The organism is Flavobacterium sp. 38-13, from assembly GCF_001899155.1.
In the GTDB taxonomy this organism is placed as follows: domain Bacteria; phylum Bacteroidota; class Bacteroidia; order Flavobacteriales; family Flavobacteriaceae; genus Flavobacterium; species Flavobacterium lindanitolerans.
On sequence record NZ_MKVG01000020.1, the window covers coordinates 230,687 to 288,357 of the forward strand.

General features: G+C 38.6%; 51 protein-coding genes (2 of these 51 running past the window's edge). 34 read left to right on the forward strand and 17 right to left on the reverse strand.

The window, feature by feature from the left end; all coding sequences use genetic code 11:
- From BGO88_RS15635 to BGO88_RS15655, 5 genes are all read right to left on the reverse strand, one after another.
- Positions 1–1,410: the 5' portion of an LTA synthase family protein gene (locus BGO88_RS15635; RefSeq protein WP_286707485.1), read on the reverse strand. It extends 636 nt beyond the left edge of the window; only the first 1,410 of its 2,046 coding nucleotides appear in the window; it begins with the start codon at positions 1,408–1,410; the stop codon falls past the left edge of the window.
- Between the two features lie 527 nt (positions 1,411–1,937).
- Positions 1,938–2,951: a GTPase ObgE gene (obgE, locus tag BGO88_RS15640; RefSeq protein ID WP_056068891.1), complete on the reverse strand. Its 1,014-nt coding sequence runs from the start codon at positions 2,949–2,951 to the stop codon at positions 1,938–1,940.
- Between the two features lie 86 nt (positions 2,952–3,037).
- Positions 3,038–4,312, reverse strand: a complete 1,275-nt coding sequence (locus BGO88_RS15645; RefSeq protein WP_082482183.1) for a hemolysin family protein — start codon at positions 4,310–4,312, stop codon at positions 3,038–3,040.
- Positions 4,313–4,327: 15 nt separating this feature from the next.
- Positions 4,328–4,900 carry an adenylate kinase gene (locus BGO88_RS15650; RefSeq protein WP_056068895.1) on the reverse strand — a complete coding sequence of 191 codons (573 nt, stop codon included), beginning with the start codon at positions 4,898–4,900 and terminating at the stop codon, positions 4,328–4,330.
- A gap of 67 nt (positions 4,901–4,967) precedes the next feature.
- Positions 4,968–5,498: a phosphoribosyltransferase gene (locus tag BGO88_RS15655; RefSeq protein WP_056068897.1), complete on the reverse strand. Its 531-nt coding sequence runs from the start codon at positions 5,496–5,498 to the stop codon at positions 4,968–4,970.
- A gap of 189 nt (positions 5,499–5,687) precedes the next feature.
- Between BGO88_RS15655 and BGO88_RS15660 the strand changes: the two genes are divergently transcribed.
- The 4 genes from BGO88_RS15660 (at position 5,688) to BGO88_RS15675 (ending at position 9,726) form a co-directional block, all read left to right on the forward strand.
- Entirely contained in the window at positions 5,688–6,950 is a 1,263-nt protein-coding gene (locus tag BGO88_RS15660) for a PQQ-dependent sugar dehydrogenase (RefSeq protein ID WP_286707486.1), read from the forward strand.
- Positions 6,951–7,119: 169 nt separating this feature from the next.
- The gene (locus BGO88_RS15665) at positions 7,120–7,866 is read left to right on the forward strand and encodes a DUF3667 domain-containing protein (protein WP_101472871.1); all 747 of its coding nucleotides are present in this window, start codon (positions 7,120–7,122) and stop codon (positions 7,864–7,866) included.
- Between the two features lie 2 nt (positions 7,867–7,868).
- Positions 7,869–8,423, forward strand: coding sequence for a HEAT-like fold family protein (locus tag BGO88_RS15670; RefSeq protein WP_286707487.1), 555 nt, complete (start codon positions 7,869–7,871; stop codon positions 8,421–8,423).
- A gap of 70 nt (positions 8,424–8,493) precedes the next feature.
- Positions 8,494–9,726, forward strand: coding sequence for a cation:dicarboxylate symporter family transporter (locus BGO88_RS15675; RefSeq protein WP_286707488.1), 1,233 nt, complete (start codon positions 8,494–8,496; stop codon positions 9,724–9,726).
- Here the strand turns inward: BGO88_RS15675 and ppk1 are convergent.
- Positions 9,723–11,789, reverse strand: coding sequence for a polyphosphate kinase 1 (gene ppk1 / locus BGO88_RS15680; protein ID WP_286707489.1), 2,067 nt, complete (start codon positions 11,787–11,789; stop codon positions 9,723–9,725). The genes BGO88_RS15675 and ppk1 overlap by 4 nt on opposite strands.
- A 417-nt stretch (positions 11,790–12,206) precedes the next feature.
- On the opposite strand from ppk1, the gene BGO88_RS15685 reads away from it, so the two are divergent.
- The 8 genes from BGO88_RS15685 (at position 12,207) to BGO88_RS15720 (ending at position 22,826) form a co-directional block, all read left to right on the forward strand.
- Positions 12,207–12,608 (forward strand): helix-turn-helix domain-containing protein, encoded by a 402-nt coding sequence (locus tag BGO88_RS15685; RefSeq protein ID WP_101472874.1) that lies wholly within the window; start codon positions 12,207–12,209, stop codon positions 12,606–12,608.
- A 12-nt stretch (positions 12,609–12,620) separates the two neighbouring features.
- Positions 12,621–13,106, forward strand: a complete 486-nt coding sequence (locus BGO88_RS15690; protein WP_286707490.1) for a hypothetical protein — start codon at positions 12,621–12,623, stop codon at positions 13,104–13,106.
- A 549-nt stretch (positions 13,107–13,655) separates the two neighbouring features.
- Entirely contained in the window at positions 13,656–14,237 is a 582-nt protein-coding gene (locus BGO88_RS15695) for a phage tail protein (protein ID WP_286707491.1), read from the forward strand.
- A 41-nt stretch (positions 14,238–14,278) separates the two neighbouring features.
- Positions 14,279–15,394, forward strand: coding sequence for an ABC transporter substrate-binding protein (locus BGO88_RS15700; protein WP_286707492.1), 1,116 nt, complete (start codon positions 14,279–14,281; stop codon positions 15,392–15,394).
- A gap of 16 nt (positions 15,395–15,410) precedes the next feature.
- Entirely contained in the window at positions 15,411–20,432 is a 5,022-nt protein-coding gene (locus BGO88_RS15705) for a T9SS type A sorting domain-containing protein (RefSeq protein WP_286707493.1), read from the forward strand.
- A 156-nt stretch (positions 20,433–20,588) separates the two neighbouring features.
- The gene (locus BGO88_RS15710; RefSeq protein WP_286707494.1) at positions 20,589–21,632 is read left to right on the forward strand and encodes an NAD(P)-dependent alcohol dehydrogenase; all 1,044 of its coding nucleotides are present in this window, start codon (positions 20,589–20,591) and stop codon (positions 21,630–21,632) included.
- Positions 21,633–21,751: 119 nt separating this feature from the next.
- The gene (locus tag BGO88_RS15715) at positions 21,752–22,318 is read left to right on the forward strand and encodes a Crp/Fnr family transcriptional regulator (RefSeq protein WP_286707495.1); all 567 of its coding nucleotides are present in this window, start codon (positions 21,752–21,754) and stop codon (positions 22,316–22,318) included.
- A gap of 55 nt (positions 22,319–22,373) precedes the next feature.
- The gene (locus BGO88_RS15720; protein WP_286707496.1) at positions 22,374–22,826 is read left to right on the forward strand and encodes a DoxX family protein; all 453 of its coding nucleotides are present in this window, start codon (positions 22,374–22,376) and stop codon (positions 22,824–22,826) included.
- A gap of 6 nt (positions 22,827–22,832) precedes the next feature.
- On the opposite strand, the gene BGO88_RS15725 is transcribed toward BGO88_RS15720, so the two are convergent.
- From BGO88_RS15725 to BGO88_RS15735, 3 genes are all read right to left on the reverse strand, one after another.
- Positions 22,833–23,540 carry a DUF2461 domain-containing protein gene (locus BGO88_RS15725; protein ID WP_286707497.1) on the reverse strand — a complete coding sequence of 236 codons (708 nt, stop codon included), beginning with the start codon at positions 23,538–23,540 and terminating at the stop codon, positions 22,833–22,835.
- 66 nt (positions 23,541–23,606) lie between these two features.
- Positions 23,607–24,284: a response regulator transcription factor gene (locus BGO88_RS15730; protein WP_286707498.1), complete on the reverse strand. Its 678-nt coding sequence runs from the start codon at positions 24,282–24,284 to the stop codon at positions 23,607–23,609.
- Positions 24,281–25,726, reverse strand: a complete 1,446-nt coding sequence (locus BGO88_RS15735; RefSeq protein ID WP_286707499.1) for a sensor histidine kinase — start codon at positions 25,724–25,726, stop codon at positions 24,281–24,283. The genes BGO88_RS15730 and BGO88_RS15735 overlap by 4 nt, the downstream gene beginning before the upstream one ends.
- Positions 25,727–25,860: 134 nt before the next feature.
- On the opposite strand from BGO88_RS15735, the gene BGO88_RS15740 reads away from it, so the two are divergent.
- A complete protein-coding gene (locus tag BGO88_RS15740) occupies positions 25,861–26,490 on the forward strand; it encodes a hypothetical protein (protein WP_286707500.1) in 630 nt (209 codons plus the stop codon).
- Between the two features lie 71 nt (positions 26,491–26,561).
- On the opposite strand, the gene BGO88_RS15745 is transcribed toward BGO88_RS15740, so the two are convergent.
- Positions 26,562–28,283, reverse strand: coding sequence for a hypothetical protein (locus tag BGO88_RS15745; protein ID WP_286707501.1), 1,722 nt, complete (start codon positions 28,281–28,283; stop codon positions 26,562–26,564).
- 313 nt (positions 28,284–28,596) lie between these two features.
- Between BGO88_RS15745 and BGO88_RS15750 the strand changes: the two genes are divergently transcribed.
- The 12 genes from BGO88_RS15750 to BGO88_RS15805 all read left to right on the forward strand — a co-directional run bounded on the left by BGO88_RS15750 (position 28,597) and on the right by BGO88_RS15805 (position 43,269).
- Complete coding sequence (locus BGO88_RS15750; protein WP_286707502.1) at positions 28,597–29,256, forward strand: hypothetical protein; 660 nt, start codon at positions 28,597–28,599, stop codon at positions 29,254–29,256.
- A gap of 672 nt (positions 29,257–29,928) precedes the next feature.
- On the forward strand, positions 29,929–30,705 hold the full coding sequence (locus BGO88_RS15755) for a sensor histidine kinase (RefSeq protein ID WP_286707503.1): 777 nt from the start codon (positions 29,929–29,931) through the stop codon (positions 30,703–30,705).
- A gap of 2 nt (positions 30,706–30,707) precedes the next feature.
- Positions 30,708–31,367: a response regulator transcription factor gene (locus BGO88_RS15760; protein ID WP_286707504.1), complete on the forward strand. Its 660-nt coding sequence runs from the start codon at positions 30,708–30,710 to the stop codon at positions 31,365–31,367.
- Between the two features lie 159 nt (positions 31,368–31,526).
- The gene (locus BGO88_RS15765) at positions 31,527–32,603 is read left to right on the forward strand and encodes a serine hydrolase domain-containing protein (RefSeq protein WP_286707505.1); all 1,077 of its coding nucleotides are present in this window, start codon (positions 31,527–31,529) and stop codon (positions 32,601–32,603) included.
- A 52-nt stretch (positions 32,604–32,655) separates the two neighbouring features.
- Positions 32,656–33,813 carry a 5-(carboxyamino)imidazole ribonucleotide synthase gene (locus BGO88_RS15770; RefSeq protein ID WP_286707506.1) on the forward strand — a complete coding sequence of 386 codons (1,158 nt, stop codon included), beginning with the start codon at positions 32,656–32,658 and terminating at the stop codon, positions 33,811–33,813.
- Between the two features lie 31 nt (positions 33,814–33,844).
- Positions 33,845–34,327, forward strand: a complete 483-nt coding sequence (gene purE, locus BGO88_RS15775) for a 5-(carboxyamino)imidazole ribonucleotide mutase (protein ID WP_286707507.1) — start codon at positions 33,845–33,847, stop codon at positions 34,325–34,327.
- A gap of 183 nt (positions 34,328–34,510) precedes the next feature.
- The gene (locus BGO88_RS15780) at positions 34,511–36,538 is read left to right on the forward strand and encodes a M3 family metallopeptidase (protein ID WP_286707508.1); all 2,028 of its coding nucleotides are present in this window, start codon (positions 34,511–34,513) and stop codon (positions 36,536–36,538) included.
- A gap of 152 nt (positions 36,539–36,690) precedes the next feature.
- A complete protein-coding gene (locus tag BGO88_RS15785; RefSeq protein ID WP_286707509.1) occupies positions 36,691–40,458 on the forward strand; it encodes a T9SS type B sorting domain-containing protein in 3,768 nt (1,255 codons plus the stop codon).
- Between the two features lie 108 nt (positions 40,459–40,566).
- Positions 40,567–41,070, forward strand: a complete 504-nt coding sequence (locus BGO88_RS15790) for a GbsR/MarR family transcriptional regulator (RefSeq protein ID WP_286707510.1) — start codon at positions 40,567–40,569, stop codon at positions 41,068–41,070.
- 53 nt (positions 41,071–41,123) lie between these two features.
- A complete protein-coding gene (locus BGO88_RS15795) occupies positions 41,124–41,441 on the forward strand; it encodes a hypothetical protein (RefSeq protein ID WP_286707511.1) in 318 nt (105 codons plus the stop codon).
- Positions 41,442–41,476: 35 nt separating this feature from the next.
- A complete protein-coding gene (locus BGO88_RS15800; RefSeq protein WP_286707512.1) occupies positions 41,477–42,298 on the forward strand; it encodes a DCC1-like thiol-disulfide oxidoreductase family protein in 822 nt (273 codons plus the stop codon).
- Positions 42,299–42,366: 68 nt separating this feature from the next.
- Positions 42,367–43,269, forward strand: coding sequence for a TIGR01777 family oxidoreductase (locus BGO88_RS15805; RefSeq protein WP_286707513.1), 903 nt, complete (start codon positions 42,367–42,369; stop codon positions 43,267–43,269).
- Positions 43,270–43,314: 45 nt separating this feature from the next.
- Here BGO88_RS15805 and BGO88_RS15810 read toward each other — a convergent pair whose 3' ends face one another.
- Complete coding sequence (locus BGO88_RS15810) at positions 43,315–44,124, reverse strand: hypothetical protein (protein ID WP_286707514.1); 810 nt, start codon at positions 44,122–44,124, stop codon at positions 43,315–43,317.
- A 137-nt stretch (positions 44,125–44,261) separates the two neighbouring features.
- Between BGO88_RS15810 and gcvP the strand changes: the two genes are divergently transcribed.
- Entirely contained in the window at positions 44,262–47,111 is a 2,850-nt protein-coding gene (gcvP, locus tag BGO88_RS15815) for an aminomethyl-transferring glycine dehydrogenase (protein WP_286707515.1), read from the forward strand.
- Positions 47,112–47,176: 65 nt separating this feature from the next.
- On the opposite strand, the gene BGO88_RS15820 is transcribed toward gcvP, so the two are convergent.
- A complete protein-coding gene (locus BGO88_RS15820; RefSeq protein WP_273236343.1) occupies positions 47,177–47,701 on the reverse strand; it encodes a hypothetical protein in 525 nt (174 codons plus the stop codon).
- A 118-nt stretch (positions 47,702–47,819) separates the two neighbouring features.
- Here BGO88_RS15820 and BGO88_RS15825 point away from each other — a divergent pair, with 118 nt between their 5' ends.
- From BGO88_RS15825 to BGO88_RS15850, 6 genes are all read left to right on the forward strand, one after another.
- On the forward strand, positions 47,820–48,194 hold the full coding sequence (locus tag BGO88_RS15825; protein WP_286707516.1) for a group III truncated hemoglobin: 375 nt from the start codon (positions 47,820–47,822) through the stop codon (positions 48,192–48,194).
- A 128-nt stretch (positions 48,195–48,322) separates the two neighbouring features.
- On the forward strand, positions 48,323–49,381 hold the full coding sequence (locus BGO88_RS15830; RefSeq protein ID WP_286707517.1) for a 3-oxoacyl-ACP synthase III family protein: 1,059 nt from the start codon (positions 48,323–48,325) through the stop codon (positions 49,379–49,381).
- 52 nt (positions 49,382–49,433) lie between these two features.
- Positions 49,434–49,964 carry a class I SAM-dependent methyltransferase gene (locus BGO88_RS15835; RefSeq protein ID WP_286707518.1) on the forward strand — a complete coding sequence of 177 codons (531 nt, stop codon included), beginning with the start codon at positions 49,434–49,436 and terminating at the stop codon, positions 49,962–49,964.
- A gap of 4 nt (positions 49,965–49,968) precedes the next feature.
- Complete coding sequence (locus BGO88_RS15840) at positions 49,969–50,817, forward strand: glycosyltransferase family 2 protein (protein ID WP_286707519.1); 849 nt, start codon at positions 49,969–49,971, stop codon at positions 50,815–50,817.
- A gap of 91 nt (positions 50,818–50,908) precedes the next feature.
- Positions 50,909–51,658 carry an MlaE family ABC transporter permease gene (locus BGO88_RS15845; protein ID WP_286707574.1) on the forward strand — a complete coding sequence of 250 codons (750 nt, stop codon included), beginning with the start codon at positions 50,909–50,911 and terminating at the stop codon, positions 51,656–51,658.
- Positions 51,655–52,446, forward strand: coding sequence for an ABC transporter ATP-binding protein (locus BGO88_RS15850; protein WP_286707520.1), 792 nt, complete (start codon positions 51,655–51,657; stop codon positions 52,444–52,446). Before BGO88_RS15845 ends, BGO88_RS15850 begins: the two co-directional genes overlap by 4 nt.
- Positions 52,447–52,545: 99 nt before the next feature.
- On the opposite strand, the gene BGO88_RS15855 is transcribed toward BGO88_RS15850, so the two are convergent.
- The 5 genes from BGO88_RS15855 to BGO88_RS15875 all read right to left on the reverse strand — a co-directional run bounded on the left by BGO88_RS15855 (position 52,546) and on the right by BGO88_RS15875 (position 56,438).
- Complete coding sequence (locus BGO88_RS15855; RefSeq protein WP_286707521.1) at positions 52,546–53,385, reverse strand: alpha/beta hydrolase; 840 nt, start codon at positions 53,383–53,385, stop codon at positions 52,546–52,548.
- Positions 53,386–53,443: 58 nt separating this feature from the next.
- Positions 53,444–53,929: an SRPBCC domain-containing protein gene (locus tag BGO88_RS15860; protein WP_286707522.1), complete on the reverse strand. Its 486-nt coding sequence runs from the start codon at positions 53,927–53,929 to the stop codon at positions 53,444–53,446.
- A 74-nt stretch (positions 53,930–54,003) separates the two neighbouring features.
- The gene (locus tag BGO88_RS15865) at positions 54,004–54,576 is read right to left on the reverse strand and encodes a Crp/Fnr family transcriptional regulator (protein WP_286707523.1); all 573 of its coding nucleotides are present in this window, start codon (positions 54,574–54,576) and stop codon (positions 54,004–54,006) included.
- Positions 54,577–54,696: 120 nt separating this feature from the next.
- Positions 54,697–55,755, reverse strand: coding sequence for a mannose-1-phosphate guanylyltransferase (locus BGO88_RS15870; RefSeq protein ID WP_286707524.1), 1,059 nt, complete (start codon positions 55,753–55,755; stop codon positions 54,697–54,699).
- A gap of 77 nt (positions 55,756–55,832) precedes the next feature.
- A complete protein-coding gene (locus BGO88_RS15875; RefSeq protein ID WP_353743422.1) occupies positions 55,833–56,438 on the reverse strand; it encodes a SprT-like domain-containing protein in 606 nt (201 codons plus the stop codon).
- A 47-nt stretch (positions 56,439–56,485) separates the two neighbouring features.
- Between BGO88_RS15875 and BGO88_RS15880 the strand changes: the two genes are divergently transcribed.
- Positions 56,486–57,214 (forward strand): class I SAM-dependent methyltransferase, encoded by a 729-nt coding sequence (locus tag BGO88_RS15880; protein WP_286707526.1) that lies wholly within the window; start codon positions 56,486–56,488, stop codon positions 57,212–57,214.
- On the forward strand, positions 57,165–57,671 hold the 5' portion of the coding sequence (locus BGO88_RS15885) for a VanW family protein (RefSeq protein ID WP_286707527.1). The gene runs 201 nt beyond the window's last position; 507 of the gene's 708 nt are visible here — the first part of the coding sequence; the start codon lies at positions 57,165–57,167; its stop codon lies off the right edge, out of view. Before BGO88_RS15880 ends, BGO88_RS15885 begins: the two co-directional genes overlap by 50 nt.

Below are 57,671 nucleotides of genomic sequence, written 5' to 3' on the forward strand. Positions count from 1 at the left end.
TTTAATCACACGGTGTATCGGGAGCGTTCCTTCTGCAAATTTGCCTTTAAGTTCTGCCGGAATACTAAACGGATGATGGGATGAAAGCGTAAAAACAGTCGTAAAAAAAGGTTTTGGCATCACGTTGATTTTTTCGTGAACAAAAGGCCAGAATTTATGATCCCATATCCCCCATTTCCCATCAAAGTCATCATCTCCTTTTGCTTCTTCATATTCTTCTCTGGACTGGAATTCTTTAATATCGAGGTTTTTTCCAAAAGACACAAATCCCATCGATTCTTTTACAGCACCGTGCATAAAAGCCGTATGGTAGCCCATTTCATTCATGCAGGCCGGCAACGCATGATAATCGGCAACAGAATTTGGCAATGAAAGAAACGGTTCTTTGAAAGTAGGAATTGAAGCCCAAATGGCCGGCAAGGCATCCATAGACCGGTAGCCGTTTTGATGCGCATTCGTAAAGAGATAGCCTTCATTAAACAGCGAATCTAAAAACGGCGTATGCGTTTCCTGTTGAGGCTTGAACTGGTCGGAAAGGCTTTTGATATGGGCTTTTCCGAAGCTTTCTAAAATTATGATAAAAACATTGGTATTCCGGTCAATCTTAAATTTGCCTGAAGACGACGGCATGTGTGTTGTAGGCATATAAGCTTCGGCAGTACTTTTATCAAAATATTCAAGCTTAGGCACTTTTTTAGATTTGCCTATTGTTCTGAAAAGGCAGAAAGGATTACTCAATATCAAGGAAGTATGGGAAGCATTGCTTGTATAAAGAAAAGCATCGCTCATCGAAATGGGGAAAGAAGCTTTTGAAAGACTGGCTCCCCTCACCAAAAAAACGGTTAGAAAAACCATTACACCCAGATATGCCGAATTAACCACGTAGTAATCTCTATTGTTTGATAATATGGATTTTCCATATCCTATACGCCTATAGCCCACACAAAGCATAGCCAGTACAAGAAAATAGAAGATAAAGCCATACCAGTAGTCAACCATAAAGTCGAGTATCAAAAGTGAGAAACTGTCTTCCTTAACCAAAAACAAATCTCCTAAAACCAATCGGGACTGTTTGTATGGATAATAAAACACATCCGCAAAATTGACCAGTAGCCCGAGGCTGTTTGAAATCATGTAAACCCAGAAAAGCCTTTTCTGATAGTTTTCTTTTTCCCGAAACCGAAAAGGCAACAGCGACAAAAATATAAAAGGCAAATTCAGATAAAGTATGGAAACCGTATCAAACATCAGGCTTCCGCGAAGCAAAGAAAAAATATCCTTGTGGTGGATAGGGTCAATCAGGTGGTCGTTAAAAAAATAAAATATAAATCTTCCGAGCATGAATGCGACATAAACGACCAAAAGCCGCAACAGCATAACGGTAAAATCATTTTTCCAGTTGATTTTCATAAAATCTAACTCTATTATGTTCTTCTGCAAAACAAGTCCTAAAACTAATTCTGTGGTTACAGAAGAAGCGGTGGGGAATCGAAGTAAAACGTTTGTTCACACAAAAATAACGAATAATTCACATTGCATTTACCTGCCTGAAAAATTTATATCAACCATTTTAAACTCATAAAAAAAGCATCCTTGCAGATGCTTCAATTTTTCTTTTTGTATCACTTCTATTGCTTTTCGCAATGCGTTCTGGCTGTCGTCAATTACAATATCCTGAAAGACACTTTCCGTATTGATAACGCCGCTTGGCCTTACATGAGGGCTGGTTGATATCTGAAATGTAAATTTGGAATACGGCAATGCGTACTACACTAAAGTGTAGGTAAAACAAATCGAACCAACTTATAATTACTCTGTTTTCATCAACAATAAGGAGTTGCCTATTGGCGCCTATAAAGATGATTTTTCAAGCGGATAGACGAAAATAAAATATAAAAGGCGACCTGATGGTCGCCTTTTTATTTGTTTGTCTTTTATTACTGATTTTCTTCAGCATTTAACATCTGCCAAAGTTTGTCTTTTAATTCGACTAATCCCTGATTTGCTATTGACGATATGAAATGGTATTTCAAGCCTTTAAACTCTTTATCCAACTGTGCTTTCATTTCTGCTTTCAGTTCCTCATCAAGCATGTCTGATTTAGAAATTACGATAAAGCGTTCCTTATCTAAAATTTCCGGATTATAGCGTCGCAGCTCATCCAAAAGAATTTCATATTCTTTTTTAATATCGTCTGCATCAGCAGGAATCAAAAACAGCAATACTGAGTTTCTTTCGATATGTCTTAAGAAATAATGCCCGAGTCCTTTTCCTTCGGCAGCGCCTTCAATAATTCCGGGAATATCTGCCATTACAAACGATTGGAAATCTCTGTAGGCTACAATTCCAAGATTTGGTTTCAGGGTTGTAAACGGATAATCGGCTATTTTTGGTTTTGCAGATGTCAATACAGACAGCAAAGTCGATTTTCCCGCATTTGGAAATCCTACCAAACCTACATCGGCCAAAACTTTAAGTTCCAGAATAATATCCAGTTCATTAGCCGGCATTCCGGGCTGCGAATATCTTGGGGTTTGGTTTGTGGAACTTCTAAAATGCCAGTTCCCTAATCCGCCTTTTCCGCCTTTTACCACAATCTTTTTCTCGCCGTGTTCGGTGATTTCGAATAAGATTTCGTTGGTTTCTTTATCGCGCACTACGGTTCCCAGCGGCACTTCAATATACTTATCTTCTCCGTCAGCACCTGTACTTCTGGCACTTCCTCCGTCGCCACCATGTCCGGCTTTGACGTGTTTTGCAAATTTTAAATGGAACAATGTCCAAAGTCCTTTGTTTCCTACCAGATATACGTGTCCGCCCCGTCCTCCGTCACCTCCGTCAGGACCTCCTTTTTCAATAAATTTCTCTCTATGCAAATGCGTCGACCCTTTTCCTCCTTTTCCGGAAGAAACATAAATCTTAACGTAATCTACAAAATTTCCCTCTGTCATTTTCTTTATTTAAAGTGTAAAGTTTAAGGCTTAAAGCTACAGTATACTGACAACTCTAAACCTTAAACTTTATACTGTTTTTTTGTTTATTCTTTTAGCGAACGGACTAAAACCTTGTCAATTTTAACACCGTCCATATCTATAACTTCTAATTCAAATAAGTTCCAGATTAATTTTTCGCCCTGTTTTGGAATATAGGAAAGCTCTGTCATGATTAGGCCGCTTACTGTCGTAACTTCATAATCGTTAATCAGTTCATCCAAATCAAAATAGGTCAAAAAGTCGTGTAACGAATAATGCCCGTCAACCAACCAGGTACCGTCTTCTCTTGCCACAAGCTGGAATTCTTCATGATAGAAATCTGACGCATCACCTACCAGAGCTTCCAGAATGTCGTTCAGGGTAATCATACCTTGTGTGATTCCATATTCGTCTGTTACTATGGCATAGTGTACTTTGGTTTTCTTGAAAATATCCAATGCCTTGTAGGCAGAAGTATGTTCTATCAGATAGACCGGCTCCTTCATTATATCTCTAAGGTTAAAGTCGCCGCTTTCAAATTTGGCAAACAAATCTTTTAACAGCACAACCCCAACAACTTCGTCCAGGCTTTCTTCACAAACCGGATAAACGGAGTGAATTTCATCCAGAACTTTTTGTTTAAGTGTAGGAAGGTCATCTTCCAATGAAAGATAGTCAACCGATTTCCTGTGGGTCATCAAGGAGTTTACCTTTCTGTCACCAATATGGAATACACGTTCCACAATGTCCTGTTCGATTTCCTGTACTTCTCCTACTTCAGTTCCTTCTTTGATGATGGCCTTAATTTCTTCTTCGGTAACTTTACCATCTGCCGTTGGTCTGATTCTGAACAATTTCAGCAAAGATTCTGTTGAAATGGTCAAAAGCCAGATAAAAGGCGCGGTAATTATCGAAATTACTTTCATAGGCAAGGCTACCGTCTTTGCAATTGTTTCAGGATAATTGAGCCCGATTCTTTTAGGAAGCAATTCGCCAAGCACCAAGGAGAAGAATGTCAGGATAACAACCACGATTCCAACCGAAAGGTTTGCTGAATACGGCTGCAGGAATTCATACTGGTCCAGGAAAATCTTTACATCGCCAGTGATATTATCACCTGAATAAATACCTGTTAAGATTCCGATTAATGTGATTCCGATTTGAACAGTCGACAAAAATTTGTTTGGCGAATTGGCCAAATCCAAAGCAGTTTTGGCGCTGGGATTCCCTTTTTTTGCAGAAGTTTCCAACCTGTTTTTTCGCGCTGATATCAATGCGATTTCCGACATCGAAAAAACACCATTCAAAAGGATTAAAAAGAAAATTATAGCTATTTCCAAGTTTTATAAATTAAGTTAAAGGCTATCGATTACTGTACTTAACCGATGTGTAATTTCTTCTATGGAACCAATTCCGTCCACAGCATGAAATTTATTCTGTGCTTTATAATAGTCCATTAAAGGAGCTGTTTTTTCGTTGTATTCCTGATAACGGTTTCTGATTTTTTCTTCATCCTGGTCATCTGGTCTTCCTGAAGTTTTTCCTCTTTCCAAAAGTCTTTTTACCAAAATTTCATCATTAGCCTCCAAAGCAACCGTTGCCGTTATTTCTTCGTTTTTAGATTCCAAAAAGTTATCCAGAGCTTTTGCCTGTGACAGGGTTCTTGGGAATCCGTCAAAAAGAAATCCTTTAGATTCCGGGTTTTTATCTACTTCGCTTTGAAGCATCTGGATGGTTACTTCATCCGGAACCAAATCTCCCTTATCCATATAGGTCTTGGCTAATTTGCCAAGTTCCGTTTCATTTTTAATATTGAACCTAAAAATATCTCCTGTTGAGAGATGGGTCAGATTGTATTTCTTTTTTAAGAATTCAGCCTGGGTTCCTTTTCCTGCTCCAGGCTTCCCAAATAATACGATATTAATCATTTTGTTAGTTGTGAGTTATTATATGCCAGGATTTTTCAATCCAAAATATTTCATTTTCTAATCCGACTTAATCTTTCAATTGGTATATTTCCGGAATGTTTCTTCCGAGCCCATCATAATCCAAGCCATAGCCTACAATGAATTTGTTTGGAATTTCAATACCAATATAATCAATTTTTATGTCTTTTTTGTATGCTTCGGGCTTTAAAAATAAGGTAGCAAATTTAAGCTGCTTTACATTTTGGGACTCAAACATTGCTTTTAGCTCGACCAAAGTATTTCCTGTGTCGACAATATCTTCTATTACGACAACGGTTCTTCCCGATAAATCTTGATTAAGTCCGATGAGTTTTTTTACCTCATGGGTTGTAGTAGTGCCCTCATAGGAGGCTAATTTTACGAAGCTTACTTCGCAGGCTTTCGGATAGTGTTTCATAAAATCTGAAACCACCATAAAGGCGCCGTTTAAGACGCCCACAAATAAGGGTATCTCTTCGTCCAGGTCTTCAGCTACTTCCTGCGCCATTTTGGCTATAGCTGAATCGATTTCCTTTCCGCTGATGAAAGGAACAAAATGTTTGTCGTGAAGTTGTATCACAATGATTTTATTAAATAATAAGTTGCAAATATACTAAAATAGAATCCAGCTATTTTACAATTTATTTCAGTTTTATTACAATTTTATTTTTGTTAAATGTTTTTTAATATTCTTTAAACTCCGAAGATAAAAAATTTAAAATCAGTAAATTCAATATCCTGAAAATACAACCACTAATTTTTTCAAGCTATGAAAACACGTATTTTACCCCTACTTTCCTGCATTGCTTTTTCATTCTTATCCTGTAACGGACAAGAAAAGAAACCGCCTGTAAAAAATAGTACTACTATTGTAAAAACTGCTGTAGGCGATTTGGAACTTCCTGCTCCGTATGCTACAGAATCTGCCCGCAAAATAAGCCGCATGAAAGAGTGGCCTGAAGGAGTTACGCCTAAAGCTCCGGAAGGATTTGTGGTAACGAAATTTGCAGACGGATTGAAAAATCCGCGCTGGACCTATATTGCTCCCAACAATGATATTTTTGTAGTGGAAAGCAACACTTTTAAAAGCGCCAACCAAATTACTATTTTCAGAGACAAGGATGGTGATGGTGTTTTTGAGACCCGTGAAATTTTTAAAGACGGGCTCAACATGCCTTTCGGGATGCTGATTCTTGATAATTATTTTTACATAGCCAATACTGATGGTCTTTTTCGTTTTCCATACAGCGCAGGTGACTTAAAGCTAAGAGGAAACGGAACAAAAATACTGGAACTTCCTGCCGGAGGTTATAACAATCACTGGACAAGAAATCTGCTTGCCAATGCTGACGGTTCAAAAATATATGTCTCCGTAGGCTCTGCCAGCAACAATGCTGAGCACGGAATGGAAGTAGAAAAAAGGCGTGCCAATATTTTAGAAATCAATCCTGACGGAACAGGAGAACAGATTTATGCCAGCGGCTTGCGAAATCCTGTTGGAATGGATTGGAATCCTGCCAACAACGAACTCTGGACTGCCGTAAACGAGCGCGATGATTTGGGTGACGAGCTTGTTCCTGATTATATTACAAGCGTAAAAAGAGGAGGTTTTTACGGATGGCCTTATTCCTATTACGGACAAATTGCAGACCCAAGAATGAAAGGAGAGGGAAAAGAACTGGTTGCCAAAGCTATCATTCCTGATGTTTCTGTTGGTGCCCATACCGCTTCACTCGGATTTGCTTTTTATAACCAGGATGTTTTTCCGGCTAAATACAAAAACGGGGCTTTTGTAGGACAGCATGGCTCCTGGAACCGTTCAAAACTAAGCGGATACAAAGTGCTTTTTGTACCTTTTAAAAACGGAAAGCCTTCCGGAAAACCCGAAGATTTCCTGACCGGATTTATTGCCAACGAAGAAAAAGCGGAAGTTTACGGACGTCCTGTTGCTGTGACGGTTATGAAAGACGGCTCGTTATTGGTGAATGACGACAGCGGCAATACGATATGGAGAGTGGCTGTTAAAAAATAAGTTTTCAGACAAACCATTCTTTGCGCCTTTGCGTCTTTGCGTGAAATAATTGCTCGCAAAGGCACAGGGGCGCAAAGGTTATTAACAGAGTATTTTTTTATCTCGCCTTTCATTACAAACTTTTGGCTGTAATTTTATTTTAATACTTTTACTCCAAACAGCCTAATCTATGAATCCGATTTGCAAGAATTGCGAACACGAAGTTAATGGAAATTTCTGTAGCGAATGCGGACAGTCTACTCACACGCATCCTATAAATTTTCACTACCTCTGGCACGACATACAACATGGCATTTTTCATTTTGACAAAGGTTTGCTTTTTACTGCCAAAGAACTTTTTACGAGACCCGGTCATTCCATCAGGGAATTTATCGAAGGCAAAAGAGTCAGCCATTTCAAACCTACTTCTTTGGTTTTCCTGCTTGGTTCCTTCTATGGATTGCTGTATCATTTTTTCCATATTGAAATTCCCGCTAATGTAACCGGCGAAGATACGGGTCAGACATTCAATGTTATGGGAGATTGGATTACTGCACATTATGCATTGGCTACCCTATTTACTATTCCTCTCCTATCAATCGCCTCTTTTCTTGCTTTTCGAAAAACAGGCTATAATTTGGTAGAACATTTGGTGCTAAACGGTTTCATTGCCGGACAAAAACTAATGCTTCAATTTATTTTTTTCCCGCTTCTTTATATTTACAGCGGCACCCAAACTATTTTGCTGCTTTCTGTAATATCTGTGTTTATTGATATACTGCTTGCTTTTTGGACCTATAATCAGTTTTTTGACACTCAATCTACCATAAAGAACATTTTGAAAACAATACTGACCTATATTTATTTTTTCATCATGTTTACGGTCCTGACCATTGCAATAGGTCTAGTTTTGGAACTAGTTATTAAAAAAGCATAAAAATGAGTTCTGATTTTATCCGAAAATTAGAAAATAGCACGGCACACAGACAAAGCCGCGAATTAATATCTGACAGCATTTGTGCTAATCCGGAACTGTTGCCGGTTTTAATGGGCGTGCTGCTAGACACCAAAAACAAAAATCATTATAAAGCCTGCTGGACTTCGGAATTGGTTTTTGAAAAGCATATCGAATGGCTTATTCCCTATCTTGATGTTTTTAGCAAGACACTGTCGTCCTATTCGCATGACGGGGCATTGCGTTCTGTTTCTAAAATCTGTCTTTTTTCTGCAACCTACCATTTGAAAAAGAAAAAGTCGGGAGCAATTTTTCTGACAGACGAGCAGTTGGAACTAATGGTAGAATCTTGTTTTGACTGGCTTATCAGCAACCAGAAAGTAGCCACCAAGGCTTATGCCATGAGGGCTCTTTATGCTTTTGGAAAAATAAACGACTGGATATATCCGGAACTCAAGACCATTTTGACACAGGATTATCCAAATCATTCGGCGGCATACAAATTAGCTTCAAAAGAAATCCTGAAAAAGCTGAAATAGCTAAAAAATATCTTCTTTTTGCGAGCCAATTCATTTTAAGACTTTAAATTGCACGCTTTAATTTCCTTTTATGGGCGAAAGCATTGCAAAAAATAATGGTCTTTTATTCAAAATAGTCACCAATCTTACTTTTTGGGTGCTGATAGCAATTATTTCCGGAGTTTTGGTTGGACATTATTTGCCCGAAACCGGCACAAAAATGAAGGTCATAGGTGATACTTTCATCCAGATTGTCAAGCTTTTTATCGCCCCGATTATCTTTCTTACTATTGTTTTAGGAATCAGCGGTATGGGCGACCTGAGAAAAGTAGGCCGTATCGGGATAAAAGCGCTGGTTTATTTTGAAATCGTTACCACATTCGCCCTGGCTATTGGCATTATAGCGGCTTATATTATCCAACCCGGAAAAATCGACAAGTCTGGCCTTGACATTCAGGATGCTTCAAAATACACCTCTAACCCAAGAACCGAATTTGACTGGTGGCAGTTTTTCATGGACAACTTCACCTTACAGGTTTTAGCCCTGACTATTGTTTGCGGCATTCTGCTCAATTATTACAACAAACGCGAATCTGTAGTAGCTACCTTATACAAAGCTTCAAAAATTGTTTTCAAGGCTTTAAAGTTTGTGATGTTCCTGGCACCATTAGGCGCTTTTGGGGGCATGGCCTATACAGTAGGAAAGTTCGGATTGCATACTTTGATTCCTTTAGGAAAACTGATGTTTACGGTTTACCTGACTATGGCCGTTTTTATCTTTTTAATTTTGGGCGGTATCATGCGCTACTATAAAATGAGAATCTGGGACCTGATAAAGTACCTGAAAGCGGAGCTTTTGATTGTGTTAGGAACTTCATCTTCAGAACCTGCATTGCCCAATCTGATGGATAAGCTGGAACGACTGGGATGCAGCAAATCAGTCGTGGGACTTGTAGTGCCAACCGGATATTCGTTTAATCTGGACGGCACTTCTATCTATCTTTCAATGTGTGTCATTTTTCTAGCACAATTATATAATGTACATCTTTCTTTTGGGGAAATACTGACTATTATCGGACTGCTGATGATTACTTCAAAAGGAGCAGCCGGAGTTACCGGAAGCGGCTTTATTGTGTTGGCCTCAACACTCACGGCCATTCATAAAATTCCGCTTGAAGGATTGGCCTTTCTTTTAGGGGTTGACAAATTCATGAGCGAAGCAAGAGCCATTACCAATTTTATTGGCAACGGTGTAGCAACTATTGTGATTTCTAAAAACGAAAACGAGTTTGTCGATATTGAAAATCCAATGGAACTCGATTAGGATTTCCGTTTCAGGTATTCGTGAATTTTTTCCTGTGACCGTGTTGGTTCTTTTTCATTTCTTACCGGAATATTTTCGAGCGATGCTCCTAATAAGGAAGCCTTGACATTATCGTCTAACTGAATTTTAAGAATATCGAGCATTTCTTCTTTGAGAATGGGGTCATATACCGGAAAGCAGACTTCTATCCTGTGGTATATATTCCTGTTCATCCAATCGGCAGAACCCATAAACAGTAACGGGTTTCCATTATTTTCGAATACAAAAATACGTCCGTGTTCAAGATACCTGTCTACGATTCTGCGAACCGTAATGTTTTCGCTCCTGCCCGGAATTTCCGGCACAAGGCAGCAAATTCCACGAACAATCAGTTGGATTTTCACTCCTGCATTTGAAGCTTCGTATAATTTTTCAATCAGGCTTTTTTCTTCCAGGTTGTTCAGCTTGATGGTTATTCCGGCAGCAAGTCCTTTTCTTTTGTTCTGGATTTCGTTATCAATGAGTTTGATAAATTTTTCCCGCAGGTTGAATTTAGCTACGAGCAAATGCTTAAAATCCATTTTGTATCTCTTCGGATTTTTTTTGATGGTAGCCAAAAGAAGGAAAGTCTTTTCCAAATCTTTCAGCATTTCCTTGTGAGCCGTCATCAATATATGGTCTGTATAAAAACGGGCCGTATTTTCATTCAGGTTTCCGGTAGCCAATAATCCTATAGACGGGAGTTTACTTTGTTTTTTAAACTTTACCAGCGCTATTTTGGCATGTACTTTTAGTGACGGGATGCTGTGTACAATTTTAACTCCGGCTTTTTTCAATTGTTTTGACCATTTTATATTGTTCGCTTCGTCAAAACGGGCTTTCAGTTCCACTACAACAGTCACCTTCTTCCCGTTTCTGGCGGCACTAATGAGTGCATTGGCAATTCTTGAATCACTTGCCACGCGATAAAGCGTTACATATATTTCTTCTGCATTAGGATGTATGGAAGCTTCGTTAAAAAAACGGAGTACGCTGTCGTAGGACTGATATGGCACATGCAGCATCAGGTCTTTTTCTGCAACGGTATCAAAAATACTCTTTGCTACAGGGGCGTCTAAAGAAACCGGAACCATTTCGGCATAAGAAAGGCTTTGTTTTTTTAGCGGTAATGAAGCCAGGTCTTTTAGATTATGGTAGCTTCCGCCCAGAACAATCGTGGCATCTTTTAGCTTGAAAGTATCTATCAGCGACTGTAAAAAAGGCGGCGGCATTCGGTAATCAAATAAAAAACGGGTGGCAAAGCTGTAATCTCTTTTGGCAATCTTCTTCTCCATTTTTTCGGCAATAGCCTCATCATATTCGTCGTCAAGTTCCAGAGCCGCATCGCGCGTTATTTTGAAGTTATAATCTGCCGGCAGTTTCTGGTCTTTGAAAATAAATTTCAAGCCAAATTTGATAATATCGTCCAGAAAAAGGATGTAGGTTTTGGCTCCTTTCTTAACGGCAAAAAATCGTGGCAAATCGTCTGATGGTATGTTTAGAAGAAACAGCTGGTGTGTGTCTGTATTTTCTTCGACAACAACAAGTTTGTATAATTTGTTATTCTCCGGAAAGAAATCCGTTTCCTTTGTTATTTCTACAATCTGCAGGAATGCCAATACTTCTTTAAAAAAGTAATGGGTTATTTCGTCGTGGATGTTTTCTGGAATTGGCTCATTGTACAGCAGATGGTATTTTTCTTTTTCAAGTGCGGGAAGAATCTTTTGGGTCATTATTGTTCCAAAAACCCGTTGCTGGTCGTCAACAATATGCTGTATTTTATCCAGAATGTGCTGATAGGCAAAGCTATTTTCCTTTTTGTTTTTGGAAATTTTTTTGAGTGCCATTAATGACGGTATCCTAACCCTGTAAAATTCATCAAGATTGGAAGAATAGATGGAAAGAAACTTTATTTTTTCAAAAAGCGGCACGTCATTGTCTTCTGCTTCAAGAAGCACTCTTTGGTTAAATGAAAGCCAGCTGATATCTCTGTCAAAAAAATCAGGTTTCTGGCTTACTTCTTTGGTCTTGGTTTCCAGAATCATATCGTTTTTAAAGTAGTTATAAAAGTATTAATTTATGATGATTATATCATTAAGATACTATTATCGTTTGCTTTTATACTTCTTTTTTGTTTACAATTATGACATAAAACGGTTTTCGCCTATTTCGGAATAACCAATAATTACCCGAATGGCAAACGTAATAAAGTAGTAACGTTTCCATCTGTTTTGGCCTGCAGTGCAAATTTTGTGGGAGTATTTTTTATTTTTTGCTTATGGAATAGGCAAAAATCAATAACTTTACGATTGTCTTTTACGTAAAGAAATGGCATACAGGGTGCCATGACGATATATTTTTTTCTATATTCGTTGTTTGTTTTGTTACGATTTGTTGTATTTACACATTTTTACAAAACAAAGTAAATAATTTAATTTATAATAAACAAATTTATTTTTCATATGGATGGAAAAATTTTAAAAAAGAAATTACAATCACTTGACATCCAAATGACTGAAGTCGCAAAGAGATTAAACATTTCTCCTCAAAATCTTCAAAACCGATTCAAATCGAAAGAGATTACTTTGGATTTTTTAATCGAGGTTTCAAAAGCGGTAAATGCATCTGTTTATTATTTCATTAAAGGCACGGCTTACGAAAATGAGTTTCTCCAACCGGATAACGTGATTTTAAAAGAACCGGACGGTGAATTTATTCCGAATGTGGTTGATGCCAAAAACCAAACTATTGAAATTTTACAACGTGAAGTTCAAGACCTCAGAAGCGATAAGGATTTTCTAAAAAAGATTATCGATTCAAATCTGGTGAAGAGGAATCCTGACTCTGATTTTGAACAGGCATAAACTTTTCTTGTTGTGCCTAATATCCGTTATATTAAGAAACCCTTTTTAGCGAGAATAATTTCTGTAGTTTTCATTTTTGCCAGCATTATATTGCTTTCTGAAGAGCAAAAAGCGTTTGGAATTGCCACACTGATAATTGGCCTTGGTCTGCTTATCAGCAACTCTGTCTGTATGGGAATCGAAATCAACACAGAACAAAAATACTATCGTAAGCTATATTCCTTTATGGGTATTGTATTTGGCGAATGGGAATCTTTCCCAAAAACGGAATACATTTCTGTCTATAAATCACGAGAAACACTAAATAGTCCCGCTGCCAACTGGCCTACACTCACAAGTAATTCCTATATTGTCAATTCTTTTTGGGAAGACAGAAGGCCTATTACATTATATAAGTCCAATTCCAAAAAAGAAGCTCTTGCTGTTGCCAAAGATATGGCAGACGTCCTTGGCATTAAAATTCTCGATTCTACAGACGGGGAACAAAAGTGGCTTTAAAGCTGAGTTGATAAGTTATTAAGGGATTGAGGGACTAAGGTTCCTGGCTAATGCTTTGGAATTTATAGGGCGTAAACATTTTTGTTTCTATTTCACTTTAATATTCTTCCGAACAGTTATTTTCACTAATCAGTCTGCGTGTTTTACTTCTTCGCACACTGTCATAAAAAAACACTCTTTTTAATCTCTACAGGCAGAAAAAAGCCACTGCCCGCATCACCAAATTTAGTGATAAAAAAATATACCAAAATTGTGGTATTGTATGCGTTTTTGAAATATTGCAACTTTGAAAAGTCAAAAAAACAGAGCGTTTTAAAGACATGCCCAAAAACTAACCTGCTAAATCTTTTGTTATGCATACAACTACTATTCAAAAAGTTGACTGCTTATTTCAAGCAAAAAATTCCAGCGTTACCCTTACTTTCAGGAAAGAAAAACTTTCGCACAATGCGAGAACATTTTTCTATGGCATACTTCTTCTGATATTACACCTTCCTATACGAATAAATAAATTCGATAATTCAACTATTAACTTAAACCTTTAAAACTATGTACGAACCATTTCTTGGACAAATTCAGACATTTGGATTCAACTTTCCTCCTAGAGGATGGACTTTCTGTGATGGACAAATCATGTCAATTGCGCAAAACACCGCTTTATTTTCGCTTTTAGGGACTACCTATGGTGGAAACGGACAAACAACATTCGGTCTTCCCGACCTGAGAGGAAGATCTGTAGTTCATCCAGGAAACGGGCCAGGACTAACTCCTGTTGTTTGGGGAGAAGTTGGAGGAATTCAAAACGTAACTTTAACAACAAGCAATATGCCTATGCACGCTCATCCTTTAGTTGACGGTCAGGCTCATGTTGCTACCACTATCCTTGCTACTAACAACAATAATGGAAGCAATACTACTGATGGTGGTTCCAATGGATTTGGAGATTCAGGTAATATGCCGGAAATCTACAGAGAAAGTCCAACGGGAACGAATGTAGTAGGCGGTGTGAAATCTGTAATCAGCGGTACTACCGGCATTGCAGGAGGAAGTATACCTTTTGGAATACGTAATCCATACCTTGGAATATACACGAGCATTGCTCTTGAAGGAATTTTTCCTTCCAGAAACTAATTAATATGGGGGAGTCACTTCCCCCTTTTATTTTATTATTTATGAAAATCGGAATATTGTTGCCCCAATCAAAACAATACCCATCATTAGACAGGGATTTTATGCGAGGCATGAAATTAAATGACTTGGACGTCAAATTTTTTATTGAAAGCATTGGCATTGGCGCAGATGAAAAAATAATTATCGAAAAGATGCAGAAGCTTTCTTTACAGGAAGATATCAGCATTTTTATTGGTTTTTTGGGACATCGCAACATCCAAAGCGTGTATGACTACGCTTCAAATCACAATCTTTTTTTATTGGCTACGGATATGGGCTCAACACTTCCTTATGCCCTGCCAAAGAAACAAGGCGTATATATCAATTCATTTGGTATTGCCGAAAGTTCCTATCATTTAGGCGCTTATTTTGCATCACAGAATTACAAAAACATAGCCACTTCATCCTCATATTATGATTCAGGCTATGGCATCAACCAGGCCATTGAAATGGCACTTTATCAAAACGACAGTCAATTTTCAGGACATTATATCACGCCTTTGAATCCGAGAGAAAACGAGGCAGACTGTATGCAGGAGACACTGGCTCCATTAAAACCAGACGCCATATTTGCTTTCCACAGCGGCATCTATGCAGAAGAACATGCTTCCTATCTTACTAAAAACAAACTGACCCAAGACTATCCTTTTTATTTCACTTCTTTTTCTATATCAGATAAGATAAAGGAAGAAAACAGGGAGGCTCTTCAGAACACTATGATTGTATCCTCATGGTCGGATAGTTTAAGAAGCAAAAAGAACCTATCCTTTGTAGAAAAACATAAGGCTATATTTCATCAGGCTCCAAACATTTTCGGTTTACTGGGTTATGAAACCGGAATGATTCTGGAAAACTTATTAAAAGACAACGATAGTATTCCGAGTCTGGAACAGCTTATTGACAAAATGGAAGAAGCCCTGGAAGGCCCGAGAGGAAAAATACAGTTCCATCCGGAAACCAACAGAACCAGCTTTGACAACTATATTTTCAAAATTACAGACGATGGAATCCAAATTGAAACTGTCTTGAAAAATGACGGACAGTTCATCCAAAATATCATGTCTGACCAGCGCCCGCAATCTATGGGAGGCTGGCACAATGCTTACCTGTGTCATTAAACCTTAAATCAATCATATGAAAACAACAATTACTTTTTTTAAAGCCTGCCTGTTTTTCATGATTTGCCTCCTGAGCGGAGTCAAATCGGAAGCACAGACAATGAATAAAGGCGATATCGCCTTTATAGGCTACAATACCGGTGGTCAGGACGGTTTTGCGTTTATCGCATTAAATGACCTTCCTGCCGGACAGACGCTCTATTTTACGGAACAGGGATGGTCCGGAACCCAATGGATGAATACCCTAAATGAACCACATCTTGCTTATGTTATTCCACCCGGAATTACGTGCGGCAAGATTATCTCGTTTGTAGAAACGGCTCCGGATGTAATTACAGTAACAGGAGGCGGAAGCGTTACTTTTGCACTGGGTACAAGTTTTAATCTTTCCGGTGGTGACCAAATTATTGCTTACCAATCTGCTTCTGGTGTAGCTCCGGCTGCTCCTATTTTTATTTCAGCAATCCATGGAGATTATAATTCATCAAAGTATGACCCTGTAACAACATGGAATCCGGCGACAGGAAGTAACAGCACTCTATGGGCAACGTCTGATTCAGCCATACCAACCGACTTAGAAAACGGAGTAAATTGCATTTCATTATATCCGGCTCCAGGGCCAGAATTTGCAAATGCAAAATACAACGGAATTTTAACAGGAACTTCTATTGCACTTCGCGCTGCCATTAACAATCCTGCTAACTGGATGCATGACAATTCTACCAGCACGGCCATTCCTATACAGCCTTCCAATTTCCCAACACCTTCTGTGACATGCATCAACTGTACGAACCCAACCGTTCCTACATTGACAGCATCTACGGCTGTACTTTGTAATGGAAGCAGCAGAACCATCACTATTACAGGAAGCCTGAACAGCGCTACAGCATGGCATGTTTATTCCGGCTCCTGTGGCGGAACATTGGTAACAAGTACAGCAACTGGTTCATTTTCTGTAAGCCCAACCACAACAACAACTTATTATGTTCGTGGCGAAGGTGGTTGTGTAACGCCTGGAGCCTGCGCAACGATAACAGTAAGCGTAAATCCGGCTATAGTATTGACCACCGGAGGAGGCTCAACAAACGTAAGCTGCAATGGAGGTAATAACGGAACAGCTACTGTAGCTCCAACAGGAGGAACACCTCCATATACCTATTCATGGGCTCCATCCGGAGGAACGAACGCTACGGCAACAGGACTGGGTGTAGGAGTTTATACCGTGACAGTAACCGATGCTAATTTATGCCAGGCTACACGTAATTTTACAATTACACAGCCTCCTGCCCTTAACGGAAGTACGGTAGTAACTAACGTTGCTTGTTTTGGAGGCAGTACTGGTGCCATCAACCTGACTCCATCAGGCGGTACACCACCTTATACATTTAACTGGGGTGGCGGTATTACAACCGAAGACCGTACCGGATTGGCAGCTGGTAATTATTCAGTAACAATTACTGACGCTAATTCCTGTACACGTACAATCAGCAACATTAATGTAACACAACCTGCTGCAGTTGTGTCCGGAACAACAGTAGTAACAAATGTTGCCTGCTTTGGAGGCAGTACCGGAGCAATCAACTTAACTCCTACCGGAGGAGTACCTCCCTATACTTATAATTGGGTTGGCGGTATTACAACCGAAGACCGTTCTGGATTAGCAGCAGGTACTTATTCAGTAACAATTACGGATGCCAATGGCTGTACAGGTACTGTTTCAGGCATAGCACTAACACAACCGACTGCTGCATTAGATGGCACAGCCATAAAAACAGATGTAAGTTGTAATGGTGGCTCTAACGGTACTGCAACCGTATCTGTTAACGGAGGAACACCTCCATATACTTATTCATGGGCTCCATCAGGAGGAACCAACGCTATGGCTACCGGACTGGCGGCTAACACATATACAGTTACTGTAACCGACAACAATGGTTGCCAGATTACAAGAACTGCTACAGTTAACCAACCGGCTACGGCTTTATCTGCAGCTACAGGCGGTGGCAAGACAAACGTGAGCTGTAATGGCGGTTCTAACGGAACGGCTACCGTAGCGCCAACGGGCGGTACTCCGCCATATAGCTATTCATGGGCTCCATCCGGAGGAACGAATGCTACGGCTACAGGATTGGCTGTGGGAAGCTATACGGTTACTGTCACTGATTTCAATGGATGCCAGGCTACAAGAACATATACTATTACCCAGCCAACAGCCTTATCTGCTGCAACAGGTGGTGGTAAAACAGACGTGAGCTGTAATGGAGGTGCTAACGGTACGGCTACTGTAGCGCCAACAGGCGGTACGCCACCATACACCTACTCATGGTCACCATCAGGAGGCACAAATGCTACGGCTTCAGGACTGGACGCAGGAACCTACACGGTGACTGTAACTGACGCCAACTCTTGTCAAACTACAAGATCATTTACAATTAACCAACCGGCTATGGCTTTATCTGCTGCAACAGGCGGCGGCAAAACAGATGTGAGCTGTAATGGAGGTGCTAACGGAACGGCAACGGTAGCGCCAACAGGCGGTACGCCACCTTATACCTATTCATGGGCTCCTTCAGGAGGGACGGCGGCTACGGCTACAGGACTGGCTGTGGGAACTTACACGGTAACAGTAACTGACAGTAACAATTGCCAGGTTACAAGAACATTTACTATCAACCAGCCAACAGCCTTATCTGCTGCAACAGGCGGCGGCAAAACAGACGTGAGCTGTAATGAAGGTTCCAACGGAACGGCAACGGTAGCGCCAACAGGCGGTACGCCGCCCTATACCTATTCATGGTCTCCTTCAGGAGGAACGGCAGCTACAGCTACAGGACTGGCTGTGGGAACTTACACAGTAACCGTGACTGACAATAACAATTGCCAGGTTACAAGGACATTTACTATCAACCAGCCAACAGCCTTATCTGCAGCTACAGGAAGCAAGACTGACGCAAGTTGTAATGGAGGTGCTAACGGAATGGCAACCGTAACGCCAACAGGCGGTACGCCACCCTATACCTATTCATGGGCTCCTTCAGGAGGGACGGCAGCTACAGCAACAGGACTGGCTGCAGGAACCTATACGGTAACTGTAACCGATGCCAATAACTGTCAGGCAACCCGAAGTTTTACAATAAATGAACCAACTGCATTGACAGCCACCACATCACAGAATAATACTAGCTGCAATGGAGGTGCAAACGGAACTGCTTCTGTTACGGTTTCAGGAGGAACACCTGGATATACCTATTCATGGTCCCCATCAGGAGGAACAGCTGCCACGGCTTCTGGATTGGCTGCAGGAACCTATACGGTAACCATAACTGATGCCAATAACTGTCAGATTACAAGAAACTTCACAATTACCGAGCCTGCTATATTATCAGCTACAACATCACAAATTAATGTAAGTTGTAATGGCGGTACTAACGGAAGTGCTACTGTTACAGTAACAGGAGGAACAGGCGCTTATTCCTATGCATGGGCTCCATCTGGAGGAACAGCGGCCACGGCTTCTGGATTGGCTGCAGGAATCTACACGGTAACTGCAATTGATGCCAATAACTGCCAGATTACGACTACTGTTACAATAACTGAACCTGCTGTACTATCAGCTACTACAGCGCAAACTAATGTTCTTTGCAACGGTGGTGCTACCGGAAGCGCTACAGTTACGATAGCAGGAGGAACAGGCCCTTATACCTATTCATGGGCTCCATCCGGTGGAACAGCGGCTACGGCTTCAGGATTAGCCACAGGAATTTATACTGTGACCGTAACTGACGCCAATAACTGCCAGCTTACAAGAACTTTCACAATAACTGAGCCTGCTGTATTATCCGCTACAACATCGCAGACAAATCTAAGTTGTAACGGAGGTACTAATGGAATCGCTGGTGTTACAGTGACGGGCGGAACAGCTCCTTACACCTATTCATGGGCTCCTTCAGGAGGAACGGGCGCTACAGCAACAGGACTGGCTGCAGGAACCTATACGGTGACAATCACTGATGCCAATGCGTGTCAAATCACAAGAAGTTTTACAATAACTGAACCTACTGCATTATCAGCAACTACATCCAGCACTAACGTAAGTTGTAATGGTGGTTCTAATGGTTCTGCAACAGTAACAGTTACTGGCGGAACAGGTGGTTATACTTACTCTTGGGCTCCATCCGGTGGAACAGCTGCCACGGCTTCTGGACTTGCGGCCGGAAACTATACCGTAACAATCACTGATGCTAATATGTGCCAGATTACAAGAACGGTTTCCGTAACGCAACCTTCTCCAATCGTAATCGTTCCATCACAGTCCAACGTGAGTTGTACAGGTGGCTCTAACGGTTCGGCTACAGTAGGAGTATCAGGAGGAACAGGCAATTATACCTTCTCATGGGCACCTTCAGGAGGCACCGGAGCTACTGCTACCGGATTGGCTGCAGGAACCTATACTGTAACTGTAACTGATGCAAATTCTTGTACAGCTACACAAAGCTTTACTATTACTACCACCGCAGATACAACACCGCCAACTGTTGTTACTACTAATATTACCGTACCACTTACGGCAGGAGTTGCTACAATTACCGCAGCACAGGTGAACAATGGAAGTACAGACAATTGCGGCATCGCCAGCATCTCTGTTTCGCCTAGCACTTTTAACTGTAGTAATGTAGGTCCAAATACCGTAACATTAACAGTAACAGATAACAGCGGCAATACCGCAACAGGTACGGCTACAGTAACTATCACAGACCCTACCAATTTCTGTGGTCTTTCTGTACCGGAGTTTGGAGATATCAAAATGAGATTGTATCCAAACCCTACCAACGGAATTGTAACTGTTGAATTCTCAAGAGATATAACGGCAGAAAAGATAGAAGTTTATTCAATCACCGGACAGCTTATTCTTTCTGACACCAATACAACAACTCAATCAAGCCGTCAGTTTAACATGGAAAGATTTCCTTCAGGAGTTTATCTGGTTAAGATTACAACTGCTCACGGAACACAAGTAAAACGTTTGATGAGAGAATAATTTAGTTAGGTTAAAGTGAATATAGTTACCCGAAACCGCCCATGCAATATGCATGGGCGGTTTTTTTCTGATTAAAAGCTAAAAATGGCTCAACAAATCGGATTGCTTTTTTCGCTAATTTAGTAGTACCGATTTAATCCCTTAAAAACAAAAAAGATGATAGCAACAAAAGGATACGCTGCCCAGGACAATAAAAGTCCGTTAGCGCCTTGGAACTTTGAAAGGCGTGAAGTTGGGCCTCATGATGTGCAGTTCGACATACAATATTGTGGAGTATGCCATTCAGACCTTCATCAAATTAAAGATGACTGGTTTCCGGGAATTTTCCCAATGGTGCCGGGCCACGAAATTGTAGGACGGGTTGTCAAGGTTGGCGACCATGTTAAAAAATTTAAAGTAGGCGATATTGCCGGAACCGGATGTATGGTTGATTCCTGCCGCGAATGCGAAAACTGTAAAAAAGACCTGGAGCAATATTGCCTTAAAGGAAATTCGCAAACCTATAACGGCTTGGAACAGGACGGAAAGACGCCTACTTATGGAGGCTACTCCAATACTATTGTAGTCCATGAAGATTTCGTTCTGCATGTTTCAGACAAACTGAATCTTGCAGCTGTTGCTCCGTTATTATGTGCCGGAATCACAACCTATTCACCTTTACGCCACTGGAAAGTAGGAAAGGGACACAAACTGGCTGTACTTGGTTTGGGAGGTTTGGGTCATATGGCAGTAAAATTTGGAGTATCATTTGGAGCGGAAGTTACGGTTTTAAGTACTTCTCCTTCCAAAGAACAGGATGCCCGAAAACTTGGCGCCCATAATTTTGTGGTAACCACAGATGAAGCACAGTTGGCAGCGGCCCGAAATTCTTTTGATTTCATCTTAGATACGGTTTCTGCAGAACATGACCTGAATTTGTATCTTTCTCTGTTGAAAACAGACGGTACACACATTTGTGTTGGTGTTCCATCCCAACCTGCTCCTGTTGCGGCATTCAGTTTGTTAGGGGGCCGAAAAAGTTTGGCCGGTTCCGGAATTGGAGGTATTGCCGAAACTCAGGAAATGCTTGACTATTGTGCAGAACACGGCATTGTTTCTGAAATCGAAATGATAGACATCAAAAACATCCAAAATGCCTATGATAGGATGCTGAAAGGCGATGTGCGTTACCGTTTCGTTATTGATATGGCGACTCTTTAAAACAAAAATTATTATTGGCTTTATGAGGAAGAATACTTTCTGCATAAAGCCAATTTTAGTACTGCTTTCTCTTTACCTCTTCCCTGCTCTTTTTGTATTTTTAAGTAAAACAAGCATCAATGGAATTCATCCGCAAACATCTTGAGCTGAGTGCCAAATTAACCAACGAAGATTGGGATTTCTTTTCTTCCAGACTTATAAGAGAAGAATTTCCTAAAAAAACGCTGCTTGTTAAAACCGGACAAGTAGAAAACCACCTCTCATTCGTAGAAAAAGGCATTATTCGATTTTATATTCCAAAAGAAGAGAAAAATGACACCACCTTTTCGTTTACTTTTGATGGTAATTTTACAAGTGCTTACGAATCATTCATTACAAAAATGCCTTCATCTTATCAGGTAGAAACACTTACTCCCGCCATCTTATGGAGGCTTACCCATGCTGATCTTCAAGAAATTTATGTTCAAACAGGTATTGGAAACACTATAGGACGTTTGGCTGCAGAACGAATTTACCTGGAAACATCAAAACGCGAGCTTTCTCTGTTAGACCAGACGGCTGAGCAACGCTACCTCAGTTTGTTTACCGAACAGCCACAGCTCATCCAAAAAATTCCTCTGAAATATCTGGCTTCCTACATTGGCATTACACCTCAGGCCCTCAGCCGAATCCGAAAGCGAATTTAGTAACCCAGGTTCATTGTTTGGTAGGATTGGACAGCAGAACTTTGCAGAAAAAAGTATGGAAACTTTAATAACGCTGCTGGGAACATTTTCAATCTCCCTGATTATTCAAAAAAGCTACCTAAAAGAATACAGATTTGCCTTAGCCGGCAGAATTGCCATGTCGACCATGTTGGTCCTTACTGCAACAGGCCATTTCCTCTTTACAAAAGGCATGGCTATGATGATTCCTTTTCTTCCTTTTGCTACAGAAATTGTATACGTTACGGGTTTGATTGAACTAATTGCCGCTATTGGGCTTTTGTTGCCTAAATACAAAAAAGTGATTGGCTGGTTTCTGATTTTATTTTTCATCCTGCTGCTTCCGGCAAATATTTATGCCGCCAGCAGTCACATCGACATACAAAATGCTACTTACAATGGAGAAGGACTTGATTATTTATGGTTTCGGATTCCTTTGCAGCTAGTCATTATTGTTTGGGTTTACTGGAGCGCGGTTCGGAAATCCTGATTTTTTTTAAGACAAGCCCGGAAGTTGTTCTCCATTGGCATCTGTAGTCAAAACTTCACTCATATAATCAAAAAAAGGACGCATGTTTTTGAACGTCTGGTCCGCTTCTTTCAAAAAAGAAGGACTTAACACCTCAACATCTGCAAACTTTCTGATTAGCAGGAATTGTTTATAGCGTAATAAATCAATAGCCTCATCTGTAGTATCAAAGCCTTTTGGCGCTTTCTTTAGTTGTTCTCCCTGCAAGGAGCCGAAAGTTTTTACGAAGGATTTACTATTTATGATTTTTCGTAAAGGTTCCGGGTCAAAACTGATGTCTTCACGAATGCGTTTGATATCTTCTGTATTAGGAGCCCAAAAACCACCGGCTATAAAACTGTTGCCGGGTTCAATATGAAAATAATAACCTCCCCTACGCAAGGCAGTTGCTCTTTTAAAGCCACCACTCCAGTTGGTCTTATATGGTGTTTTGTCTTTTGAAAAGCGGGTATCTCTGTAAATCCGATGCAGGCTCTTTTTACCTGAAACCGTTTCGAGAACATCGTGGTTTCGGAGTTCCTGTAATAACGACTCCGCAAATTTTTCTATGGCATCGTATTCTTTCAAATACAGGTCCTTATTATCATTAAACCATTCCCTGTTATTATTTTCTTTGAGCTGTTTTAAAAAGTCCAGGCTTGAAGCAGGTATATTTGTCGGCATCTTTGAATCCATGTTTTTGGTTTTGTTCTGTCAAAGTTAATTCCTTTTCGGATAGTTTTCAATGCAAAAAACCATTTCTCAACAAATCAGCTTATATCCAAATCCCCTGATATTGATTACCTCAATATTTTTGTCTTCTTCCAGTTTTTTTCGAAGTTTTGTGATGTAGACATCCATCGTTCGGGTGTTGAAAAAATTATCATCTCCCCAAAGCAGCAATAGTGTCGATTTTCTGTCCAATACCTGATTTTTATGTTTTAATAATAGTTCCAGCAGTTGAGTTTCTTTATGTGAAAGCTTTATGGTTTTGTCATTAATTTTCAGTTCCTGCCTTTGGGAAAGAAAAAGATAATTGCCAATTCGTTCCTCATCATTTTTTTCTTTTTCTGATGATGTCCTCCTAAGCAGTTCTTTCACCCTCAAAAAAAGTTCATCCAGGCTGAATGGCTTTTTGAGATAATCATTTCCTCCACTGGCATAGCCTGCCGTAATATCTTTAATATCTGATTTTGCCGTCAGAAACATCAAAGGTATTTCAGGATTGTCATTCCTGATTTGCGATGCCAAAGTAAAACCGTCTTTATAAGGCATCATTACATCAAGTATGCACAATGAAAACGTATGCGCTTTATAAAGTTCCCATGCTTTTTTCCCATCCGGAGCCAACATAACAATATAACCCTGCTTTTCAAGACTCTCTTTGACGACCTTGCCTAGAAATTGTTCGTCTTCTGCCAAAAGTATAATAGTACTCATGATAAAGGAAGTTTAATGAGGAAGAGACTCCCGTTAGGAATATTGTCTTTCAGGAGGATGCTCCCTTTGTGGGCTGTAATTACTTTTTTGACATAGCTCAATCCCAAACCATATCCTTTGGCATTATGGATATTGCCCGAAGGAATGCGGTAAAAAGGACTGAAAACCGCTTCCTTATGTTCGTCAGGAATTCCAGGCCCGTTATCTGCAATGGCGATTAGCAGTTTCCCGTTTTCTATAGAGCTCCTTATTTCGACAACGGGATTTATTGATGTAGTATATTTAACCGCATTATCAATCAGATTTGCAATAGCCCTGTCCAGATGTTTTTTGTTACCCTGCAATGTAGCATTGCTATTTGCGGTAACAGAGATTTGAACCGGGCTCTCTGTTTGGGCAGCAATTTGCTGTAACATCGTATCGACAGCAATCATATCTTGCAATTCCATTTCAGAACTTTCCAATCGCGCAGAAGTCAGTATTTCGTCCGTAAGCGACATAAGTTTACTACTTTGGTGGAGTATGATATCTATATAATTTTCCTGTGCCTCCTTGTCGTGGCTAAACTTTTTTAATGACTCGGCGGTTATGGCAATAGAAGTGAGCGGCGTATTAATTTCATGTGTCATATTATTGATAAAATCATCTTTTATTGCATTAAGTTTTTGCTGTGAAAGCAGTAATCTTAGCGTATACCAGAAACAGAATAATGTAATGAGCAATAACAGTATTGATCCTGCCAATACCCATTTTAGCTGTCCAAGCAAAAACAAATCTACATTAACAACAGATGCCTGCAACATTTCTTTCTTATGAGGCCGTCTCAAGGAAATGTTTACTTTTTTGGTCTGGTAACTTTTTCCATCTCCTTTGCCATTGAAAACAAACGGAAGCATAATACCTCTTTTTTCCAAAGCGACCCTATATTCTTTTTTGAGCAGTGCTTTTTCTATAGGGGTGTCATATGCTATTTTTGTAAGGCTGTCTCCCAATTTCTGCGTATAAAACCACACATATCCCTTTTTCAGTTCTGCATCAACCTGACTTACCATATGATTGACAAGCAATTCTTTACTCCCGGGAGTGATACTGTCAAACCTTTCCTTTAAATCGCCAATACTCATACTGATTTGGCTCTGACCAACAGGCGAAGGTTGTCTTTCTTTTATCGTAAATACAGTTTCTTTTACGTCCGGATTCCATCGCGCCGTGATTTCAATAAAAGAAGGATCGTTTAACCATGACCTAAATGTGCCGGTCACAATCCTGCGGTATCTGGTAAAAGAACTGTCAACGGCCTCGTCAAGAGCTTCATTACAATCTCTTTCAAACTGCCTGCGTTCTGAAACATAGGTCGTATAGCTGTAAAAAAGTTGCAGTGCTGCAATTCCGGCAACACTAACAGACATCAGGGCAAAAGCTAACAGTATCTTTCTTTTCATACAAGCCAAAGATAAAATTTTAAAAGTGCCCTTCCCATTTTCATTAACACTAATTAACCCTTATTCAGGGCGGTTAACCTCAACAGCTGCAATACGGGACTACCTTTGTATTCGAAACTTTAACCAACCTGATTATGAAAAAACAGACCATCAAGATTACCGCTATCCGTTTAGCAAGATTATGGCTTTTCTTTTCATGCTTTGTCACAGCAGCACAAGAAAACACAATACAAATGAAAAGCGACATCTATTCCGAAAATAAAACCCTGACAGATATTATGCGTTTTGAAGACATTGATTATTATACTACAAAATTCACCGGAACGGCTTTGAAAAATAAAGAATATTACATCGTAGCCAAGGAAATCTGGAATGGCAAGATTAAAAAAACCGACACCGTTTTCAACTCATCAACCAACAGCTATATCGGAAAAATAGAAAAGGACAGCATAAATCTTCGGGTAATTGCGGGAAAATCTTCAGATAAGACCTTAAAGATTAAATTCATGTTTGACCGTTTTGAAGTGCAAAAAGAATACAAGAGTATCCGTTCTGACGACTATAGCCTCAGGGATTTCGGTTCTCATTTTCCTATCATTACAGGTAAGCCTTTTTATGCTTTTGCCTATATCCTGCCCTACGAAGACAAACAGGGAAATAAGTTTTGGTGTGCCGTAGAAAGCAGCGGAAAAGATATCGAAAGCTGGGGAAAGGAATTTGGGATAAAACATTATATTTTATTTGAGATGCGGTTTGGCGAATAGAAAATCAGCATAAAAAACAATGACCCTATAAAATTGGTTTAATAGGGTCATTGTGACAAAAGAGCTACCTGTTACAAACCTTTTCCCTTTACACTGCCCAGTCCTATAGAAAAACGATACCCAAACTGCAATTGAAAAAAGGAGTCTTCACTATCGCTCACATCCATAAAAGTTCTCAATCGAAGAAAAACCGATTGCTTCTTTGATTCTCCCGGGTAGTAAAAAATCTCTGCCTCGTTTCGGAACACCCATATGTTTTTGGGATTTTCCATAAAATCAATTTTATTCATATGGTTATAATAGGCAAATTCCGGAGAAAAATTAAACCCGAAATTATTGAATCTTTTGAACTCGAAGCGAACACCGGCAGCATGACCCAAAGTCTTAAAATTAAGATTTTCTTCATTCTCCCTGTCAATCGTTGCAATCTGGTAGCGAAGTGCATAATACAGATTGATATTAAACGGTGATTCCTTGATAAAAGAAAAACTAAAAACATCCAATACAGCTCCCATATCGAGATAGGACTTTTCGATAATTTCAAGCGGCCTTCCAATCATCTGGGTTCCGGGCAATGACGGATTATCAATTAGCGTTAATCCTTTATGGTCATCATCAAGTCGGGTATAATGCACATATGGAGATACTTTTTTGAAAAAATTCATAGGATGCAGACGTCCTACCTGAAAGGGAACTACAAAAAAATCGGCTTTACCTTCTATTTGCATAATGCCGTTTGGCGTATCATCAAACAATCCTAAAAAATCCGTATAAGTCCGTAATTCCATTACGTTCTGCAAATTAGTATCCTGATTTAACAGATACAGTCTGCGCTTTTCTTCATTGACTTCCTTTTCCAGCCCGGTGGGAAAAGTATATTCAACATCGTCAGGCACAAAATTATTGCCTGGGTTAGGCAAATAGGTGAGCACATCAGAAATTCGGATGTAACTATTCTTTACCTCATCTTTCCCATTTAGGGAATCCCCCATCAACAGGGTACTTCGATGCGACAAAAAGTTTCGTTTGGCTTCCCTTGGATAATTGAGCATTGAAATTGGCACCCTGTTTTCAAAATAATATTCTTTTGTCTGTTCGGAATTGGTTACCGTTACCCGGATATCATAAATATTACCATCTCTGATAGAAAACTTTACTTGCTTAAAACAGACAAATTGATTGGCAACGGCATCATAGCTTACATCATAGAGCTGTATCTTTTGCTTATGACCAGGTATCTCAAAATTACCCAGACAGGTTTCGCTTTTGACAGACAAAATTTCTTTGAAAACAGTCTCTGCCTGCTTGTTTTTAAAAATACTTTCATCGGCAATTTTTTTATCGCCATACATTATATATACTGCCTTTTCAGTCTCAACAGTATCTTTTGAAGAGGTCTCATTTTCTTCGGCTGATTTTGATTCATCTACCTGCTCCCCATCAAGCGGTTTGTAATTAGCTGGTGGCGGAAAATACTGATTGAGTTTCTTTTCGGATACTTTTCTAAGATGGTAGGCTTTTACAGTCTGGTATTGTTTATACAAACCGTCCAGTTCTTTTTTGATTCCGCGTTCTTTTTTTGCCTGTACCTCTATATCGGCCAGTGGTTTCCCCGCACTATTCATATCCCGAAGTTTTTTGCTTTCAAGTTCGAGAAGGCCTTTCGTATAAGAGAAGTCCTGATAAAGGGCGGTCAGTTCTTTTTTTGCTGCTTTTTCTTCGGGAGTTTCTTTGTTCTGTGCGTAACTGCAACAACACACCAGAACAATTATTAGGTTAGTTATTGTTTTCATTTTTACTGTTTTTAAGTTAAGTTTTAGAATGCAGACATCCAGTCATTTTTGCATTATTACTAATTGTTTTTCAAAACTATACCACCTAAAAACAGCGAACAATAGGGAAAACCCTAGACGAAACAGGATTTTACCCTAACTCTCTGAAAACAGGAATACTAGAGTAATTTATTAAGAAAAAAGTGATATTTTAGCCAGGCTTGCTGAAGAATAGGGAAACACCTAAAAGAAATAGGGAAAACCCTATTTAATTGGAAGTATAGAAAAGTAAACTTTGTAGCAAACTTAATTATCAACCTCCAATATTTACATTATGAAAAAAACAGCATTATTTTTAATCTTGTCATTGGTGATGATGGGATGTAATGACAAGAAAAAAGAAACAGTTTCTGAAGACAAAATTCAAAAAATTCAAAGAAAAGACATAGTAGCAGGAGCTCCAACTGACTGCGAAAACAATCCTATAATGAAATCTCTTCGCTCCATGTCCCATTCAGAACGGGAAAAATGGCTTAATAAATATGGTGAAGCAATATGTATGTATGACTTATATAGCTGTATTGAAAACATTCATTTCATTCATGATACAGTATTTACACAATTAGCAAGACAGCATAGCAGGAATACAACAAGTATTAAGTTGTATGAATTACCCTGGAAAGATTTGGAATCTTTCATTAAAAAAGAGGGAATCAAATGTTATGATGCCTATATAGCTTTTGATATTGACGCTATAAATAATAAAGTGAGTTTAAGAAAAACTCCTTTTTCAACAACAGAAGCTACATATTCAATCCCGTTGTTTGAAGGAATAAAAAAAGTACATGGAAACATACAGACAATTTATGTGACAGATGCAGTAGTGGGCAAAAAAGTAATAAGTAAAGAAAGAATCATTTTTAAAGTGAAAGATGCATCTGGAAATTATTTTCATTATGACATTAGTGATGATCCAGCTATAATGAATATGTAAAAGCAAAAACATTTCTAATCTACAATTAATATTTCATGAGCTTTTTTGAATTACTAACTCCCATAAGAATTTATATTCTTTTTACTTTTATCATGTTAGCCATAAGCTATGACAAAGGCAAAAAAGCTCATGTTATACTATTTATCATCCTGCTTTTAAGCGTAATAAACGAATCAATGTCTGCTATACTTAAATATAACAACATTCCGATTCGCCTGAATGCTTCCATTTTTATTGTCATCAATAACATCCTGTGGTTTTTTATCTTATATAATGTATCCTCAATAAAAAAATCTTTGCTTTTAATAGTGATATTATTTTTTCTAAGCTTCACTGTATATAATCTTTTCCTTTTAAACGGAATCAAGGAATTCAACTCCTATTCTTTTGTGATAGGCGCTTTTTTGTATTTAATCCTTTTCATTTATAATTGCTCTTCAGAATTAAAAAAAGAAAATTTAAATTATTTTTTATCCAATAATTTCATATTGATGTTATCGCCGGTATTGTTCTTTATAGGATTTAGTCTTTTATTTGGATTTAACAATAAGAACATCCATAAAATAATGATTTTAAATCGTTTTAAACTCTATGATTTCATTAGTTATTTTGTAAACATAACTTATTATTCGCTACTTAATGTTTACATTTATCGTGAAAAAAAGTTAAAACATGTTGAATAATGTAGCCTTCGGAATTATCATCGGGTTGCTTTTTATCAGCCTGCTAATCCTTTTTTGTGTGGTATTGGTAAAACTATACATCCGCAAAATCAAAAACTATACCGAGGTCATCTACCAAAAAGACATTGATTTCCAGAAAACAGTAAACCAAACGATACTTGAAACGCAGGAACAGGTATTGCAGAACATTTCCCAGGACCTCCATGATGATGCCGGACAACAGCTTACTTATATCAATTTCCAGATAGAAAATCTCAAACTCGATTCGCCGGAACTGAACCAGACCTTACAGCCCTTATCAGAATCCGTTGGCAATCTGTCGCAATCCATCCGAAATATCAGCCATTCCCTAAACAGCCAGATGCTCCTGCAACAAGACCTTATAAAGGCTATAGAATCTGAAATTATACGCCTGCAAAAAGGCTCCATTCCTATCCATTTCGACCTCAAGGGAGAAAGCAAAAAGATATTTTCAACAAATGAAAAAATTGTCATCTACCGGATTTTTCAGGAAATCATGAACAACTGCTTCAAACATTCCAAAGCCGGTCTTATTGAAATAAGATTAAAGGCAAATCCTGACTTTGAAATGGTAATTTCCGACAACGGAAAAGGATTTGACTATGAAAAAATCAAAAACAGTACTGCCACGATAGGACTACAGAACATAATCGGTCGGGCGGCTATTATTGATTATTCTGTAACTATCTGGTCCGAAAATGGAAAAGGAACAAAAATCACGCTTACCGAAAACAAACTTACCTAAACATGGAAAAAATTACGATAGGCATTATTGACGACCATAAAATTGTGAGACAGGGATTGAAAGAGCTTCTGCAAAAAATCAGCAATTTTGCCGTAACCGCAGAATTTGACAACGGGACCGATTTTCTGGCATCGCTGCCTTTGGAAAATAAGCCAGACCTGTTTATTTTAGATTATTCCATGCCGGGAATGAACGGTATTGAAGTATTAAAAGCACTGGAAGAAATAGACGGCGAATATAAAATATTGCTATTGACCCAGCATTTTGACGAGCAGATTATTGATGCAGCCTACCATCATGGAGCAAGAGGATTTCTACATAAAAACTGTACCGCTCATGACCTGAAGTTTGCCATTGACAATATCGTAAAAATAGGCTACAACAACGTTTCCGAAATACTGAAACGCATGAGAAACTATGAAACAGCTCCCGACAAGGATGCTAAAAGTCAAATTGTATTGTCTGAAAGAGAACTGGAATTTCTGAAACTGGTTTGTGATGAAAGAGAATTGACCTATGACCAGATGGCTGATAGCATGGGATTGTCTGTAAAATCTATTGAATCCTACCGTACGGCACTTTTTGAAAGGTTTGGTATCAAATCAAAAGTGGGGCTGGTTTTATTTTCCTATAAATACCAGATAACACCGCCTTTTATTTAAAACAATTATCTGACATCTCCCTATCCATTGATGCGTTTTATCTTTGCGGCTCTGCCTTTGCGTGAAAATAGTCATTCACAAAGACACAGAACTCCAAAGATTATAAAAAACCGTAACCAGACATAAACCAATATCGTCCAAAAGAGCAAAATCTCACCCATGAAGAAATTGCTTGCAACCGCCCTGTTACTTCTCTCTATTTCCGCAACCGTCCAAGCACAAGACTTTGAGCGCAAAACCGACAGCCTGATTTCGAACGTATTTAAAGACAAAAATGGTCCTGGCGGTGTCTTTTTAGTCGCTAAAAATGGAAAAACTATTTACCATAAGGCTGTAGGTAAAGCTAACCTTGAACTGGATGTCGACATGACTGCAGACCAGATTTTTCAAATAGGATCCATAACAAAACAATTCACCGCTGTAGGCATCCTGATGCTTGAAGAACAGGGAAAAATAAATACAGGCAGTAGTATCTCAAAATACATCCCCGATTATCCTTCGGGTGATAAAATCAAGATTTACTATCTGCTAACCCACACTTCAGGGATTAAAGATTTCACCAAAATGAAATCTATTCAGCAAATTGCCCAAAAAGACCTCTCCCCTAAAGAACTGATTGACTTTTTTAAAAATGAACCTGTTGATTTTCTTCCGGGCACAAAATTCGAATATAACAATTCCGGCTACGCCATCTTAGGTTACATCATTGAACTGGTTACCGGAGAAACTTACAGGGACTTTATCAGAAAAAATATTTTCGAAAAGATTGGAATGGTCAATTCCCGATATGCAGATGACAGTGCGATTATCAAAAAAAGAGCTTATGGCTATCAGAAAAAAGGGGAAGCCTATGTAAATAAAGGGCGGATTAGTTTCGCCATTCCCTATTCTTCCGGTGCGCTGATGTCAACAACAGAAGATATGCTGAAATGGCAAAATGCCCTAAACCATAATCTGCTGCTGAATGAAAAGACTTCTGAAAAAGCCTTTACTAAAAAAACACTGGATAATGGTGAAACAATTGATTACGGTTTTGGATGGCATTTGTCTCAGTTAAACGGAATTGGAACACGGGAACACGGCGGCAGTGTTTTCGGCTTTAAATCCATGGGCGTTTATATCCCTGATGAAGACATCTATGTCATCGGATTCAGCAATTGCGACTGCAATTCTCCTACACAATTAGTGCGGGATATTGCTTCGGAAGCATGGAAAACATTTAAATCTAAACCATGATATTCCATCATTCTAAAGAATGCTTATCTTTGCAGCAAACAACAACACAACAATGAATTACTTCTCATCCGATTTTAAGCTCGGAATACTAGGCGGAGGACAGCTTGGCAAAATGCTTCTGGCCGATACCCGAAAATTTGACATACAGACTTATGTACTGGACCCAAGCGAAGAAGCCCCAAGCCGAATAGGCTGCAACAAATTCTTTCAGGGCAATCTTATGGATTTTGATACGGTTTATGGATTTGGAAAAAAAGCCGATGTCCTGACTTTTGAAATAGAACTGGTCAATTTGGAAGCCCTCGAAAAACTGGAATCAGAAGGTACAAAAGTATATCCATCGCCAAAAACACTCAGAAATATCCAAAATAAAGGAAGGCAAAAAGATTTTTATAAAACCCATAATATTCCAACTGCTCCTTTTCAAAGATTCCAGACACTGGAAGAATTAAAAACAAGCCTTGAAAAGAATAATACCGCCCTGCCTTTTGTTTGGAAGAGTGCTGAATTTGGCTATGATGGAAACGGTGTTAAAATTGTACGCACGGCAACTGACCTCGCAAACCTGCCGGATGTAGAATGCATTGCCGAAGAAATGATTCCTTTCAAAAATGAACTGGCTGTAATAGTCGTTCGAAATCTAAAAGGCGAAATCAAGACCTATCCGGTGGTTGAAATGGAATTCCATCCCGAAGCCAATCAGGTAGAATATGTTATCTGTCCGGCACGTATTGACGACAAGGTAGCAGCAAAAGCAAGGGAAATCGCTTTGAAAGTTTCGGAAGCTTTTGAACATGTAGGATTACTGGCAGTTGAAATGTTCCAGACAGAAAATGACGATATTCTGGTTAATGAAGTAGCGCCAAGACCTCATAATTCGGGTCATTACAGTATTGAAGCCAGCTATACTTCCCAATTTGAAAACCATTTAAGAGCCATTCTCGACCTGCCTTTAGGCAATACCGAAAGCAAAGTAGCCGGAATTATGGTCAACCTTGTTGGAGAAGAAGGTCACTCGGGTCAGGTAGTTTATAAAAACATAGAACAGATTTTGGCCATTGACGGTGTAACGCCACATATTTACGGAAAACGCGAAACAAGACCTTTTAGAAAAATGGGCCATGTTACTATCGTAAATGAAGACATCACCAAAGCCAGAACAACAGCAGAAGAAGTAAAAAAACTAATACGGGTAATCAGCAATTCGTAATCAACTATTTACTCAATTATAACTTATATCCATGAAGATTGCAATCATAATGGGCTCTATTTCTGACATGCCGGTCATGCAGGAAGCCATCGACATACTGAAAGAATTTGGAATTGAAACCGAAGTAGATATTGTTTCGGCACACCGCACACCGGAAAAATTATTCGACTTTAGCAAAAATGCACATACACGTGGTATCGCTGCTATTATTGCAGGAGCCGGAGGTGCTGCTCACCTTCCGGGAATGGTAGCCTCAATGTCGCCGCTTCCCGTAATTGGCGTTCCGGTAAAATCAAGCAATTCTATCGATGGTTGGGACAGCGTGCTTTCCATTCTTCAAATGCCTGGCGGTGTTCCGGTTGCGACAGTTGCCTTAAATGGTGCTAAAAATGCAGGAATTCTGGCAGCACAAATTATCGGAAGTAACAACAAGGCCGTTTTAGATAAAATTATTGCTTATAAAGAAGGATTGAAACAGGCTGTGCTTAAAGCATCCGAAAACCTGAAAAAATAACTTCAGATAAAAACAGTAGAAACCAAGCCCGATAAGCTTGGTTTTTTTATTTTAAACCTCAACGTTTTCATAACGCCATAGGTAATTCCTTTCCAATTTTATACTTTTGAAAACAGCATGTGGGAATGCGATTCCCGTGCCACAACTTATTTTTTATTTACAGATATTTAAAAAGACCCTGATATGTCAGTTCTTACCAAAAAATTTACAACAAAATACGATACCGCGCCTTTTTCTCAAATCAAAAACGAGGATTTCCTTCCGGCATTTAAAGAAGCAATTGCCAGCGCAAAACAGGAAGTAGACGATATAGTTAACAATCCTGAATTACCAACATTTGAGAACACAATAGAAGCCATGGCTTTTAGTGGAGCCACTTTAGACAGGATATCTACCATTTTCTTCAACCTGCATTCTGCCGAAACCAACGACGAACTTCAAAAAATTGCACAGGAAGTTTCTCCGCTATTATCCGAATTTGGAAATGACATCCGCCTCAATGCCGATTTGTTCAAAAAAGTAAAAGCGGTTTATGACAAAAAAGACAGCCTTTCGCTTACGGCAGAACAGGCAACTCTGTTAGACAAACAATACAAAAGCTTTTCCAGAAACGGAGCCAATTTATCTGAAGACAAAAAAATGGAACTGCGTGAAATCGACAAGCAACTTTCCAAACTCAGTTTAGAGTTTGGCGAAAACGTACTGTCTGAAACGCACGCTTTCCAACTCCATATTACAGACGAAAAAGACCTTTCCGGACTGCCGGAAGGCACCATTGAAGCCGCAAAAGAATTAGCTCAAAGCCACGAAAAAGAAGGCTGGATTTTTTCGTTAGACTATCCAAGCTATATTCCTTTTATGACCTATGCTGACAACAGGGAGCTTCGTAAAAAAATGGCAATTGCCTTTGGCGCAAAAGGTTTCCAGAAAAACGAGCATGACAATCAGGAAATCGTGCTTCAAATTGCCAGACTCCGATTTGAAAGAGCCAAACTTTTAGGCTATGCCTCACATGCCCATTTTGTATTGGAAGAAAGAATGGCAGAAAGCCCTCAAAAAGTAAATACTTTCCTGAATGACTTGTTAGCGAAAGCACGTCCGGCGGCGGAAAGAGAATTCAATCAACTGACGCAGTTTGCCAAAGAACTGGACGGTATTGAGCAGCTTGAAAAATGGGATGGGGCTTACTATTCCGAAAAGCTAAAACAACAATTATTCAATCTGGATGACGAAAAACTAAAACCTTATTTTAAGTTGGAAAACGTATTGGGAGGTGCCTTTACCGTTGCCGGAAGATTGTATGGACTGACTTTCGTAGAAATAAACGACATAGAAAAATACCATCCTGATGTAAAAACGTATGAGGTAAAAGACATTGCCGGTAATCTCGTTTCTGTTTTCTATGCTGACTTTTTCCCTAGAAAAGGAAAAAGAAACGGTGCATGGATGACTTCATTCAAATCGCAATACGTTTTGGGAGGCAGTAACGAAAGACCGCATGTTTCTATTGTATGCAACTTTACAAAACCAACAGAAACCAAGCCTTCATTACTTACTTTCAACGAAGTAACCACTTTATTCCACGAATTTGGACATGCCCTGCACGGGATGCTTGCTGATACCACATATCCAAGCCTTTCCGGAACCAGCGTATATTGGGATTTTGTCGAATTGCCAAGCCAGATATTTGAAAACTGGTGTTATGAACCGGAAGCTCTGGCATTATTTGCACGCCATTACCAAACAGGCGAAATCATCCCTACAGAATACATTCAGAAAATAAAAGAAAGCGCCAGCTTCCAGGAAGGCATGGCTACTTTGAGACAGTTAAGCTTTGGCTTACTGGATATGGGCTGGCATGGTCAGGATCCAACACCTATCAAAGATGTAAAAGAATTTGAAAACGTTCAGTTTGCTTCCACCAAACTTTATCCGGATGTGAAAGAAAATGCTATGAGTACTTCTTTTTCTCACATCTTCCAGGGTGGTTATTCTTCGGGCTATTACAGTTATAAATGGGCTGAGGTACTTGATGCAGATGCTTTCGAATATTTTAAAGAACAAGGAATATTCAATTCTGAAGTGGCTACAAAATTCAAAGAAAACATATTGTCAAAAGGCGGAACGGAGCATCCGATGATTCTATACAAAAGATTCAGGGGAAGCGAACCAAAACCGGATGCCCTGCTAAAAAGAGCCGGATTACTTTAACACACAATTATTTGATTTCAAAATACTTGGGACTACCTGTAAAATAAGGCAGTCCCTTTTTTTATGTGTTTTTTTTACCTTTACGGATGTGGGAAACCGTAATTTTTCTTACAGTTTTTTATATATTTGGAATCATCCTTAACGATTTGCTTATGAAAAAACTTTACCTCAATTTTATATTTGCATTAATTTTTTCCTTAAACGCAATTAGTTCCTACGGACAGTTACCCGATTTTACTCTTACCGTCACCGGAACGGATGAAACTTGTAACAGAAACGGAACCTTATCCTTTACAGTAAGCGGAACCCATCCAAATGCCGGTATTATTTATACAATATACAAACTGCCTGTACTTAACAGTCCTTATGCCACAGTCTCGACCAATTCTTTATCAGGGCTCACAGGAGGAACATACAGGGTTATCGCTACGCAGACTTTAGGTACAGAAAATAATCAGCAACAAAAAGACTTCGTTATAAACAGTACGGCTTCTTTTTTAGAATTCAATATGACTTTTAGTGATATTGCCTGCAGTCTTAATAGAAATATAATCGTAAATGTCACCAGTGGGAATCCTATAGGATATGAAATCATTTCAGGCCCCATAATAAAACCCCGGCAAACTTCCAACATTTTCACTAATCTTGTGGCGGGAAACTACCTGATCAAAGTTTATGATTCCTGTGGTAACGCAGTATCCAGGTCCTACACCTTAGTAACTCTCGAAGAAATCCCCAACAATCTGGAAGTTTCTGTTGGTATAACACCTCATTCTGAATTGGTTAATTGTAATACGATTGGGGCTTCTTTTACTGTAGATGCAATAGCAGGATCTACGGTAAGCTATCCGCTCACTTTTGTATTTACTATTTTTCCACCTGGAGGCGGTGCTCCTATTACAAAAACCTATATAGCAAATGGCCCTCAAGATTCCTATACAATAGAACTTCCATTTTACAATGCTCCTTACAGCTATAGTTTAGTAGTTACTGACGGTTGCGGCAAAGTATTCCGGCAAGATGTCACCCCTATGAATACCCTATTTTCAATATTACTGGAGCGGCAAACATTGAGATGCGGCATACAGTCCTTTACGGTTACGACATCAAACTTTACCTATCCAATAACGGTAGAGTTTCTTTCTGCACCAGCCGGATTCAACCCTTCTGTTTACAACTCTTCACATCCTACTTATTTTTCTAATCCAACTTTTGGAAATACTACCAATGTACTTCCTGAAGGTTCCTATGTAGTAAAAGTAACCGATGCTTGCGGAAGAACAGCTACAGAAAATGTCATCATTGACCATGAAACTGATGCCAAATTTGTTGCTACAGGGTCATGCGGCATATCTGGCGTTATCTTTGGTGAAATTCTGGGTTCTAATATCGTTTCCGCAACCATAAACACTGCCCCTTCCGGCTTTACTTTCCCTACTCCTCATAATGTCAATGCCTACATACAAAGTGATGGAGGCCTTGTTATTTCCAATATTCTTGTCCCTGGATTATATTCTATAACTCTAGTAGACGAATGCGGAAATACTTATACAAAACCGGTCACCGTACCCGCTGGCGGCTCTGGTGCGCCAAGAGTAAATTATCTGGGCGGATGCGAACCCGGATTTGGTTCTGTCTATATCGGTGGCGCACCAGATGTTCAAATACGGAGTGCTGAATTTATATCTGTACCTAGTACTTACAATGGCCCGATGAATGTTTCTGTCAACATCAGAGGTTCCTATTTCATGATGAGTTCACTACCCATTGGAACCTATCTTATTAAAATAAAAGACTCTTGTAATTCAGAATATACCTTGACCTTACAAATCAAGGAATATATTGGCAACACTACTTTTGAAATTGCAGAAGCATGTTCTTCTTTTAATATCCGATTTAACCATACAAATAACAACGGCTCAGTTATAAATCTCGGATATTGGCTGCAAAAGTTCAATCCGGCAACAGGTCAATGGGGCCATCCTAATACAAATGTTGCCTATACTGAAAATTCCCTTCCTAACATTAACAATTCAATCTCAGTTACTAATAATAATACGTGGAACCTGAATTTTCCAATAGGAGGAAAATTTAGGATCGTAACTGCTTCATCTATCTACAATAGCGTTGGTGCCAGCAATTCATGTATATTTACTATAAAAGAATTTGAAACAGGAATGCTTCCTGAAATAAAAGGAGCCTTAAACTTTTCTTGTTCCGGCACCCTCTCAGACGTTTTGCTAAATGTAGTTGGCGAAGGAAACTTTACTTTCAGAATCATCGAAAAAAACGGTCAGCCTTTTGTTTTTTCAAACGGCAGTAGTCCGTTATTTACCGATTTGGAATCTGCGGTTTATGTTTTTGAAATAAAAGATCAATGCCAGAACACAAGTACTTATACCCATGATGTTACGACTCCGTTTGTATTTTCTATAGCAGCTTCTTTATGCGACGGACAAAACAGTACGCTTTCTGTACCTAATTTCCCTTACCTGCACTACAGGTGGTATAAGCAAGGAGCCGAAAATGTTACATTAGGCACTAGTGCTACATTAGCTTTTGCTCCTTTAAATGTCGCTACACAGTCAGGTCTGTATCATGTGGCCGTTACCTATCCGGCAGAACCGGATTCCTGCCTGAACCAAATCCTAAACTATCAAATCGATGCCGGAAACCCGCCAAATGCCGGAAATGACAATGATGTAGACCTATGTTCTATTCCTCCTTCCATCAATCTATTTGATTATTTATTAGGCAATGCAGACCAAAACGGAACCTGGGAACAAATTCCTTCTACAGGTGCACTTTCATCAAATGTATGGAATACGGAAGGTGTCCAACAAGGCTCAACTTATTACTTCAGGTATTTCGTAAGAGGATTTTGCGGCGTTGAAGACGAAGCTATAGTCTCTATACATTTTAACACTGTTGTCCCTACTCCTATTATTAATTCTGTTGGTTCCCTTTGTGAAGGCTCCCCAATTAATATCAGTATTCAAAATCCAAATCTTCTGTACAATTATACCTGGTCCGGACCGAACGGATTTACGGCTACCGGCATCAATCCGGCATTTCCAAATGCAACGATTGCAATGTCCGGAACTTATACTGTTACAACCAATATGGTCAACTGTCCTTCTGAACCACTGTCATTTGAACTTGTTGTAACACCACAACCTGAATTTCATTTTACACAGGAAAACACCAGAATCTGCTTCGGACAGGAAACCACTCTAAAAGTTATTCCTGACAATTTTGAAGAATCAGAAGCTGATTATATCTGGCGTAATGAAGATGGAGAAATTGTAGGCGGTAATTCTGCAGAAGTCGAAATCAATGAACCGGGACTATATAGTGTCCTTGTAAATGTCAGTAATTGTACTTTTTCAAAATCGGTACAAGTTGACGAAAACACAGATACTTTTTCTGTAGGAGCCCAGGCAAAATGTGAAAACGAGCACTACATGCTTACCGCTTTTGCAATAGACAATTCATTCAATGAATCAAACGCTACCTATGCATGGACAGGACCAAATGGTTTTAATGCAACAACACAGTCTACTGACATTACCGGTCTGGAATCAGGAATATATACCGTTGTAGTAACCAACGAAGAAGGCTGTACCACTACAACATCAATTCCTGTCGAAAAAAGTTATTGCAAAATACCAAAAGGAGTTTCTCCAAACGGCGATAATAAAAACGACACCTGGAATCTGGCCGGACTTGATATCCTTAGAGTTAAAATTTTTAACCGTTATGGAACAGAAGTGTATGAAATGAACAATTATGTAAACCAATGGCACGGACAATGCTCTGATGGTAAACTGCTTCCTACTGCAACCTATTATTATTACATCTCTTTCAGAGATGGAAAAGAGAAAACAGGTTGGGTTTATTTAAATCGTGAGGTAAATTAATTCTATCTTTAAAATACTTAAAACCGCCAGCAAAAATTGGCGGTTTTATTATTAATTTTATTTTCAATTATTTTTGAAAGTTCGAAAATAAATTTATACATTTGAGGTATGGAATTCAAAGAAGCAAAAAACAAATTCATCCAAACATGGGGAGCATTAGGTTCTCAATGGGGTATCAACAAAACGATGGCACAAATCCATGCGTTACTGATGGTTTCTCCTGAGCCGCTTTCTATGGAAGACATTATGGAAGAATTATTGATTTCCAGAGGTAATGCCAGCATGAACCTTCGCGCCTTGATGGATTGGGGAATTGTATACAAAGAATACAAATCTGGCGAAAGAAAAGAATTTTTTATAGCCGAAAAAGATTTAGACGAACTGGCTGTTAAAATAGCACAGGAAAGAAGTAAAAGAGAAATCAAACCCGCATTGAGAGTACTCAAAGATGTTTCTTCTATCAAAGCCAACGAAACCGGAGAAACAAAACATTTTGTGGAACAGACTTCCAAACTTTATGATTTTGTACTAAAAGCTGATAATATGATTGACAAGGTAACTGAATTTAAAGACAATTGGATTGCCCGTTTGGTCATGAAAATCATGAAATAAAAAAATTTAATTAAAACTTTCATTTTTTTCTGAAAGTTTAAAAAATATTAATCATGACACTTATACAAAAAATTAATTGTTTCGCTATAGGCCTTCCCATTACAATAGCCGCATTGGCTGTATTTGAAGTCGGGATGTTATCATTTGCTTTATTGTCAACAGTTATTACAGGATTCCTTCAGGTTTCTATTGCGTTAGTACTTTTTATTAATCATTACAAAAACAGACATCTCCAGGCCTATCTTTTGCTTTGTATCCTATTCTTCTCATTATGGTTTACAATGGATTGGGGATGGATTTGGGCAATGCCGCCATCTTTAGCCTTTTATATGACAGTCATTTTACATTTCATAATTAAAGAAAAACAGTAATGAAACTGCCTTTTATTAATCAAAAAATGGAAATCATGAAAACACTTGAAAACCAAACATTATTGTATGATGAAGATTGTCCACTCTGCCAGGCCTACACAACAGGTTTTATAAAAACAGGGATGTTGGACAAAAACGGCAAAAAACCATTTTCTAATCTGACAGAAGAAGAACACAGTTTTATCGATTTCAAAAGAGCTTCTAATGAAATTGCTTTGGTCGACAATAAAAACAAAACCGTCATTTACGGAATAGACAGCCTGTTGAAAGTGATTGGAAATTCTTTTCCATGGATAGAAAAAGTCGGAAACGTTCCTCCTGTGAAATCCCTGTTGAAAAAACTTTATTCTTTTATCTCATACAATCGGAAAGTAATTATCCCTAATCAAAACACCAATACTACTGCTTTGCAATGTGTTCCGAGTTTTAATTATAAATACAGAATTATCTACATTCTTTTCACAATTGTCATTACTGCATTGACACTGCATAATTTTTCAAACCTCATCCCTAATCTGCCTCGCGGAAATTTCGGAAGAGAATTGGCTATTGCTTTCGGACAAATTGTTTTTCAATCCTTGTTTTTACTAAAAATTGAAAAAAGAAATCTGGTAAACTATACAGGAAATCTGATGACAGTGTCATTGGCAGGTGCTCTGCTCCTGACACCTATCTTAATCCTGAACCAATTTATAAATATTCCACAAATCGCCATCTTAATCTGGTTTGCCCTTGTAGTTTTATTTATGCTTATGGAACATTCCAGAAGAATTAAAATATTGCGACTTCCAACTATACTTTCTTACACCTGGGTAATTTACAGAGTAATTGTCTTGTTAGTCATCTTAACCTTTTAATTTAACCAACCTTCCCACCCTGCCAGGGTTAATAACCCTGGCAGGGTGGGAGGAAAACATACAAAAACATGAAAAAATTAATAATCGCAGCAGGAACCGGATTCCTAGGACAAGTTCTTGTGAATCATTTTAAAGATAAATTTGAAGAAATTATTATTCTTACCAGAGGAAGTTCGAAAATAAAAGGAAACATCAGGCACATAAAATGGAATGCCAAAACATTTTCAGGCTGGGAAAAGGAATTGGAAAATGCGGATGTACTCATCAATCTTGCCGGTAAATCTGTTGATTGCAGGTATACCGAAGAAAACAAAAAAGAAATTCTGGATTCCAGACTTGAAAGTACCAATATCCTGAATCTTGCCATACAACAATGCGAAAATCCACCCAAACATTGGCTAAACTCTTCTACCGCTACTATTTACAGACATTCATTAGACAAAGAAATGGGCGAAGAAAATGGCGAAATCGGAAATGACTTTTCTATGAATGTTGCCAAATCATGGGAAAAAACCTTCTTTGAAATGCAAACTCCGCATACTAAAAAAACAGCATTACGAACCTCAATCGTATTAGGAAAAAACGGAGGTGCCTATCTTCCTTTAAAAAATCTGACCAAAGTAGGTTTTGGTGGAAGGCAAGGAAAAGGAAACCAATTTATCAGTTGGATTCATGAAAAAGATTTTGCAAGGGCGGTAGCCTTTATTATTGAAAAAGAACTTACAGGAGTTTTAAATATAGTTTCTCCACAACCTATTCGAAACACGCTTTTTATGAAAGCACTTCGTAAAAGTTTAGGTGTTCCAACCGGAATTCCAATAAGCGAAAAACTCTTAAAATTTGGCGCAAGAATGATTGGTACAGAAACAGAACTCGTCTTAAAGAGCAGGAATGTTATTCCGAAACGGCTAACGGAAAATGGTTTTATATTTGAATTTGGAGTATTACGAGATGCGTTAGATAGTTTATAACCTTTAACCCTGGCAGGGTTTGAAACCCTGCCAGGGTTAACGTCGTTAAAACAAATACACCAACCCCAACCAAAAAACAGGAATACTCTCCACCCAAAAAGATGTATAGTATTTGGAACGGTTTTCATTGGCAAAAATCATAAACAACGAAGTAACAATGACCAAAATAGCATTGACAAAAAGCTGATTGGTGTCAATAGTACTTTTCAAAAACTCCAGAAAGTAAAGCGGCACCAACAGAAGCAGCCCTACAATTTTGGTCTTTTTCACCCCTATTCGTTGAGGTACAGTACCCAATGCCGGGCTATCTGTCTTTAAATCGATAATCTCAAAAATCAAAATCAGGCTGATAACCAGTAAAAACCGTTGGCAAAATTTAAGAATGACATCCGAAAAAACTTCGGTACCCACATTAATTAACGGTAACAGTGTAGTAACTCCTGACCAGCAAAGAGCAACAATATAAATTTTGACACCACTCCAGTTCCTGATATTTTTTCTGCTTGAAAATACTGGCACCGTATACAAAAAAGTCAGTCCAAAGAAAATAAAAGCCGTAACCTGGGTGATGAATTTCAAATGAAAAAAGAAATAAGCAGCTGCTATAAAAGCAATCAGGCTTAAAATAGCTATCCCCTTAAGTTCAAATCGTAAAGATTTTTTATTTCTGAAAAAATCTTCATATTTGATAAAATTATATCCGAAAATAGTCCCGAAAAAAGCAAAACCTGCCATCGACAAATCGAAAGGATTTCGGAACATATGGTTGGTCATTAAAACCAGTGACAAAACGGCTACCGCAACGTGTATGCTGCCATTAATATAAAAATTAAATAGTCGTCTGATAGCCTGCATACTGCAAAAATAACGAAACTGTTAACAACACCGAGTTTTCGTTGAAAATTTCCTAAAAAAACCATGTTAAAAAAGGATTTATTTTTGAGATTAATAAGTATTTTTGTGCCACAAAAAACAACCCACGACAATATTATATGAAAACAGATGCTTTTGCTTTAAGACACATCGGTCCGAGAGAAAACGATTTGCAGCATATGCTGAAAACTATTGGTGTTGAATCAATTGACCGATTGATTTATGAAACGCTTCCTGATGACATCCGTCTAAAAGCGCCGCTGAATTTAGAACCAGCCATGACCGAATATGAATATTTGAATCATATTCAAAAACTAGGAAATAAAAACAAAGTATTCAAGTCATATATTGGTTTGGGTTATCATCCTGCAATTGTTCCTGCGGTTATTCAAAGAAATATCTTTGAAAATCCCGGATGGTATACGGCCTATACGCCTTATCAGGCTGAAATCGCTCAAGGCCGTTTGGAAGCACTATTGAATTTCCAGACAACTGTTATTGAATTGACAGGAATGGAAATCGCTAACGCTTCACTACTTGACGAAGGAACTGCCGCTGCCGAAGCAATGGCATTACTTTTTGATGTAAGAACACGCGACCAAAAGAAAAATAACGCTAACAAATTCTTTGTTTCTGAAGAAATTTTACCACAAACCTTGTCTGTTTTGGAAACCCGTTCGACTCCAATTGGAGTGGAATTAGTAGTAGGTAACCACGAAGAATTTACATTCGGAAATGATTTCTTCGGAGCCATCCTTCAATATCCTGGCAAATACGGCCAGGTTTACGATTATGCCGCATTCATTGTACAGGCAAAATCAAACGAGATAAAAGTAGCTGTTGCTGCTGATATCATGAGTTTGGTAAAATTAACTTCTCCAGGAGAAATGGGCGCAGACGTAGTTGTTGGAACAACGCAACGTTTCGGAATTCCGATGGGTTACGGCGGACCTCATGCTGCTTACTTCGCTACCAAAGAAGAATACAAGAGAAGTATGCCAGGAAGAATCATTGGTGTGACTATCGACACCAACGGAAACCGTGCGCTTCGTATGGCTTTGCAAACTCGTGAGCAACATATCAAACGTGAAAAAGCAACATCTAACATTTGTACGGCTCAGGTTCTTTTGGCTGTCATGGCAGGAATGTATGCCGTATATCACGGTCCAAAAGGACTGGATTATATTGCCGGAAAAATACATGCTTCTGCAGTAACAACAGCGAATGCTTTAAGTAAATTAGGGATTGAGCAAACAAACTCATCTTTCTTCGACACAATTGTTGTAAAGGCAGATGCCCAGAAAGTAAAAGCGATTGCTGAGAAAAATGAATTCAACTTCTATTATATCGACAACAATACAGTTGCCATTTCATTTAACGAAACAACCGGTTTGGCAGACATCAATACTATCATTTCTATTTTTGCAGAAGCTGCCGGAAAAGAAACGGTAAAAGTAACCGAATTGGCTGCCCAAACACAATACAGTGAAAGTCTGAACAGAACAAGCACTTTCCTTACACATGAAGTTTTCAACAAACACCATTCAGAAACAGCACTGATGCGTTACATCAAAATGCTCGAAAGAAAGGATTTGGCTTTGAATCACTCCATGATTTCTTTAGGTTCGTGTACAATGAAGCTGAATGCAGCTGCTGAAATGCTTCCTTTGAGCATGGCAAACTGGAACAATATTCACCCTTTTGCCCCTATCGAACAAGCAGAGGGTTACCAAACAATGCTGAAAAAACTAGAGCAGCAATTAAATGTTATTACCGGTTTTGCAGGTACTACCCTACAGCCAAATTCCGGAGCGCAAGGGGAATATGCAGGTTTAATGGTTATCCGCGCTTATCACCAGTCAAGAGGTGAATCGCACAGAAACATTGCCTTAATCCCGGCTTCTGCCCACGGTACAAACCCGGCAACAGCAACTATGGCAGGAATGCAGGTTGTGGTTACAAAAACATCTGAAAACGGAAACATTGATGTTGAAGATTTAAGAGCCAAGGCTATTCAATACAAAGATAACCTGGCATGTTTAATGGTTACCTATCCGTCTACTCACGGAGTTTATGAAGCTTCTATTATTGAAGTGACAAAAATCATACATGAAAATGGAGGACAGGTTTACATGGACGGTGCCAATATGAATGCACAGGTAGGATTGACAAATCCGGCTACTATCGGAGCGGACGTTTGCCACCTGAACCTGCATAAAACCTTTGCTATTCCTCACGGAGGCGGAGGACCTGGTGTAGGACCAATTTGCGTTGCTCCACATTTGGTAGAATTCCTGCCTACAAACCCTGTAATCCCTACAGGTGGAAACCATGCAATCACTGCAATTTCTGCAGCACCATGGGGTTCTGCTTTGGTTTGCTTAATTTCATACGGCTATATCACCATGCTTGGTGCCGAAGGTTTAACCAGCTCAACACAGCACGCTATCCTGAATGCCAACTATATCAAAGAAAGATTGAACGGACATTATGCTACTTTATATTCCGGCGAAATGGGGCGTGCGGCTCACGAAATGATTATCGAATGCCGTCCGTTCAAAGAAAAAGGAATTGAAGTTACAGATATCGCCAAACGTTTGATGGACTATGGTTTCCATGCGCCAACAGTTTCTTTCCCGGTTGCCGGAACTTTGATGATTGAGCCTACGGAAAGTGAAAATCTGGAAGAACTGGACCGTTTCTGCGATGCTATGATTTCTATTCGTAAAGAAATTGAAAAAGCTTCAGCAGATGACAAGAACAATGTCTTGAAAAACTCTCCTCACACATTGGCTATGCTTACAGCAGACACCTGGGATTTCCCATACACAAGAGAAGAAGCGGCTTTCCCTCTGGAATATATCGCAGAAAACAAATTCTGGCCATCTGTTCGCAGAGTTGACGATGCTTATGGTGACAGAAATCTGGTTTGTTCCTGCGCTCCTATTGAAGCTTACATGGAAAGCTAACAGAAATTTTATATAACAAAAAAGCCGATAGTAAAACTATCGGCTTTTTTTATTTTGAATACTTATTAGTATTTATAAGCAACTCCTTTTTTGATAACCTGTGAACCACCCAAAGCATTAGAACTAGCACCAACAGTAGCTTTGTCAGCCATTAACAAAATAAAAGGACATCCTAATTTAGCAGCTTCCATTTTTAGTTTTTTCTCTGCTTTCTTATCACCTGTATTTCCTGTCTGGAAATTGATAAGACCAGTCTTACCTCTTACCTCATCTACTTTTTTCAATCCTGCGATATAAGATTTCTCCTCAAGGATAACAACTTTTTCCCAGTCTTTTTCTGAGCTCACGTCAATTTTCTCAGAAACTTCTTCTACTCTTCCGCTTTTGCCGTAAACAATTTTTTCAATGGCATATTTCCCTATTGAGTTTTCAGCATCCTCTCCATCATATTTGAAAACAACCACATATTCATCCAAACGAATAACTTTCCCATTTACGGTTTCCCCGCTATGTTTAAAAATTTTGTCCGATTGTGCAAAAATTAACGACGAAGTCATTAATAACATTAATAATAAAATACTTTTTTTCATTTTTTTAAGTTAAAGATTGATTTTGGCGCAAATATAAGATTTTTACTCACAAAAAAAAGTCCAATTGCTTTTAACCTTCAGATTATTAAGCTAATTTTAAGACTCACAAAAAAGCGTCATGAAAGACCTCGAAAATCGCGAAGATTTAATTTTGTTAATGGATAAATTCTATCAGAAATTGCTTCAAAATAAAGCAATTAGTTATCTGTTTACAGATATTGCCCAAATAAACATGGAACATCACCTGCCGGTTATTGTAGATTTCTGGAATCTCAGCCTGTTTGGAAAAGGCAATTATAAAAACAATGTCCTAAAACTCCATTTAGACCTTAATGAGAAATCGGAACTGACTGCGGAACATTTCAAAATCTGGCTTGACACATTCTACCGGATTGTAGATGAAAATTTTTCAGGAGAAAATTCGGAAAAAATAAAAACCAAAGCACTTTCCATCGCCACTGTAATGCAGATTAAACTGCACAAATCTGCTTAAAATAAAATCATATTCTTAGTTATTGAGCAAAAAAATAACTATTTGATAATTATATGCACGCATAATACTTTTTTACAAAGAAGCGCGTTAATTTTTAATACATTAGCAAAAAACATAATCATTCAATAATGAACATAAAAATCATAGGTTCTGGCAGCTATATACCGGAAATCAGAGTTGCCAACCACGACTTTGACAATCATATTTTTCTGGACGACAATAGTGAGCCCTTATCACACCCTACTGAGCTTATTATTGAAAAGTTTAAGGATATAACAGGAATAGAAGAACGTCGCTACGCCGACAGTCATTTGCTGGCTTCCGATATTGGTTTTCTGGCTTCTCAAAAAGCAATTGAGGATGCCAATATAGATGCCGAAACTATAGACTATATTATTGTCGCCCATAATTTTGGTGATGTACAATATGGAAAAATCCAATCCGATATTCTCCCAAGTCTGGCTTCAAGAATCAAACATAAACTCCAGATAAAAAATCCCAAATGTGTAGCCTATGATATCCTTTTCGGGTGTCCGGGCTGGATTGAAGGGATATTGCAAGCCAATGCTTTCATCAAATCAGGAATGGGAAAACGCTGCCTGGTCATTGGAGCAGAAACACTTTCAAGGGTTTTGGATCCGCATGACCGTGATTCCATGATTTATGCTGATGGCGCAGGTGCCACCATAGTAGAAGGCACTGATGGAAATGACGGTTTACTGTCCTATGAAAGTGCGACTTTTGCCTACGATGAAGCAAACTACCTGTTTTTTGGGAAGTCCTACAATAAAGAACTGAATCCGGATGTACGCTACATCAAAATGTATGGCAGAAAAATTTACGAATTTGCCTTGAGCCAGGTTCCTATGGCCATGAAAAGCTGTCTTGAAAAAAGCGGAATTGATATTTCGGAAGTCAAAAAGGTACTTATCCATCAGGCCAACGAAAAAATGGATGAGGCAATCATCAACCGCTTTTACAAACTCTTCAAGGCGGTTCCACCAGCAGGCGTTATGCCTATGAGCATTCATAAATTGGGCAATAGCAGTGTAGCCACTGTGCCCACACTATATGATTTGCTTATCAAAGGAAAAATCGAAAATCAGGAACTTCGTAAAGGAGATGTTATTATCTTTGCATCCGTTGGTGCGGGAATGAATGTAAATGCATTTACGTATCGGTTATAACAAAAGTTCCGGTTTCAGGCTTCATTGCTCGAAGCCTTAAACTTGAAATAAGATGTACGAAAAAACTTTTCCAGAAAAAAGATTTAAGCTCACGCTCGATTTTTTAAACAAGCATATCAACTCTTCAGAAACAATCCTGGATCTGGGAGTCGAAAATCCGTTCTCGAAAATCATGAAGCAAAACGGTTTCCAGGTTATTAATACTACAGGGGAAGACCTTGACAAAGACCAGACAGCACTTCAGTCACAACAATACACAGTGACAACAGCGTTTGAAATTTTTGAACATCTGCTGAATCCATATACGGTACTCCAAAATATTAAGTCTGATAAATTATTTATCTCTATCCCAATGCGCCTTTGGTTTTCACCTGCTTACCGTAGCAAAACCGATATGTGGGACAGACACTATCATGAATTTGAAGATTGGCAACTGGACTGGCTATTGGAAAAAACAGGATGGAAAATACTCGACCGACAAAAATGGACAAATCCGGTAAAAAAGTTTGGAATCAGGCCATTATTGCGAAGATTTACAAACAGGTATTATATAGTATACGCAGAGAAAGTACATAATTCCTGACTTTATGAACTATTATATCGTCATTCCTGCCCACAATGAAGAAGCTTTTATAGCAATGACACTACAGTCGTTGGCAGAACAGACAGTTGTTCCGGCAAAGATTGTTGTGGTAGATGACAATTCAACCGACAATACTTCGGCAATAGTTCAGGAATTTGCCTCTAAATATCCCTACATACATCTTGTTCAAAAAAAATCTGAGGCTATCCATCTTCCGGGAAGCAAGGTTATTCAGGCTTTTCACAAAGGATACGAAACTCTGGACAGCAATTATGATATAATTGTAAAATTAGACGCCGACCTAATCCTGCCTGCAAACTACTTTGAAACGATTATCAATATTTTCAAATCAGACCCAAAAACAGGTATGGCGGGCGGTTTTGCCTATATCGAAAAAAATGGCGATTGGATTCTTGAAAATCTGACGGATAAAGACCATATCCGCGGAGCTTTCAAAGCCTATCGCAAAGCATGTTTTCTACAGATTGGCACTCTTAAACCTGCCATGGGATGGGATACCGTTGATGAATTGTTGTGTAAATTTTACGGCTGGAAAGTAGTGACAGACCAATCTTTAAAGGTTAAACATTTAAAACCGACCGGCGCCAATTATAATAAAACAGCACGTTATAAACAGGGTGAGGCTTTCTATACATTAGGTTACGGTTTTTTTATTACGGCAATAGCTTCCGCAAAACTGGCAATGCTAAAGAAAAAACCCTTTTTGTTTTTTGATTACATCAAAGGATATTTAAAAGCAAAATCTCAAAAGAAACCGTTATTAGTCACCAGAGAACAGGCAAAATTTATCCGAAATTACCGTTTGAAAAAAATGAAAGAAAAGCTATTCTGATTTGGCGTGGTAATTTATTAGTTAAAAAACTCACAAAGCAAAACCAGCTACTCTTGACAATTTTCGTATTTTAGCCATTATTTAGAAACTTATAATGATAATTCGATACTTAACCCAGATAGGCCGCTATTTTATTATGTTGAAGGAAATCTTTAACAAGCCAACAAAATGGTCCTATATGAAACAGCTTATCCTGAAGGAAATTGATGATTTGATTATCGGTTCATTGGGAATCGTTTCTTTTATTTCTTTCTTTATTGGAGGTGTTGTTGCCATCCAGACGGCACTCAACCTGACAAATCCTCTGATTCCAAAAACCCTGATTGCTTTCGCCACTAGGCAATCCGTTATACTGGAGTTTGCCCCTACCTTTATTTCCATTATCATGGCCGGAAAAGTAGGGTCTTTTATTACTTCCAGTATCGGAACAATGAGGGTAACGGAACAAATTGATGCATTGGAAGTAATGGGAGTCAACTCACTCAACTATCTTGTATTTCCGAAAATCATTGCCTTGATGCTTTATCCTTTCGTGATTGCCTTAAGTATGTTCTTGGGCATTTTGGGAGGTTATATGGCCGCCGTATATGGAAACCTGACTTCAAGCGATGAGTTCATTATGGGCCTACAGACAGAATTTATCCCATTCCATATCGTGTATGCCTTTATAAAAACAATGGTTTATGCCTTAATCCTGGCAACTATTCCTTCCTTTCATGGGTATTATATGAAAGGCGGTGCTTTGGAAGTCGGTAAAGCCAGTACCGTTTCCTTTGTCTGGACGAGTGTTGTGGTGATTCTCATGAACTATATTCTAACACAATTACTTTTAAGCTCATGATTGAAGTAAAAGATATAAAAAAGTCATTTGGCGATGCACAGATATTAAAAGGAATTTCTACCACTTTTGAAGCCGGAAAAACCAATCTTATTATTGGGCGAAGCGGCTCCGGAAAAACTGTATTGCTGAAAACATTGCTTGGAATCCATACTCCTGACGAAGGTACTATTGCTTTCAATGGGAAAATCTATTCCGAACTGACTAAAGACGAAAAAAGAGACCTGAGAACCGAAATCGGGATGGTATTCCAGGGAAGCGCACTTTTCGATTCCATGACAGTTGAAGAAAATGTAGGTTTCCCTTTAAAAATGTTTACTAATAAGAAAAAAAATGAGATACGCGACCGTGTCAATCAGGTACTTGAAAGAGTGAATCTGGTGGATGCCAACAACAAATATCCTTCAGAAATTTCCGGAGGTATGCAGAAGCGTGTAGCCATTGCAAGAGCTATTGTAAACAATCCAAAATACCTTTTCTGTGACGAGCCTAACTCGGGATTAGACCCTGAAACTTCTATATTAATTGACGTACTGATTCAGGAAATCACGAAAGAATACAATATGACAACTGTCATCAATACGCACGACATGAACTCGGTTTTGCAGATTGGAGAAAAGATTGTATTCCTGAAAAACGGATTAAAGGAATGGGAAGGAACCAATGAAGAAATTTTAGAAACGAAGAACAAATCAATTGTTGAATTTGTTTATTCGTCCGACCTGTTTAAAAAAGTGCGTGAAAGCCTTCTTGCCGATATCGAAGACGAAGACAAAGAAGAAAATAAATAATTAAAACATTGAATACAGACCCGGTAAATGAATCCCGGTCTGTATTTGTTTTTTTTCCTGTTACATATTAAAATGTATTCGGCATATTGTTATCAACCATTACTGATAATGATTGTCCATAATATCTTTATAGCTTTTGGGATTGTGTAACCACGGAACATGGCGTGAATTTAAAACTATAAACACCTTTGCTGTCGGATAACGGTCAATCACAAAGTTTTTACTTGTTTTATAGATATCCTGTTCACCATATAAGATAGTTATTTTAAAATCCGGATTCGACAATCCCTTCAAAAGCGGGTACTTTATGATTTCCGGCCTTGTCTTATTTATCGGAACTGCTTTCAGCAGATTAAAATACTCACTATTATCAGAAGTACCTGTAGGTATAAATCCGTCATTATAGTTTTTCATTACCTGTTTCAAAAGACGTTTATAGGCCTTATCACTTCCTAACATCCCCAGAAAGCTATTCATCCCCATTTTTGTCCATTGCCAGCCGGTAGTTTTCGATTTATTCAACTGCATTAGTTCTTTTTCAGTCTGCTTCCACTGAGTATTGGTTCCCGAACCGGGACTACACAAAAACAGGCTGAGTAAATTATCCACATATTTTTCAGCATAGATTTGGGCACAAAGTCCGCCCCAGGAATGTCCACACAAATGGAACTTATTAATTTGATAAAATTCCCTAATAGCTTCCAGATCGCTCAAATACGCTTCCATTGAATAATCTTTGCTTGCACAAGGTGATTTTTCTGCTCCTCTCTGGTGAAATGTAATGACTTGAAAACTGTCTTTTAATGAATTGACAACTTCTGTAAGATCGTTGGGAAAACCCGGACCGTCATGTAAGAGGATTATTGTTTCCTTATCAAAATTTGGATAAATAACAGTAAACAGCCTGTCTGCTTTATTATCGATAATATTGGTTTGCATTTGCTTATCGTATTTCAAGACCGGATAGTCATTGCCGGGCGATAGCTTCTGTAACTTCTTAATCTATTTCCTTTTCCGCAAGTTCCTTTAATTTTTCATTCATCCGATTAAAGCCTTCTTTAGTTTTCTTTGGATTGAACATCCATACAAACAGCCCTTTGAACTTTTCACTTTGGATAAAAGTTACAGTCCCGTCATGATTGTCTATGAGTTCAAATTTATGTTCTCCATCAAACAATCCTCTAAATAATACCTTGCCTCGCCAACTTAATTCCTTTTCGTCTTTTTTAGTAATTACGATGGGCCTGAAAGTCATTTTCTTTCCTCCAGGTGGATGAATGCTGACTTTGATTTTATTACCTCGCACAGCATTACCTTCTATGGTACTTATAAAAGGATTCCAGTTTGGGTAATTTTCAAAATCGGTAAGGATTGACCAAATTTTTTCAGGTGTTGCCTGAATAACAATTTCTGTTTTGATTTCTTTTGCCATAGCTGTTATACTCATCAAAAGGGTTGCTGATATTAAAAATAGACGCTTCATTTTGTGTGGTGTTTAATTGAACATCACAAAGGTCTGTTTTGCATAACGATATCGGCTTGACAAAAATCAAGAATTTAAGATAATTGCTTTTTTCTTATCCGGCTAAAAGTTTCAGGTGTCATCCCCAGCATTGAGGCAATGTATTGTAATGGAACCTGATTGAATAATTCTTTATTGTTTTCGAAGAAAAAATAATAGCGCTCTTCTGCGGTCATGGAAAGATGGCTAAAAACCCTGTCTTCCAGTATTGTAAAGCAATGTACAATAAACTGCTTCTCTAACTCAGGCCATTTCGGAAGAACAGTTTTTATCTTAGCGTATTCGCTTTTCCTGATGGTATAAATCTCCACATCAGTTAATGCCTGAATGGTCCAACGGGCCGGATGGTCAAAAATAAAACTGGATAAATCAGTAACGAAGTAACCTTTTGTAGAAATCCATTGTGTAATTTCTTTGGATTTAGTTTCGAGAAAAATTCTTAAAAAACCGGATTGAATAAAACTTAATCGGTCACATTTTTTACCTGTTTCCAGAAAAAAATCTCCTTTTTTCAATAGCTCCTGCTCAAATAAAGCGGTTATGGCTTTTAATTCTTGTGTGCCAGCAATTCCAAAATGTTGTTTCAGACTGATTTCAAACTCTGTCATTCTTTTTCACTTTTTGGAAATATCCTGATTTCCTTATTAAAGTCTTTTACGCTTTCGCTCAGATGGATTGAATAAAATTGATAAAAAAAGAGGCTGTTATTTTCAGGCAGCCTCTTTTTTTTATTTATTTACAATCTCTCGGATTCTCTTTATTTCCTGTTCTTTCCCTTTAGGATAAATCAACAGCACATCTTCCTTGTCCACAATGATATAATCGTTTAATCCATCAATAACGATTAATTTTTTAGCATCGGTACGAATAATATTATTGGAAGCATTTTCTAAAACTACAGACGCATTTACGACAGCATTCAACTGGTTATCTTTTGGAAGTTTTTCATACAAAGAGCCCCACGTTCCTAAATCATTCCAATCAAAAGTAGCCGGTAGGACAAACACATTAGGTGCTTTTTCCATAACTGCATAATCAATCGAAATATTTTCAGATTCGGCGTAATTCTCTTCAATAAAAACTTTTTCCAAATCAGAATTATAGGCTCCATAACCAAGCATAAATAAAGCATACATTTGGGGCTGATAGGTCTCAAAAGCCTGTATAATTGATTTTGCGCTCCAGATAAATATTCCGGCATTCCAAAGAAAATTACCACTCTTCAGAAATTCTTTTGCAGTTTCATAATCCGGTTTTTCCCGAAACTGGCTTACTTTTTTTACTTGGTTTGCATCCGACTTATCATATTCGATATAGCCAAAACCTGTATTTGGGAAAGCTGGCTGTATTCCCAGAGTCATCAAAGCATTGTCTTTTTCACAGAAGTCAAAAGCAGTCTGTAAATCGCTTACGAATGCCGTTTCATCTTCAATCCAATGGTCGCTTGGGGCCACAACTATAACGGCATCAGGATTTATTTTTTTTATTTTTAATGAAGCATATAAAATACAAGGAGCCGTATTTCTCATGGCTGGTTCAAGCAATACCTGTTCCTGGCTTACCTGAGGAAGCTGGCTTAAAACCAAGTCATTATAGCTTTCATTGGTCAGAATAAAAATATTTTCTTCCGGAATCAGTTTAGACAGCCTGCTGAAAGTTTTTTGAATCAGGGTTTCTCCCGTTCCCAACATATCGTGAAATTGCTTTGGAAACTCACTGGTACTAACCGGCCAAAATCGGGACCCCACACCTCCAGCCATTAATATGGCAAAATAGTTTTTATTCATCTTGGATAAATCATTTACACAATCTCTATGTAAATATTATTATTTCTTAATTCAAATCAAAATCGTTTAATCAACATTTAACATCTGGCCGGCAAAAGCTCAACCTCAGCATTGGGACTAAACAAATAGATTCTTCCCGTACTTACTTCCTGGCATTCGAACCTTTTGATTCTCTGAGCTCCTTTCTTAAATATTTTGCCATTATAAATCCTGAAAAAACTACCGTATGGTATTTCAAAAATATAATTCTTGTCGTTTTCCTTATCAAATTGCTTTAAGGCCAAAGACAAAGTCGCATCGGTATCACTACTTGCCGCAGGATTCCTAAAATGCCTCGCCATTAGCGGTAAAACCTGACTTGGAAAAATCTCAGGACGAATAAAAGGCACCATCAATTGCTGAAAGGTATATTTCCATTCGTTACCGTGAGGCTTAATATTCCTGCCAAACTTTTTAAAAGCCACAAGATGCGCAATTTCATGAATCAGCGTCATCAGGAACTTGTACTTATTCAGGTTGGAATTTATGGTAATTTCATGTTTCCCCCCCGGCCCTTTTCTATAATCACCATGGCGCGTTACCCGTTCATTAACTATTTTAAGATGGACCTCATTAGCCTTAATTAATTCGAAACAAGGCTCCACAGCATGTTCAGGGAGATATTTTGATAAGACTTCACTCATTATTACAAATTTATTTATTTTTGGTAGAAATGCTATACATTTAGAATATGATTGAGGAAATAAAAATATATTATGATGAATTAGCATCGACTTACGACCAAAACAGGTTCGGAAATTCCTATGGGACATATATTGACATCCAGGAAAGAGCCTATTTAAAAAAGTGTTTGCCTCACCTCAGCTCGGCTAACATTTTGGATTTAGGCTGTGGTACAGGAAGATTTTTGGACCTGGCAAGCCACGGAGTAGATATCAGTCCAAAAATGATTGAAGTTGCAAAGCACAAGTTCCCGGAGAAAAACATCAGTCTGGGCAGTATTTCTGATATTCCGCATCCTGATGCTTTCTTTGACATTATATTTTCTTTTCACGTCATAATGCATTTAGACAAAGCCACTGTAAATAATTTCCTTAAAGAGTCGCATCAAAAACTAAAAAAAGACGGGAAGCTAATTTTTGATTTCCCCTCTGAAAAAAGAAGAAAACTTTTCAATTATAAAAAAACAGGCTGGCATGGCGCCAATGCTCTTTCAATAAAAGATATCGAAAGTCTTATAATTCCAGACTGGACCATAAAATATTACCGGGGAATCCTTTTTTTTCCTATCCACAGATTTCCTTCTTCAGCCCGACCTTTATTGCAAAAAATAGATGCCTTTTTTTGCAAATCCTTTCTCAAAGAATATTCTTCCTACCTCGTCATCGAATTAGAAAAAGCTCAACCAAGTGAAAAAACTTATCCCAACCGCAATAAAGCTAAAATTCAGGATAATTAAAAGACAGATTACCGATTTAAAATTTATCTCGAAGAATCGCTTTGCCCAAAAAAGACCACAAGAAAACATATCCGGTTTCTCTATCACAATTAAACAGGAAATAAAAAAAGGAACCCATTTCGATAACAAAATCCATAATCTGAAACTGGCTTCCAAAGCAATCAATCAAATCTGTATCTATCCAGACGAACTTTTTTCTTTTTGGAAAATAGTAGGAAATCCTTCCGAAAGAAACGGTTTTAAAAAAGGACGGAATATCGTAAACCAGAAAATTTCTGAAGAAACCGGCGGCGGACTTTGCCAACTTTCTGGAATTATTTACCACACCGCTCTCCTAGCCAATTTAGAGATACTGGAAAGGCATAACCATTCTGTAGACATCTATTCCGAAGAAGAACGATTCACTCCTTTAGGGGCCGACGCTACTGTGGTTTATGGTTATAAAGACCTTCGGATT

Bases quoted from the DNA above. Each gene is read 5' to 3' on its own strand.
- BGO88_RS15770 (WP_286707506.1), top strand. From the start codon at position 32,656: ATGAATTACTTCTCATCCGATTTTAAGCTCGGAATACTAGGCGGAGGA.
- BGO88_RS15675 (WP_286707488.1), top strand. From the start codon at position 8,494: ATGGGCGAAAGCATTGCAAAAAATAATGGTCTTTTATTCAAAATAGTC.
- BGO88_RS15685 (WP_101472874.1), top strand. From the start codon at position 12,207: ATGGATGGAAAAATTTTAAAAAAGAAATTACAATCACTTGACATCCAA.
- BGO88_RS15650 (WP_056068895.1), bottom strand. From the start codon at position 4,900: ATGATTAATATCGTATTATTTGGGAAGCCTGGAGCAGGAAAAGGAACC.
- BGO88_RS15735 (WP_286707499.1), bottom strand. From the start codon at position 25,726: ATGAAAAGAAAGATACTGTTAGCTTTTGCCCTGATGTCTGTTAGTGTT.
- BGO88_RS15730 (WP_286707498.1), bottom strand. From the start codon at position 24,284: ATGAGTACTATTATACTTTTGGCAGAAGACGAACAATTTCTAGGCAAG.
- gcvP (WP_286707515.1), top strand. From the start codon at position 44,262: ATGAAAACAGATGCTTTTGCTTTAAGACACATCGGTCCGAGAGAAAAC.
- BGO88_RS15710 (WP_286707494.1), top strand. From the start codon at position 20,589: ATGATAGCAACAAAAGGATACGCTGCCCAGGACAATAAAAGTCCGTTA.
- BGO88_RS15825 (WP_286707516.1), top strand. From the start codon at position 47,820: ATGAAAGACCTCGAAAATCGCGAAGATTTAATTTTGTTAATGGATAAA.
- BGO88_RS15720 (WP_286707496.1), top strand. From the start codon at position 22,374: ATGGAAACTTTAATAACGCTGCTGGGAACATTTTCAATCTCCCTGATT.
- BGO88_RS15705 (WP_286707493.1), top strand. From the start codon at position 15,411: ATGAAAACAACAATTACTTTTTTTAAAGCCTGCCTGTTTTTCATGATT.
- BGO88_RS15695 (WP_286707491.1), top strand. From the start codon at position 13,656: ATGTACGAACCATTTCTTGGACAAATTCAGACATTTGGATTCAACTTT.
- ppk1 (WP_286707489.1), bottom strand. From the start codon at position 11,789: ATGATTCTGGAAACCAAGACCAAAGAAGTAAGCCAGAAACCTGATTTT.
- BGO88_RS15850 (WP_286707520.1), top strand. From the start codon at position 51,655: ATGATTGAAGTAAAAGATATAAAAAAGTCATTTGGCGATGCACAGATA.
- BGO88_RS15700 (WP_286707492.1), top strand. From the start codon at position 14,279: ATGAAAATCGGAATATTGTTGCCCCAATCAAAACAATACCCATCATTA.
- BGO88_RS15665 (WP_101472871.1), top strand. From the start codon at position 7,120: ATGAATCCGATTTGCAAGAATTGCGAACACGAAGTTAATGGAAATTTC.
- BGO88_RS15870 (WP_286707524.1), bottom strand. From the start codon at position 55,755: ATGAATAAAAACTATTTTGCCATATTAATGGCTGGAGGTGTGGGGTCC.
- purE (WP_286707507.1), top strand. From the start codon at position 33,845: ATGAAGATTGCAATCATAATGGGCTCTATTTCTGACATGCCGGTCATG.
- BGO88_RS15660 (WP_286707486.1), top strand. From the start codon at position 5,688: ATGAAAACACGTATTTTACCCCTACTTTCCTGCATTGCTTTTTCATTC.
- BGO88_RS15785 (WP_286707509.1), top strand. From the start codon at position 36,691: ATGAAAAAACTTTACCTCAATTTTATATTTGCATTAATTTTTTCCTTA.
- BGO88_RS15725 (WP_286707497.1), bottom strand. From the start codon at position 23,540: ATGGATTCAAAGATGCCGACAAATATACCTGCTTCAAGCCTGGACTTT.
- BGO88_RS15755 (WP_286707503.1), top strand. From the start codon at position 29,929: ATGTTGAATAATGTAGCCTTCGGAATTATCATCGGGTTGCTTTTTATC.
- BGO88_RS15805 (WP_286707513.1), top strand. From the start codon at position 42,367: ATGAAAAAATTAATAATCGCAGCAGGAACCGGATTCCTAGGACAAGTT.
- BGO88_RS15795 (WP_286707511.1), top strand. From the start codon at position 41,124: ATGACACTTATACAAAAAATTAATTGTTTCGCTATAGGCCTTCCCATT.
- BGO88_RS15820 (WP_273236343.1), bottom strand. From the start codon at position 47,701: ATGAAAAAAAGTATTTTATTATTAATGTTATTAATGACTTCGTCGTTA.
- BGO88_RS15750 (WP_286707502.1), top strand. From the start codon at position 28,597: ATGAAAAAAACAGCATTATTTTTAATCTTGTCATTGGTGATGATGGGA.
- BGO88_RS15780 (WP_286707508.1), top strand. From the start codon at position 34,511: ATGTCAGTTCTTACCAAAAAATTTACAACAAAATACGATACCGCGCCT.
- BGO88_RS15830 (WP_286707517.1), top strand. From the start codon at position 48,323: ATGAACATAAAAATCATAGGTTCTGGCAGCTATATACCGGAAATCAGA.
- BGO88_RS15865 (WP_286707523.1), bottom strand. From the start codon at position 54,576: ATGACAGAGTTTGAAATCAGTCTGAAACAACATTTTGGAATTGCTGGC.
- BGO88_RS15760 (WP_286707504.1), top strand. From the start codon at position 30,708: ATGGAAAAAATTACGATAGGCATTATTGACGACCATAAAATTGTGAGA.
- BGO88_RS15840 (WP_286707519.1), top strand. From the start codon at position 49,969: ATGAACTATTATATCGTCATTCCTGCCCACAATGAAGAAGCTTTTATA.
- BGO88_RS15740 (WP_286707500.1), top strand. From the start codon at position 25,861: ATGAAAAAACAGACCATCAAGATTACCGCTATCCGTTTAGCAAGATTA.
- BGO88_RS15670 (WP_286707487.1), top strand. From the start codon at position 7,869: ATGAGTTCTGATTTTATCCGAAAATTAGAAAATAGCACGGCACACAGA.
- obgE (WP_056068891.1), bottom strand. From the start codon at position 2,951: ATGACAGAGGGAAATTTTGTAGATTACGTTAAGATTTATGTTTCTTCC.
- BGO88_RS15835 (WP_286707518.1), top strand. From the start codon at position 49,434: ATGTACGAAAAAACTTTTCCAGAAAAAAGATTTAAGCTCACGCTCGAT.
- BGO88_RS15800 (WP_286707512.1), top strand. From the start codon at position 41,477: ATGAAAACACTTGAAAACCAAACATTATTGTATGATGAAGATTGTCCA.
- BGO88_RS15715 (WP_286707495.1), top strand. From the start codon at position 21,752: ATGGAATTCATCCGCAAACATCTTGAGCTGAGTGCCAAATTAACCAAC.
- BGO88_RS15860 (WP_286707522.1), bottom strand. From the start codon at position 53,929: ATGAAGCGTCTATTTTTAATATCAGCAACCCTTTTGATGAGTATAACA.
- BGO88_RS15745 (WP_286707501.1), bottom strand. From the start codon at position 28,283: ATGAAAACAATAACTAACCTAATAATTGTTCTGGTGTGTTGTTGCAGT.
- BGO88_RS15875 (WP_353743422.1), bottom strand. From the start codon at position 56,438: ATGAGTGAAGTCTTATCAAAATATCTCCCTGAACATGCTGTGGAGCCT.
- BGO88_RS15790 (WP_286707510.1), top strand. From the start codon at position 40,567: ATGGAATTCAAAGAAGCAAAAAACAAATTCATCCAAACATGGGGAGCA.
- BGO88_RS15880 (WP_286707526.1), top strand. From the start codon at position 56,486: ATGATTGAGGAAATAAAAATATATTATGATGAATTAGCATCGACTTAC.
- BGO88_RS15855 (WP_286707521.1), bottom strand. From the start codon at position 53,385: ATGCAAACCAATATTATCGATAATAAAGCAGACAGGCTGTTTACTGTT.
- BGO88_RS15810 (WP_286707514.1), bottom strand. From the start codon at position 44,124: ATGCAGGCTATCAGACGACTATTTAATTTTTATATTAATGGCAGCATA.
- BGO88_RS15765 (WP_286707505.1), top strand. From the start codon at position 31,527: ATGAAGAAATTGCTTGCAACCGCCCTGTTACTTCTCTCTATTTCCGCA.